The sequence below is a fragment of the Pseudanabaena sp. CCNP1317 genome (assembly GCF_034931345.1).
Taxonomy (GTDB): Bacteria; Cyanobacteriota; Cyanobacteriia; order Pseudanabaenales; family Pseudanabaenaceae; genus Pseudanabaena; species Pseudanabaena galeata.
The window spans coordinates 1-57,671 of the sequence record NZ_JAYGIF010000003.1 but is presented as its reverse complement, the minus strand read 5'-3'; the positions used below and the strand labels follow the sequence as shown (position 1 = coordinate 57,671).

Below are 57,671 nucleotides of genomic sequence, written 5' to 3'. Positions count from 1 at the left end.
TCTTGACTTAGGCGATCGTCAAGATTGGGAAGCAATGGGTCAAAATCTGGCGGCAATGCATCGAGTAACTAGCGATCGCGGATTTGGCTGGGAGCGTGACAATGTGATTGGAGCAACGCCGCAGATTAATAACTGGACTCATAGTTGGCTCGATTTTTGGATTGAATATCGGCTTGCCTTCCAGTTTAATTTGGCTAAACGCAAAGGTTGGCGCAGTAATATTCCCGAAGAAAAAGTTTATAAGGCTCTGTCGCGATTTTTTGAGGATTACCAACCCCAGCCTTCAATGGTGCATGGTGATCTCTGGGGTGGCAATGCGGCCTTCGTCGATGGGGAACCTGTGATTTTTGATCCTGCTTTGTATTTTGGCGATCGCGAAGTTGATTTGGCGATGACTGAGTTATTTGGAGGCTTCCCATCGCAGTTTTATCGAGCCTATCAAGTAGCTTATCCATTGGATTCAGGCTATCAACAGCGCAAGACTCTTTATAATCTCTATCACATTCTCAATCATTTCAATCTCTTTGGCGGCGGCTATGGCTCTCAAGCAAATCGCATGATTGAAAATATTTGCCAGTAAAAAAGGCATGAATTGCCTTTTTATTGGTGTTTTAAGCTGTTAACTCTTGCTCATTTTCAATTAAAGGCGATCGCAAACATAGATAAATTAATGCGCCTATAAGAGGGATAAGTGCAATAAATGAAAAAAAGCGATCATCAGTCATGCCGCGTCTTTCCATGTCATCACTAAGCAACCAAGGGAACATCAGCGACAACATGCAAAAATCTAAACTCATCACATGGATAAATCGACTGGTTTGCCATTGCTGGATAAAATCAGCCCAATTACCATTAGCGAATCCGTAAGCTAAAAAATAAAGGGCGATCGCGCTAATCCCAATACCTGCAAAACGCGAATCTAAAATTTTGACATTCCAATTTTTTTTGCCAATAAATGTCGGATTTGGCTCACGCAGTGCAAAGTAGGGCAACAGGGCAAAGGCTCCTACTAAAAATGAGAGCAACGAAAATAACCAAGTTGGTATTTTCTGCCCCTGTCCATCACTAGCTAACATACAAGCATAAATGCAGGGGAAAACGCCCATCAAATTAAATAGAGCCACAATATAAGCATTTGTACTTTGCCAGTCACCTGCGATCAGCTTTTGGATTAACGTCAATGTGTCAGGGCGATCGGGTGGTGCAAAGAAGAATGCATAAACCCCAAATAAAATCCAAATCAACCAAAATCCAAGTTTATTAGCCATAGAACAGATAGTTATTCAAAGGGGCAAGAAAATGATGATAAGTAGCTAGGCATAAGTAAACTAAAAACCTAGAAAGCTGTCCCGCCCGCTTAGCGGGCGGGACAGCTTCTGGTTTTAGGTTTTAATTATAGTGAGCTACTTAGTACAATAGACAGCATAGATGAGCGATGAGACAAATACTCAACTTCTCATCTAGCTAAAAGATTACGGGGAGGCTTTGCCACCCCATAAACAATAAGTAGTTAGGCATAAGTAAACTAAAAACCTAGAAAGCTGTCCCGCCTGCTAAGCGGGCGGGACAGCTTCTGGTTTTAGGTTTTAATTATGGTGATCTACATAGATTCTTTATTAGTTTATTAAATCAGGATATGAGCGATCGCACTGAAATATTACGTCACCTCATGCAGTTAGTTGGTATATCTAGCTTCCAATTACTTAGCGATCGCACAGGAATGTCACGTCGGGCGATCGATACGCTGCGTAAGGGTAACGCAGCGACATTGAGATATGTGGATTTAGCGAAGTTAGCAGAAGTGTTGCAAATTGAAGTCAACGAACTGATCGCTAAGTTTATTAGTGAGCCAAGTAATTCAGAAGTCTCAATTTCAGCGATCGCGGCTTTGCGCGAAGAATATCAACGCTTGCAGCAAAAATTTGAGCATCAAAAGCAAGAATTGCGATCGCAATTTGAACGAGAAACCATTCATCAATTAGAGTCTCTACTTTTGCAATTGCCATCAGCCGTCTATGCGACTCAAAGTAATCCGAATATGCTAGCCAAAAATATTTTGCCATTGTTGCGCCCTATTGATATGCTCTTAAAAAAGTGGGGAATTACTATGATCGGTTCCGTTGGTGCAGAAGTCCCCTATGATCCACAACAGCATCAATTAATGGAAGGAAGTGCCGAGATTGAAACAGGGTCTATGGCGATCGTGCGATATATTGGTTATCGGCAAGGGGAGAAATTGTTATATAGGGCTAGGGTTTCGCTAAACTAAAGCTGTAGAGCCTTACATACTGGCTCACTATTATTTTCAAAAAAAATGGTGAAATCGCAGTTACAACAATTACCGATAAAACGAACCACAAGAAAAAACTTGAAAGCATTGCAAAACAACGCTTTCAAGTTTTTTCTTGGTTTAGGTTTGATCGCAAAGCGCAGTAAAAACTTAAATTTTTATGACCATTCATTAACGTAACGTGAGTTCGATATAGCCATTTGCGGCGTGCGAAGCACGCCGCAAATGGCAGAAAATGGTAAGAATCGCTTAGCGATTCTTACCATTTTCTGCTTTCGTCGAACTGTCGTTAATCTACAAAGGAGCATTATTTTCAAAATAATGCTCCTTCTGTTCATATCAATAGAACTGCAATTATTTAAAAGAAACTTGCAGTAATACTTACTGTGGCTGTACAGCTAGCATTAGGTTCTAGTATAGTTAAATACTCCTTAGTATTCAAAGAATTGCGAGTAGCACTCCAAGGCTCTAGACAATAGAAGTCTTTGCCCTTAACTGTCCAAAACACCAGATAGGTGTAAAAATCATCGTAATCGATCGCAATTTTAAGTTTGCGATCGCGATCAACTACAGAAGTTGAGCGACTGGAAAGATGTCCAAATACTGAGTCAATCTCTTCTTGATCGAAGTTAAACTTACCATCAAAATCAAAACTCTCCTTAGTGCGATTATCCTCATAGCGTCCAGAAGGAATATTGGCTTTAATCTGATTTTTGTCACCGCAGAGAAAATAGGGATGGAAGCCTGAAGAGAATGGCATCGGTGTAGAAGAGAGATTTTTGTATTCTTGGCGAATCTCTAAGGTATTGCCGCGCAATGTGTAGGTAAAAGCTAAATGAAAATCAAATGGATAGACCGCCTTAGTTTGTTCATTGCTACCTAGCTCAATGGTTACACTTGCTCCACCATCATTACTTTGTGATGTCGCTGTCCAAGGTAACTCACGGGCAAAGCCATGCTGTTTGATTTTGTAGTCAGTTCCATCGACATTGTAAGTGTCACTAGGCAAGTTGCCACAGAGTGGAAATAAAATCGGATTGCCACCTCTAACACTCAAATCAGGATGGGTAAAACGTTCAGTATCAAGGTAGAAAACTTCTTGGTTATTGATCCGCCAACTTGTGACAATGCCACCACGCTCTGGCACAACTTCTATTTGAGAATTTGCGCTCTCATCAGACAAGATATAGGTATGGTATTGCTTTTGCTGAGAAGAAACTGTATACACAAATTTTGCCTTGTAACATTGCAAAAATGATTATATAGCAATGTAAGAGTTAGCTCGGACAAAAATCAAAACCCAAAAGATGAGTGGCGGCGCAAAGCGCCGCCACTCATCTTTTGGGTTTTATGTCCTAAGCTCTCCATCTACATTGCTATATAGCAATGTAGATGGAGAGCTTAGTATTATCGCTACTTTCTCGCGGCACAACCAAATGGATAAGCAGTCTGATAGGTGCGATCGCGTTTTCCAAATAGTTTATAGCGATTGTCTCTAATCTGAATATAGGTCGAATCTCCAAGAGATTTAAGAGGTGCGATCTCTCGATATGCTGATATAAAAGCTTTGCCCATAGGCAATAGTCGTGTAATTTCTTCAGCCGCCTCACTACCTTGCCATCTTTGAGTAGAAACTTGGCGATCGATTAAGATCATCCCCATTTCACAATCTTCAGGTGTGACATTAAAGATTTCTAATGTCTGTGCATCTTGCATGGGGATATAGCAAAACTGATGACCGCGATCGAACTTTTCTAGCAGGCTGACAAAGCTAGCACAGAGATTACAATTACCGTCATAAATCACAACATAGTTCATAAGAGTTAGGGTTCTGCAATTTAAAAGAGAACCGATTTTTTGTGGCGCGGCGAAGCTGTGCCACAAAAAATCGGTTCTCTATTGTTTTTTAGGGCTTATTGAAATTTACAAGGACCTTTCGCTCCATTAGGACAAATTGTTTCCTCATCTGTTTTTGGCAGCTTAGTCCTATCGAAATTAACACGGGTAAGGTTAATTCCATTGAGCTTGGCTCCACTCCAGTTAGCTCCATTAATCTGACTACCTGTTAGATTCGCCCCACTTAAGTCAGTATTGGTCATATCCGTATAGTTAAGCCTCACATTGGTTAAATTAGCTCGTTTGAGACTCGTAAAGCTCAAATTTAAGCCCGACAGATCTTGATTAGCCAAATTACGTCCTTCACGAGGTTGATTGACGATTTGCCATGCAAGTAAAGTCGTTGCACTAAATTTTGTAGCTGTCTCTGTTCCTTGATTACCAATTTTAGAATCTTTCAGGTTAGCCCCTTCCATTCTAGCCCCAACAAAATTAGAGCGCGTCAGGTCGGCTCCTGCTAAATCAACGAGATTCATTTGGGCCTTATTAAATTCTGCCCTGATAATACTAGATCGGATTAATCTCGCTCGACTCAAATTAGCATTGGAAAAGTTCACCCCATCAAGGTTTGCTTCCTGAAAATTCGCACCCACAAGACTTGCATCTTGCATTTTTGCACCCGTAAGAATGGACTTGCTAAAGTCAACGTTATCCAGTTTGACTCCTTTGAAATCGGCATTTGTAAAATCTTTACCACTGGCATCTTTAAATAGTCCCCAACGTAAGCCTAAATCGAACACAGGTCTATTTAGCAAACTATAGAGCAGAAAAACTCCACCGATCGCCCCTAATCCGATCAAAGGAAGTTTGAGATAATTTTGCCATAGTGACTCCAAGCTAACACTAGGCATCGTTAATTTAGTCTTACTAGAAGCGCTTGGCGGCGGCGATGCTACTGGCTGATCATAGCCACCATAAGCATCATAATTGTCTTCAGTAAACCGATTAAAATCGATTTGATCAGGGGTAGCACCCATACGTGCTTGTGTCGAATCACCAAAACTTGCCGATGGTCTACGGCGATCGCGGGGAATTTCTCTCGTCTCACTTATACCCGTTATATCAGATCGCAAAGAGGCTGTTGGATTAGTTCTAATCCTCGAAGGTAGTTGGGTATTCTGAGGACTAATAGTAGTGATGCTGTCGGATAAATCACCGCTATCTAGCAAACCTGACCAATCTGTATTGTCATCATGAATTTCCAATCCAAGATCGTTAAAATCAGGTAATCCAGTTTCTTTTCGCTTTGCCATACCAGAAGAATTTCGCTCTCTCCGTTCTCTGTTTTGTGGGGCTTTCCCGACCGATGATCCTGCACTTGGAGGCGTTGTTATATCACTATAGGAAGTTCCTGTGGATGCTCTTCCTCCAGAAAGCACAGTATCAGCATCTAATAATTCTGACCAGCCTTCATCAATTGAGGAGATCGGTTTACGCTGTCTATGTTGATCTGGTTGAGAGTGAAATCGATCAAAATCATCTTGATTGCTTCGACCCATTCTATTTGGGGGCTGTGGCTGAGAGGTAGCATTAGGACGTGATGGGGGGATTGGCGGTGTACTACCACCTTGAGTGGGATTACGCTTTGGTGGCAATGGGGGTAGAAAAGGTGGTGGTGGTGGGTTGTTGACAGATGGAGAAGTTGGTTCTTGCTTAGTAAGGGGAGGAAGACTTGGAGGAGGTGGAGCAATTTGCGGGGTTGGTGGTGTCAGCCCAGTAGATATTTGGGCAGAGATAAACCCATCGTCAGTGAGTGGGTCAAGACTAGCTAGATCAAAATCATCTAAAAAATCATGATCGCTTGTAGTTAGAGCAAACTTTGATGCTTCTAAATTTAAACTTGGAGAGGTAATAGTAGACGACTCTTCTTTTACTGAAACAAAGTCATTAAAACCCTCTGATTCCGACACAAACCCATTGAGCAAATCATGAGCTAAAGCTTCTTCTTGAAAATTTACTTCTGCATAGTTATCATTGAGTAGATCATTTACCAAAGCTTCTTCAAAGGGATCACTAGCTCCAACTAAGTTGCTTTCCACTCTATCCACAAGATTGATATCAGTCTGGGGAAGACTAGATCCATCGGAGAGTGAATCTTCTTCTACGGGTAAGTCTGATACAGGGCGGTTTGGTGTGAGTGTTGTAGGAATACTGTTAAGACTGAAATCATCAACGGGAAGTTCTGGCAAGCTATCTTCATCAAAAGAAGCTAGATCAAAATCATCATCCAACATACCCCCTAAATTATCATTGGCATTGCTATTGTCTGTAACCAGTGATTGAGAAGTATTTGCATCCCAATTAGATTCTACTGAACTAACGTTAGCTGGTGGGACTATATTATTATCAAAGTTATCAAAATCATTAACAGAGCTATCATCATATTTAGCAAAATTATCATCTAACCCTGAGTCAGGGAATTCTTCCACAGCAAGACTATCGGCATAATTAGCAAAATCAGAATCAGTAATTTGCTCAGCAATAGATTCACTAAGGATGTCCCATTCTGATGATGGAGAGGTATAATTCTCAGATTGTTCAAATTCATTAATTTCTATACCTGTTGAATAGATATCATTGTGAGATGAGGCATCAAGTTCAACAAATTCGTTAGAATTGATAGTCTGCTGCTGATGGAGAGTTTGTTCAGAAGTATCTAGATTACCTGAGATATCATTAAAAACTTCATATGGTTGTGGGAACTCTAAATTAATAGCTTCAGAACTACTGATACTCTCAGGTAATTCATTGCCATTATCAGCTCCATCAGCGATCGCCCAATCATTGTCACCAATATTGTTGCTATTGTTGCTAAAATCAAAGCCTTCATTGAGAGATTGCTCTAGTAAGTTATTATCAACTGCACCTAGCAAATCATCGTTAAAAATTTCTGAAGCTTGATCTGAAGGAGGCAAATAATCTTCTGTTTCAACTAACTCATTGTGCCATGCATCGTTACCACGACTAATTTCAGCTTCTAGGCTCGCACTCCAATCAGTTTCATTGTCAATATCAATTTCGGCTTCTAAGCTTTCACTCCAATCCGCTTCATCAACTAGCCCAGTATCAATGATATTTTCATTTGCTAGCGATGCATCCCAACTTAGATCAGCATTAATATCATTATCTACGTCTACGTCTTCAGAAGTAAGTTCTATACCCCAATCCTCAAGATCACCTGCGTCTTCTAGTTGATTGTTTGGCTGTTCAAACACCTGTTCCAAAGGTGCTTCAATTTGGCGATCAAACTCTGGCTCAATGGATAATGAGTCAGCAAATTCTATACTAGAATCTACAGTTGGCTCAAAGCTAACATAGTCTTCTGATTTAGAAGATTCTAAATTGGGATATTCAAAATCAGCATTTTCTGAGGCTTCAGAAGGAATATTAACTAGCTCAAAATCACCATGTTCTTGTAAGTCAGGCTCATCTACTTGCGGCGATCCACTAGCCCAGTTATCAGATATGCCAAAAGCATTGTCTATAGATGTAGTAGAAGATATTAAGTCACCATCTATGCTAGAAGGAATATCCCATAGAGCATCATCATCGATCTCATTTTTAGGAACCTCTCCCCAATCACTGGTGAATGCATTCTCAACCGATTCATCAAGGTGAGAATGCTCAAGCTCTGAGGAATTACTCGACCAAATTTCATCTTCATTCACATTTGGATTAAAGGAACCTTGATACGGTGAAACAGCAAAGTCATCATCTAATGTGTTGTCAACTTCTACTCCCAGACTGCCAAACTCAAAATCATCCAAAGGTAGATCTTGGGCTAGTGAATTTTGCCATTCATTCTCAAACTGACCTGTGAAATTATCCTGAACTTCAAAGTCATCGACAATCTGATTAAATTGCATTTCTTCAGATTGCATTTCTTCAGATTGCGCTTCTTCAGATTGCACTTCTTCAAATAGATCTAAATCATTAGCTAATAAATTATCTAAACTATCTAGGTCATCCGCGTAATAAGTCTCAGGTAATTGCTCAACAACTAGAGCTATACTTTCAAATTCCTTGTCATTATTCCCCAAAACATCTGAAACTTGAGCTGATGTTTCGGAAGATCTACTGACGGTATCTAGATCAAATCCGCTAGATGGCTGAATAAAATTATCGTCTAATATTCCTGAGATACTATCCCAGTCATTATCACTTAAGTCGAAACTTGAGTCTTTATTATCATCTAGTAGCTCTTCTAGTTCTCTAATTTTACCTTCTGTATTATCGATCTCATTTTGTAACTCATCAATACTCAGAGAGTTTGACGTATCAAAGCCTAAAGAGTCCAAGTCAGAAAAATCAGAGTCACTTAAAAAGTTTAATTCGTCTAAGCCTAAGTCCTCTTCTAAGTTGAGACTATCAGACACTTGTTGAAGAGTAGTCTGAGGTTGACTAATATCTTGGTATGAAGGATTAGCTCTTGCATTATCAGAGTCATCCATCCTTGTTTTGAGATCAGACACAATCAACCAATCAATATTCTCAACTTCGTTGTTAGGAGTAGTACTACCCTGACTATTTGATTTGTTTGATGTATTCCTAGATGTAGGTCGTTCAATTGGGTCATCTAAACCTAGCGATCGCAACCATTCTAAATCTTCCAGATCATTATCAGCATCTTGATCCCTAGACACTTGGGAATGTGAGATTACTGGAGATTGATTTGATCCTGATTTGATGTCTGGAGATCCGCCAATTCGCGTACTAATATCCGATATAATCATCCAATCGACATCAGTAGCATCAGACTGTACTGGTTGCTTATTAGGTTCGTTAGCGCCTTGACTTTTTTGTGGGATATTTTTATTGGAAGCCATGAATCAATCCTCAGCATTATGTTCGGGCTTGCACCGCTAGGCGCTTTTTAAAAGTTTAAATCGCAATTTGATTAGACACATCTAACGTTATTTCAAACCAGAGACTGTCAACACCGTTAATGTGATTTTAACAAACAACGATTTTTATCAGCAAATCTTAATTTAATAGCAATAAGCGTTTTATTTTAGACTCTTGCAAGCTTGAATTATTTCATTGCATACAAAGTTTAAGCTAATCTTAACAAACAAAGCCCATAAAAATGAAGTTGATACTGCAATGGTCACAATTTTCATTATGGAACTAATTTTGCTGTTTCCAACAAAGAAAGGATTTATCTAGGTAAGGAGGGGCGGCACTTCGTGCCGCCCCTCCTTACCTATTTGGCATGATAAATTTTCATGATTGGAAATGTAAAAATTCACCAATTTTTATAGACGCTTCTCTTAAAACTTCAGTTGGATGTACCAGCGCAAACCTGACATAACCTTCGCCTTGTTTACCAAATCCCGATCCAGGAGCTAGTGCAACTCCTGTAGATTTGATTAAGTCTAGACAAAATTCCATTGAACTGTGGACATATCGATCGGGTAGCTTTGCCCATAAATACATTGTTGCAGTGGGATGAGGGACTTCCCAGCCGATCGCTTTAAGGGATTCGAGCATCACATTTCGCCGTTCTTGAAATGTGGCAACTACACGCTCAATTGTTGTGTGATCGCCATTAAGAGCCTTGATAGCACCACGCATGATGCCCTGATATTGATTGAAATCGACGACAGCTTTAATTTGGCGCAGAGCTTTAATTAATTCGCGGTTGCCTACCGCAAAACCAACCCGAAAACCTCCCATGTTATAGGATTTAGACATTGTGAAAAATTCGATGCTGACACTTAGAGCGCGATCAGCTTGTAGCATCGAAGGTGGTGTCGAGCCATCAAATACTAAATCGACATAGGGAAAATCGTGAACTAAAGCCAGATTATGTTTTTGACAAAAGCTGACAGTGGATTGGAAAAACTCTAAAGTTGCTGTGGCCGCAGTGGGATTATGGGGATAGCTCAACACCATCATCTTTGCTTGCGACAACACTGTCTCAGGAATATCAGTAAAGACTGGTAAAAAGTCATTTTCAGCTAGTAGGGGCATCCCATACACTTGACCTCCTGCTAAATGAATGCCGCCATAGTGCGATGGATAACCAGGATCTTGTAGGAGCGCAAAATCATTGGGATTAAGTAAAGCAAGCGGCAAATGGGCTGTTCCTTCCTGTGAACCAATCAAAGGTAATACTTCTGCCTCAGGATCGACTGTTATTCCAAATTTTTTCTGCATCCATGCTGCTACTGTCTCGCGAAAATCTACAGTGCTGCCAAACAGAGAATAACCATGAGTAATGGGATCTTTTAATGCTGTGGCGATCGCTTCTAAAATAAATGCATCAGTTGGCAAGTCAGATGATCCAAGCGATAGGTCAATTATTGACATTCCAGATGCTTTGACCTGACTTTTGGCAATGTCCATATCGGCAAACACATTAGACTGTAGCGGCTGAAGGCGATCGGCAAATTGCATAAAACTTAGCAAATATTGAGTAAATGGGATGGGCAGCACCTAGCACTGCCTATCCCATTTTTACCCAAACTAGCGTTATTTGTAAGGTATAGCTGTCTTCACTTACATTGACTAGTAGCAGCGCAAGAGATAGATAGGACAAAGCAAAACCAAAAATATGAGTGGCGGCGCGAAGCGCCGCCACTCATATTTTTGGTTTTATGTCCTAAGCAAAACTTACATTGCTATAGCAGCGCTTTGCGCTGCCACTAGTTTTCTGGATAGTTATAAAAAGCGGTTTGAAGATGCGCCCCGAAGGGGCGTACCATCACAACTCATTTATGGTTTGCGATAACGGTTTGCGATAACTTTGAAGATGCGAACTCATTCATGGTTTGCGATAACTTTGAAGATGCGCCCCTTCGGGGCGTATCCTCACAACTCATTTATGGTTTGCGATAACCTTGAATATGCGCCCCTTCGGGGCGTATCCTCACAACTCATTCATGGTTGCTATAACATAGAGTAAGTTGTTGAATTATCAAAGAAAACTCATGGTTTGCTGTAAAACAAAATCCAACCTTGCTAAGGCTGTAAAACTACATCGTAATTTTCATTTCAAAACTGGACTACTTCTAGATCAGGGAGTGCGTCTATTTGGTGTTCATAAATGCTTTCTAACTAAGCCGTTTTATAAAGCCGCCAAAGTGGTTGGCTACACCAATGTCTCTCTAGCTAGTATTGCACTTGTGTTACTTGAAGACTAATATTGCTCTTAGCACGATTTACCCACAGGAAAATTTCACATGATTACATTGACCGATGCTGCGATCGCACGCGTAAGAAATCTTCAAACCCAACGTGCCACTTCTGCACCTTTACGTTTAGGTATTAAACAAGGTGGCTGTTCTGGTTTGTCCTATCTAATGGACTTTGTTGACCAACTCGAAGCTGATGACAATCAATACGAGTATAACGGCGTAAAAATTGTGATCAATAATAGTAACTTGCCTCAATTGCAAGGTTTAGAACTTGACTATACAGAAGATTTATTAGGTGGTGGTTTCCGATTCCGTAATCCTAATGCTAGTAAATCTTGTAGTTGTGGAACTTCTTTTGCTACTCCTAAAGAACTTGGCGCACCAGTAGCTTGTAGCTAATAAATAACTAGGCAGAAGTAACCTAAAAACCTAGAAAGGTAACCCGCCCGCGTAGCAGGCGGGACACCTTTCTAGGTTTTAATTATGGTGATCTACTTAACTGAACGTCAGTTCGTCGAAAGCGAAAAATGGTAAGAATCGCTAAGCGATTCTTACCATTTTTCGCCATTTGCGTCGTGCAAAGCACGCCGCAAATGGCTATATCGAACTCACGTTAAATTACTAGCAATTCTCATTATTAAAGATCGGTTTTTTGAAAGCCTGCCAACGGCGGGTTTTCAAAAAACCGATTTTGTTGTTTTCAGCGCCTTCGGTGCTGGAAACAACAAAATCGATTTCACAAATTTCATAATGAGAATTACAGGTGGCTATGGCTATAAATTGCGAACTTTTTTATTCAGCCAATTCGCATACACTAAAATATGTCTAATCACTGACACTATAAGTTAATCTTAAGATTGTGTGATGTGAGTAAACTTGCTTGTCTTCCAAACAGGCAAATCTTCAGTTAGTAATAGCAAGTTATGAGCGATCAAGAAGATCAACAATACAAACCAGAAAACATTAGCGATCGCGTCGAAGATGTTGAAGATCTAAAGCCTAAGCCATCTTTTCGCCCTAAATTGCGATACATCTTAGGGTTGTTGTTTATGGGTGTGGTACTTAGCGGCGCAACAGCAAGAACTTGGCAGATTTTTAATAAGCCGAAGTCTATTGAACCGATCGCCCAAAATACTAATAATCCAATTCCATTATTTGATCGCAATGGCTATCCATTACTAAATCCGCCAGCACCAGAGGATGCCGAAGTATGGGAATGCGAAGTAGCTGTTGTGGGAGGTTCATTAGGTGGTGTTGCGGCGGCTTATCATTCAATGAAAACTGGGGCAACAACTTGCCTGATCGAGCTTACTCCGATGCTGGGTGGTCAGGTTAGTTCGCAGGGTGTTAGCGCGATCGATGAATCGTTACTAATGCGTTATCATCAGCAATTTCCCCTCAGTTGGACGCATTTTAAAAATGTTATTGCCAGCCAGCCCGCTTTGCCAGAGAAATATTCTTACCTGAAACCAGAGGCGGTGGTGGCGGACACCAATAGCTGTTGGGTGGGCAATCTTTGCTTTACCCCCTATGCAGGAGAACTTGCATCCGAAGAATTTTTGCGAGAGTCGCAGCGCTCAGCCCCTAAGAGTCGATGGATTACTCAGACTGCCTTTAAGGGCGCGAGTTTTAATGAAAAAGGCGATCGCATTACCGCTATCCATGCTGTACAGAGAATTCCTCGCGATCCTAACTATCTTTCTCAAGGGCGCTTATCTCGTGAAATCATAAGCTGGTTTAACTGGAACTCTGATGAAACCTTTGTTAAGAAGCCCATCCGTTTGCAGCCTCCTATAGGTAAGCAGATGATCGTGATTGATTCCACCGATACTGCTGAATTGATCGCTTGGGCAAATATTCCCCACCGTTTAGGTGCTGAAGGTTTTGATACTACGGGTGAATTACATGCGGTAGCCGACAATCCTGAATGCACACAAGCTTTTACTTTTCCCTTTGTTCTGAAAATTGCCGATGATGAAGGGCGATCGCTCAAAGAACTTCGCAAAGTTCAACCAGGTTATTCCCGTGAAGAGCATCGCAGAGACTATGACTTGGGTAGATTCCCCATGTTTGAAGGCAATAGCGTATTCAACTATCGTCGTATTGTCAGTATGAATCGGGATGATCCTTTTAAGGCAATTCCTGCTAAAGGCGATATGACGGTAATTAACTGGAACCGTGGTAATGATTGGGGGATAATGAATCCTCCTCTAATCTTGACTGACAAGCAAATTCGAGATTCGGGACAACAGCAAAACTGGTTGGGGGGATTGAATACGTCAGCCCTCAAGGATGGGGAAAACCACGCTCTGTTATTTGCGGAATGGCTCATGGAAAATTATGCATCCGCAGAATTTCCTCTACGGTTAATGTCTGGAGTTGATAGCCCGATGCCCACAGAATCAGGGTTGAGCATGTATCCATATATCCGTGAAGGTCGGAGAATTTTGGGAAGATCAGCCTATGGTCAGTCTGAGTTTTTGATGCGTGAGCAAGATATTCGTAATGATATGGAAGGTGGGCGCAATTTTAATCCTACTTCGATTGGGTTGACCCACTATGCGATCGATATGCATGGCTGTCGCTATCGCAATTGGGAACCATCGAAAGCTCCCAGTTCTGCTCCTGCGAATGAGGATAAAGTCCGTCCAATTATCATGCCGTTTGAGAGTTTAATTCCTCAGCGTATTGATAATTTGCTGATGGGTGGTAAGGCGATCGCAGTTAGTCATATTGTTAATGGCGCAACGCGCATCCATGTGGGTGAATGGTCGGCAGGAGCCGCAGCAGGAGCCACTGCTGCTTGGATTGTATTGCAGGATGATCCCTCATTAACTCCACAGGCTATTCTCGATCGCGGTAGGATTGGCGATTTACAGACGCTTTTGCGATCGCAAGGACTGGTTTTGGAATGGTAGACACCAAAAAGCACATCCAAAGGATGTGCTTTTTGGTGTTTTGATTAGGTATGGCAAGGCGCGATTTTTTACTTTTTAATGGCGATCGCCATAAATACTTGTTTAATCGTGAGCAACACCAAACCCACCGCAATTACCGCAAAAATCATCGTTGCGCCAGTGCCGATCGCTAACAATAATGTGCGAACCAGCGTGGCAATGCGATTAGCCAGAGTATTCGTAGTTTGCAAAGGTGCTGAAGCTAGCTTGTGAGCCACCATATTTGTAAATGAGTAAAGCCCAGTGGCAAGAGTAGCGGCGATCGCTGCTCCCGTCAGATTTTTAAATGGAGAGGCAGGAGATTCTTGTGGAGATGGGAGGTTGGCTTCTTCAGGCATGTCAGGGCTAGCAAAATCTTTAACTAGAGGGTGACAAGTAACAGCAGGGTTTGCTGTTACTTGTATTTTGTGTTTTGTGACTTGTGATCACAAAAAAATCACTTAAGGAGGCAAAAAACTTAATATCTTTGACCACAAAATGATTTAAGATATCCGCACTCAACACAAAAATGCTAGTCCCACTGGAAACAGTGGGCTTTTTTCTGTGTACTTTTATCATTGCACAAATGTTTGTGCGGTGCGACAACAAAATTTAGCTACTCCGCTCAGCCAAGAGGTTGGTGCTTAAACCCAAACCAAGATATTTTTTAAAAGTGTTGTGTCACAACACTTTTAAAAAATATCTTGGGATGTGGTTGCTTGGGAATTGCTGTGGGTTTTATGGTCTGACGCTAAGCTAGAAAGAGGGTAGCGATTACCCAATAATATAAGAGTCGGTGTGAAGCACCGACTCTTATATTATTGGGGGTTCAAGCATTATGGCTCTTGAGCCTTGCCAAATGCTACATATAACATTTACATAACTTCCGTATATCTTTTTGATAACAAAATCGCCCCAAGAATCACTTTTAAACAGTTAAAAAAGTGAATAATATCTATACAAGTACTCTATTAAGCTTTGTCAGTAAGAAATACAAGCTTTAGAAACCATTTAAGAATTGTCTAGATCCCCCCAGCCCCCCTTAAAAGGGGGGAGAATTAAATTCTTCCCCCTTTTAAGGGGGATTGAGGGGGCTTTCTTAGAGCTTTTAACCGTAGAAAGTAATTCTTAAATAGGTTCTTAGATACTGTTAGTTCACACCTTAAAAAATGAAATTATTATGTTCTGGACAGCAGATCGCATTTACTCTCAAGGAATTGAACAAGCACAGAAAAGAATTTATGAATTCTTTTTAGACGTTGTGCGCTGTAAATCGCCAGATCTCGTACTTGTAGATTTTAGGAATTTATTCGTAAATTTTAGTGATGGCAATAATCCTGAAATTACTCATGCACTCGATCAAATTTTGACTGCATATAATGAAAAAGAATTTTTTTATACACTAAAACGTTGTTGTTATATTCTGGTTAATAATTGGACAGTTAGTAATAAGAGAGATTATATTCAATCATTGATTGATGTTTTTAATCATCCTTCAATTCATAAGAAACCAAAATCTATTAAATTAAGAACTCTCCGAATTTGGTTGCAGATATTTGTCAATAGTGAAGATTTTCAATCATTAAAACTCTTTACATTGCATTTAGAAAGTCAGGTCAATCACGATCAAAATTGGGGTAATCGTTTTGCATCTTACTTACTAGCTTATCAATATACAAACCCAGCCAGTTCTCAAGAGCAAAGACAAGCTGCTCACTTATTAGCGCAAAAGATGAAAGATAAGTTTAAGTTTGATCTCGCTATGTACACTGCGCGTATAGGTACGCAATCATCCCTACACAATCCCTCCACAAACCCTACAAGCCTAAGCAACAATGTGATTAATCTAGTTACACTTATGCTTACAAAAAAGAGTGTACTTAATTGCCAACAATTAGCTATTAATTTCCTTGAGAATATCCAGAATCTATCCTATCAAGAATTTAAAGTTGGCTTGCTTAAATATATCGATTTTTCTATGGCTGATGCTGAAATATCTGAGACTTTACAAACTAAACTGGATAATGGTTTGTGGGATTTAAAATCAAAACACCATGACGATCCTGTTAGTACACTCTTAATTTTAAAAACCGCTAAGTATCTAATTAGTGAAATCACAATTAGCGATCGCGAGCAGCCAACGGAGTTATTTAATATCTTACTTCACCATACAAACCCGATCAATTTAGTGATGCTACTTGTGAAGCTTCTATTACTAAATGAATCTATTCGCCCATTCCTTGAAATAAAGGTAGCTTCTGTAATTAAATACTATAGTCAATATAGTGAGCCTAAATGTAAATCAGTCATTGCATTTATCGATATGCTGAATATCGCCCTTGCAATTTATGCTGGTGAAACTCGCTACAACCTTGTCCGAATGATTCCCAATGAATTGTCAAATTTACCAGAAGATAATACTCAATCAGATTCACATATTTCTAGCTTTGATACTAGAGAATACCGAATTTTTTCTCAGGCTCGTTGATTTTGAATGAGTTCCCCGACAAGAGATGTTGCACCGCAAAGCGGTACAACATCTCTTGTATTTATAGTTTTAAAAAACACCCTTACGCATCTCTTCAGCAATAAACGCACTTGCCCTCGCTGTAATTGCCATCTCGGTTAAAGTAGGGCTTTGCCAACCCGATGAAGTCCAGCAAGCTCCATCGGTGACAAACAGGTTAGGAGATTCCCAAATTTGATTATGGGCATTGACTACCGAGTTTGTTGGTGACGTTCCCATTCTCGCGCCGCCGACTTCATGGATGTAATAACCAGGGGGAGCTGAAAATGCCATTATTTCTTCCATTTGGCTGACAAAATCTGCAAAGATAGGGACATGGAACATATCCGTCAACTTCATATTCTTTCCACCAGCAAGTTTAATGATTTCATCAATCTGTCGGTGCATATGGTCTAACATCAGATGTTCGTTCTCTGACCAAGCACATTCGATATGGGGTACAGGAATTCCCCATGCATCAACGACATCATTACTTAATTGAATTTGGTTGTTATAACGAGGTAGAACTTCTCCATGGGCAATCAGAAAGCCAATGGAACCAGATCCGACTTTACGGACAATGCTTGGTAAATCAAAGCGCTGTACCCCACCCCAAATGCCATAGCCGCGCAAAAATTTCTCTTGTTGTGATTCCAAATTAGTAAAGCAGGGAATAAAAAAGCTATCACATCCCGACAAATCGAAGGTTTTCGTCTGCTTGATATTTGGTAAGAAAAAGAAAGTGGAAGTGGATACATGATCCATTAGGTAACGTCCTAGCATTCCCGACGGGTTGGTTAATCCTGCCTGTTGATATTTCTCCGTGGAATGTAAGAGAATTCGTACTGACTCGATCGTGGAAGCGCAGAGAACGACTGTACGCGCAAATACTTCGTGGGTGGTTTTGCTGTTGCGATCGCGATATGCCACACCACGAGCCTTGCGCGTATCTGGATCAAAAATCACATGACTAACCACTGCATCCGATCTCAAAGTTACATTACCCGTGGCGATCGCTGCCTTGAGCGAAGATCCTAGGCTAGAATACATCGGCCAAGGTTGCTCTGGGGTGGGGCGGTGCAGTCCGAAGCCCCGTGAAGGGATCAGGCAACGGTCAGACCAATTAGTTTCCACAACCTGCTTTAAATGCAGTTCGGCGGGAGTAAGGGGTAGTGTGGGTTGGTATTCACCATCGGGCAGTTGGGCTAGTCCTTCTTGACTGCCGCGCACCTGAAAAAACTGCTCTAATTTGCTGTAGTAAGGTGCGAGATCGGCATAGGCGATCGGCCAGTCCTGCTCATGTCCATCACGACTGGCGGCTTTAAATTCATAATCCGATAGGCGAAGGGTGATGCCCCCCCAAGTCAAACTTTTACCGCCTACCTGTCGCCCCCGAATCCAATAAAAAGGCTGATCGTCTGGTGTGGTATAGGGATTATCCTTTTCATCGATAAATAAGTCAGGGTTTGCCTTCCAATAGCCAGGGTGCATCGATTGGTAGGACTGTCGCTTAGAAACAGCGAGGTTATAAAAGCGCTTTGCCATATCCCTAACCTGATGCCCCAGATCTGCCTTAGCATCGGGAGTACGACCTGCTTCTAAGACAAGGACTTTGAGACCCCGTTCGCTCAATTCCTTAGCCGCAACGCCGCCATTGGCTCCAGAACCAACCACGATCGCATCATAAATTTCTGAAGAGGGAAGGGTACTCATTTTTCTTGACAAACCTTAAGCTTTTAGATATTTGCTCGGCAACCATAGCAATTTAATATCTTGCCTGAAAATGTTCCCAGAATTGCAAGGGTTTCGCAGATTATATAGCAAGGCAAAAGATAGCTAGGACAAATCAACCCTAAAAAGATGAGTGACGGCGCGAAGCGCCGTCACTCATCTTTTTAGGGTTAAGTCTTAAGCAAAGCTTACATTGCTATAAAATATGGTTGTGAAGTTCTTGATAAATCACCTTAAGATGTTCATCAATAAATTTTGACCAACCAATGACAACGACTTGATTGTGAGTTAACTTTTCAGGATGAATATCATCATAGCCAAAGCCAATTTCTCGTCCTGAGAGATCGCAACAAATTAGCCCTGCGGCTTTGGCGATCGCCAAAGGCCCAACCGTATCCCAGAGCTTGACCCGACGATTGAGATAGATATAGGCACTTGCCCGACCTTGGACAACTTCCATTACCTTTAAGCCAAAACTACCAAGGGTATAAAACTCGACATCGGGAACCGCCGCCCGAATCGCATCACCATAGGCGAGATCATCCTTTTTACTGACGATCACGCGATCGCTACTTGCTCCTATGGGCGGAACTGCATAGAGAACTTCAGGAACATTCCCATTTGTGACGGTGAATACTCCATTAATCGCCGTACCACCAAAGTATAAAAGATCGCTCTTGGGTGCATAGATCCAACCCAGCGTAGGCTGAAATGCTTCCAGAACTCCAACCATCACCGAATAGAATTCACGCCCATGAATAAAGTCATCTGTGCCATCAATGGGATCGATAAACCAGTACTTTTGATTTAATTCCGTATATTGTTTCCATAGTTCCTGCGATCGCGAATTTTCTTCACTGATCACCACATCATTGGGGAACCATGATTGAAACCTTTGACTAAGCAAGTGATCGAGTTCGCGATCAACATTGGTTACATAATCATCAAAACCTTTCTCGTCAACTTGAAAACCCGACTCTCTTAGATGAATCGCTTTTTGACCAATCTCACGAATAAACTGACAAATTTCTGATTGTAGTAAAGGATTCATATGATCAATTCTATGGTTGACAGCGTGAGAATAAGCGAAAATAGAGCGATCGCCAAAATTCTTTGACGGGATAGGCAATGAAGGTAATCGGATTAATGGTGACAATGATATCGTGTAAACCAAGTTGTGCTAGAAAGGCGATCGCCCAAGCCACAAAACTGCCAGACATCACACCATAGGGATTAAGATCGCTTTTGAAAGGACCTAAAATCAATTTACGAATTGTGCAGAAGTTATCAAGGCGACGTAGTGTCAATAAATCACCGATCGCCCGTTTTGAGAGTTCATACAATGGACTGAAAGCAGGATTGACCTCAGCTTCAGAAGTATTTACCCAAATCTCTTTAGTAGAGTTTGGGCTAGACTCGACAGTTTCTAAAAACACATCGATCCAACGACAAAAAGAAAACGTGTTAACCTCATAGGATTTATAAATTGATATAGAATCCCTTGCACCTAGGACATTAACACCATGGTTTAGAATAAGAATATCAACGGTTTGTAAGCGATCTCGTAACGCGGCTTCATGCCCTAGTTGCCAAGTTATAACTTCTATTTCTTTTTTTGCTGGATTATTACCATCTGTTATTTGGAAACTTACATCAGGTGAAGTGGTTAGTGCAATTATTCTTGCCCCTCGTTTAGATAGCTCAAACATCAATGCACGACCCATCGTGCCTGAAGCGCCTGTTATCGCAATTGTTTTATCCTTAAATGACAAGGCTGTACCCAAAACTCTATCTACAAGTGTAACCGTACTACAAAAATATGCCTCACTACGATCAAAAATTTTGCTGTATCAACACGGCGATCGTATAAGTACTTGTGCAAAATAAATTATCCAAACCCGTAAATTTGCGCCCCTGCGGGGCGTGAATTCACGGGTTTGGTTTTCAATTCACAAAATCGCTACGCCATTTTGCGTTTTGGTATAACATATCTCTAAGCCATCAACACCTTTAACAAAGCGGACTATAAAATAGATTTTGCAACAGTTTCCTTTTGATTTTAATGATTTACCCAAACCTGCTTATTTGGTAGGAGGATGGGTGCGTGATCGCCTATTGCAGCGACAAGGTAAATATCTTGATCTTGATTTTGTCTTACCTGAAAATGCAGTGGAAACGGCTCAAGCGATCGCCCGTAAATACAAGGCAGGATTTGTTGTCTTAGATGCAGAGCGTCAAATTGCACGAGTTGTATTTCCAAATGGAACTGCTGACTTTGCTCAACAGATGGGAAGTAGTTTAATTGCGGATCTGGGACGGCGTGACTTTTGTATGAATGCGATCGCAATGGAATGTCATCAATTAATTGGCGATCGGTCATTGGGGTTTGGTGAAGGGTTATCGGAGAGAGAAGATTTTATTGATCCTTTTGATGGAATTGGGGATTTAAACGAAAAAAGGATTAGGATGGTTGCACCTGAGAATTTGGCAGAAGATCCTTTACGGATTTTGCGGGGATATCGACAGGCGGCGCAGTTAGGTTTTGAGATTGAAGATTTAACACGGCAGGTTTTGATCAAACTTGCGTCGGGATTAAAATCTGTAGCTGCGGAACGGGTACGCACCGAATTAGGGTATCTATTGTCAATTAGTAATGGTAGTCAATGGATGACGGAAGCAGTTGGAGATCACATTTTAGAAGATTGGTTGCCAAGTCAGCACTTAAATTTGGAGCGATTTGCTAAAATTGAGCATGTGATTTCGCTTTTGTTAGATCGATTCCCTAATTTAGAATATTTTTTTAGTAAACAGTTAGCAGGCGATCGCTTTGCCTTAGTAGTCATTAAATTAGCAGCTTTGACTAATAGTGCGACCGCATTAGATACTCTTGGGATGAGTCGGGCTGAGCAACGCTGGTTAGTCGGCATTTTGCGTTATCTGCCTCAATTTATCGCACTTTTAGATGATGCTTCTCCTAAGAAACAGTACAAATTCTTTCAATCAACTCTAGAATTTTTCCCAGCGATCGCCTCTCTTGCTTTAGCTAGTGATTATGAGTTAACGAAGATTTTACCTTGGCTAGAGCGTTGGCTCAATCCCCATGATGCGATCGCCTATCCTGTAGCCTTGATTACTGGTGATGATTTAAGAAAAGAGTTAGGAATTCCACCTAGTCCAAAAATTGGAGAACTCCTAGAAAATGTCAAAATTGCTCAAGTTGAAGGCAAGATTTCGTCAAGACAAGAGGCGATCGCTTTTGTGCAATCAATTAGTTAGGAATGGATGCGGCGCTTTGCACCAACCATCCTAACTAATTAAATAGTCATCTGAGTTAATATCCAATACATCAGACTTTGAGAAAGGACAGGATTGGGGGAAAGTTACCAAAGGCAGTTGTGTCTCAACAGAAGCTGCTTGGCAAGCCGCAGTGTAACATTCATCAAACACATCATCGAAATATCGCTTTAGGCTAGGGCTATTTTTGAAAGCCGTATTTAATCTTCGAGAATGTTCGATAATCGTATAAGCCCAACTAGGCGATTGCTTTTGTGGTTGATAATTCCATTTAAGAAGGTGTTGCATAACTCTAATTAAATTACTTTCAACTGCATCTTTTTCTCGCCGACTCATACTTTCAATTTCTTCAAGTAGATTTTCAATATCTAAGCGCTCTAATTTACCTTCCTTGATTAGGAGTGCGGTTTCCTCTAGCCAAAGGTTAAAGTCAGTTTCGTAGAGAGTTTTTACAGCGATCATCTTACCAATCCTGAGCTAAAAATCTGGACTCTATTTGAATTATATAGCAATCCTAAATAGGTTGTGAGAGTGCGCCCCTTCGGGGCGCACTCTCACAACTCTCAAAATCTTACAACTCATTTAGGAGCGCTATATAGCAAAGCAAGTTTTGCTTTGGACGTAAAACCACAGAAGATGAGTTGCGGCGCGAAGCGCCGCAACTCATCTTCTGTGGTTTTGGTTTTTACTAGCTAACTCTAGCTTTGCTATAGTATTCCCAAAAAAGAAAAAGAATGGCGGCGCGAAGCGCCGCTATTCTTTTTCAGATTCTAACTAATTCTGAACCATTAATTGATTTGCGAACATGAATTTGGGTAGGTAATCGCTCAGCTAAGGACTGAATATGCGTAATCACACCAATCAGGCGATCCTGTTGGCGTAAGGATTCGAGGATTTGGGTAACACTCTCGAGGGTTTCACTGTCGAGCGTACCGAAACCTTCATCAAGAAAGAGGCTACCCAGTTCGATGCCCATTGATAATCTTTCCGATAGAGCAAGTGCCATCGAGAGAGAAGCGGCAAAGGTTTCACCACCTGAGAGCGTTTTGACGCGACGCTTTTCGCCACCATTCCAATTATCTGCTACCCAATAATCACCACTTTCTATTTGGAGGATATAGCGATCTTCAGAAAGTTGTTGTAAGAGAGCTGAGGCTCGATAAGCGAGTTCCTGCTGCAAACTGTCGAGAATATATTCCTGAAAGCGATTGGATTGTAAATCTTGGGCGAGGGTGTGATAGGTTTGCTCTTGCACCTGTAGGGCAATTTTACGCTCCTCCAATTCCTGCGATTCTTGGCGTTTTTGTTGGGCTTGCTCTAGCCATGCTTTGATGGAGGCGCGGCTTTCACTTGCTATTTGTAAAGCTTGTTCGACTTGAAGAGATTTCTCCCGCAATTTTGCGATCGCCTGTTCATCAGTTTGGCGATCGCTAATCGACTCGGCAAACATTTGTAGGCGCGTGGTTAAGTCCTGCTCTTGACGTTGATAGTTATCAATTTGCTGTAGCCATACGTCCATTTGCGATCGCGCCGTTTGAGCCGCGAGAAATTCTAATTCGGTAAAGTTAATAGAGTTAAGTTCTTGTTGCCAATAGGTCTCCTGTTGATTTTGCTCGGCGATGGCAAGATCGTGATTTTCTTGCACCTTAGTAGCAGATTCCTCACGTTTAGCAAAGGTTTCACGGGCTTGTTGATATTTAGTTTCGATGGTTTTAAGGCGATCGCTTAGTTCCGTCTTTGCTTGCAAAATACTTTGACGCAATGATTCATAACTCTTGCCATTAGTAATTTCTAGCAACCGTTGCGAAATTTCCTGTAGTTGCGATTCTCTAAGTACTTTTTCCTGTATTGATTTATCAAATTCTTTCTGTGCTAATTGTAGATTTTCTTGGCTAGTTTTAAGTTTATTTTCGGCATTTTGTAAGGCGATCGCCATTTCCTTTTGTTCAGCAATTAGCTTCAGATAACCCGACTCTTGAGCCTCAAGTACTTGGCGATCGCGTAGAATATCGACCGCTTGCCAAGCCGTCTTAAGAACTTGATCAATCTGTTTTTGCAGTTTAGCAAGTTGCGATTCCAGATCACTAATTTCCTGAGTTTGAATCTCAAACTGTTGCTGCGAAGATTCCAGACTAGCCTCAATTTTCGCCTTGTCCTGTAATGATTTTGCTAACTGACGCTCAGCGACTTCCTTCTGTTTTACTAATCCTGTCGTATCAATTAATTCTAGTTCAGGAAGTTCAGGCAAACCTTCTAAACTGTAGAGATGGTTACACACAGGGCAATGATCGCCATCATGCAATTCGGTACGTAAGGCGTTAGCGTGACTAGTTTGTAATGCTTGCAGATTAGAAGATTCTGCTTCCTTGAGAACATTACTCGCGACTCGAAAATCATGTTCAGCCTTAGCGATCGCCTGTTGTGCTTTCTCTAGTTGTTGCGTAAAACTTTGAATTTCTGTTTGTAACTGGGTAGATTTTTGCTGCTGCTTAGTCAGATTATTTTGCAAAATCTGCCATTGCGTGAGAGGTTCGGCAACTTGGCGCAATTGTTCGAGTCTAGCGGGATCGTACTGAGAGCTTTTGAGAGAAACTTCAAGGGTTTGCAAATTTTGCGTAATGGCTTGCAAATCTGATTCTGCTTGAGTTACAGCCTTAGTTGCTTTTTTGAGAACTTGCGATCGCTCTAAAACATTCTGATTAGCGCGTTCCAACTCGGTTTCTGATTGTTGTTGCTGTGTATGCAGCGATTCCGCCAAGGCGAGATTGCGCTCTTGAGCTTCGATATGGCTTTGGGCGGCGATTTGCTCAGTGCGTGATTGTGCATAGGCTTGTTGTTGCTGATCGAGATCAAATTTGGCAATTTCTAGCTGTTTATTAGTATTTGCAAGATCGGCGATCGTAGTTTCCACGCGCTTACGCGCAGTTTGTAGGACTGTCCAAGTTCCCATGATCGAATTCGCTAACTGAGCATTTCGCAATTGATTTTCTAAAACTTGGATTTGTGATGCATCCTGTTGCAATTGCGCTAATTTCACGGAAAGCTGCTGATATTGCTGGATTTGAGCAAAGAGTCTTTCTTCTGCTTCTAACAGTTTTTGACTTTGCTTGGCTTGAATGTCCAAGTCAGGAATTGCAATTTCTAGATTTGCTAATTCTAATTGTTGAGATTCTACTTCCTCTTTAGTTGGTGCTTGCATCCCTTCAAGGACTTTATCTAAACCTTCACGCTCAGCTTTAAATCGACTGGTGCGATCGCTTGCCTCCTTCCGCATTTGCTCAAATATTTGAAATCCTGCCAACTGCCGTAAAATCTCGCGCCGCTTACCAGCCTCACCTTTAAGGAATTCATCAAACTGTCCCTGTGGCAAAATGATTACACGGGTAAAAGTCTTAAAGTCCATGCCAATAATCTCTGCGGCGTTTTGGGTACTACATCTTTCCCATTCTTCGCCAACTAATTCTTCTAACATGAAATTTGGAACAGCAGTTTTGCCACGGTTGCGCCATGTGCGAACAGCCTTGTATTCAGTTTGTCGCATCACAAACCGAAATTCTACTCTTAATTGCTTAGCTCCTTGACTGACTAATTCCTTGGGAGAGCTGGGCTTCTGAGATACTTCGTCATAAAGTGCAAAGGTCATTGCATCCAAAAGCGAAGTTTTCCCTGCTCCCGTTGCGCCTGTAATCGCAAACAAATCAAGGCTCGTAAAATCTAACACTTGACGAGTACGGAAACTGGTAAATCCTTCGACAATTAGCTCAAGGGGACGCATCGTGAAACTCCATGTAGAAAAGAGTGTTGATAGCGCGGCGAAGCCGCACCATCAACACTCTTTTACGATACTAAATTACAGAGTCAAAGACTGAGGATTGGTTTCAATTAGTTTTGCTAAATCCTGTAGGAACTGCGCGGCATGAGCGCCATAAATTACACGGTGGTCGGCAGTGAGGTTAACTTGCATTTGGCTGCTGACCTTAATTGCACCATCCTTAGTTGCCACAACTTGAGGACGCGAACCACCCACAGCTAAAATTGCGCCAGTTCCAGGAGGCAAAATCGCATCGAAACGATCAACGCCAAACATACCCAAGTTAGAAATAGTAAATGTGCCAGAGTTATATTCTTCAGGTTGCAATTGCTTAGCACGAGCGCGTTCAACTAGTCCTTTCCAATTACGAGAAAGTGTATATAGATCAGTTTGGTCAGCATTTTGAAGTACAGGCGTAATCAAGCCCCCGTCATCCATTGCTACAGCAACGGCAACATTAATATTGCTCTTGTACTCGATGCCGCGATCGCTAAGGCTTGCATTCACCAAAGGATGCTTTTGCAGAGTGACCGCCACAGCCTTAGCCAAAAGTGCAGTCATGGTCACGCCCTTAGACTTAACTTGCTTGTAAAGAACATCAAGAGCGTCAGTAGTGATGGTATAGCCCACACGGAATGTAGGCACTGAGAGGCTCTGGTTCATGTTATTGATCACCGCCTTTTGCAAAGTCGTTAAGGACTGAGCAGTACCTAGGGCAACAGGTGCGGCAGCTTTAGCAGGAGCAGGAGCTACAGATTTTGTTGGAGTAGTCGGGGTAGATGATACTGGAGCTACAGGAGCAGCAGCAGACGTAGAGGCTGGGCTTAAAAATGTTTCCACATCGGCGGCGGTAACCCGTCCATTAGGTCCAGTACCCGAAATCTTGGCTAAATCAATACCGTTATCCTTAGCGATGCGCTTGGCTCTGGGGGATACGATTTGCCGACCTGATGCTGGGGCAGGGGCAGATGATTTGCGTGGTGAAGAGACAACTACTTCAGGAATTGAAGCTGTAGATGCTGCTGTAGGTATTGAAACCAATTTAGCAAGAGGCTCCTCGCATTCTTTGGCTTCGCCACGACCACTTTGACAATCAGCTTTTTTCTTGGCTTCTTCGATTTCTTCCTTGGTTTCAGCAACATAGGCGATCGCCGAACCAACAGGAGCAGATTCGCCTGCGGGAGTGAGAATTACGCCAAGATAACCTTCGTAGAAGGTTTCGACATCCATATCGGCTTTGTCAGACTCTACAATCACGACAGTTTCGCCTTTTTCCACCTTGTCACCTGGTGATTTCACCCAAGAGGTGATTTTGCCTTCGGTCATGGTGGAGCTAAGCGCGGGCATGAAAATTTCGTAAATCATAGGGAATTTGTAAAAATCTATTGCAAACTAACAAAGTCAATGGCTGTCAACGGCTGGAGTCGCAATGCCATCATAAATCTTAACTTGTTTTTGCGATCGCTTACAGCAATTCTCGGTTCAAAGATAAAAGGCGGCGCGAAGCGCCGCCTTTTATCTTTAGTTTTTTCTTACACACAAAGCGCTATCAAACTTATTCGTTCATTTCTCGATAAATTGTGGCAGTAGCAGGTGAAGCTTGAGTCAGGTATTGGAAAATCCAGAATTTAAACAATCCATCTAGAAATACGGGAACTGTTGAAATAAAAGATTGCGCCAATATTTTATTTTCAGGTAACCCGAAATGATTAAATAAAACTGTTAACAAGGCATCCCATCCTTCGCTAGAGTGGAAACCCACAAAAGTATCAGTTGAAATAATAATCAAGAAGGCTTTGGCATTGTCATTGAGACTATAGAGAACTTCATCAAGAAACTCTTTAATAGTTTCTAACTCTTTACGCCCTGAGAGTAAAAACAGATAAAAGACAAAGGATGCAGTGATATCAGCAAGCAAGTTTTTCACCCCATCAAGGCTCTCAGCATTGAATCTTTTTAAAATTCTGATCGATTCCTGTCTTATTAATTCTTCAATTTCTTCTGATTGTTCTACTGCTGTTTTTTTAGGATTAGCAGATTCTTGTCTCTCTGCTGACCCTTCCAGCGCGATCGACCTAATTGTGTAGTCAAATTCAATTCTTTCCTTAGCTAATCGCAGCGCATTAAAGGCTCTCTCCTCGACCGCAGGGCTAAACTTAACAGTCATAATGCTGGGATCAGTAAAACTATCAATCATCGGACTAAAAACTACTGCTTTCGATAGAAACTGCACGGCGATCACGGAAATTACTAGAATTACGATGTATCGTAAAGCCTGAGTAATGCGTTTTTGTGATTGTCTTAATTCCTCAACAATATCTTTCTCATAATCTGGATATGAGCCAGTAAGATTACGTTTGACCCGATCAAAAGCTTTGAAAAAAGACCCAGGTAAAATACTTTTTTCTACAGATGTTACTTGCTGAGGAGGTCGTCTGTATTTTTTAGATTTATTCGCACTCTTAAAGAGTTGAAACTTTTCATCAGTTTCAGTCTCTACAAGCTCTTCTAAGTTCTGCCGATTATCTGAAGCATTCGTGTTAACCAAAGGCTTTGCTAAAACATCAATAGTCTGATCACTTGCTCGGTTATATCTTTCGAGAGTGTAATCAATAAACGCAAGTTTCTGGTAAATAGAAAATCTAGGGCTATTGCCACCTAGTTGATTTGCGGATAGTTGTCCATTACCAACGGGATCATTGTCCTGATTATTGGGCGCATATTTGGCGATCGCTATATTGGCTTGATTACTGGAGCTTTGAGTCTGTAAGTAGGGCAGTGACGCGCTTACTTTATAAAAACTTAGCCTTGCATTGATCGTTCTGAGATATTTCTGAAGCTGAATCTCAAAGACGCTAAATACACTGCTCCCAAAGCTGCCATCGTTAGCGATTTTATTGCCTTTGAAGGTTTCTTCCTCAATCCGTTTGATGTTGACAGCCGCTTCAAAAGCCTCGTCAATTGCTCGCTCAGGTGTATTTTTGACCCAAGAGAAAATATTTTGTAAGGGTGAGGCGTTATTGTCGGGGGAGTTGGATTTCATAGGGGGGCGATCGCTATAATGCCTAGGATAAACAAAAACTAAATCGTAGAAGGTATACTTCGCACCACTTCAGGATTTTAGAGGTAAGGATGGGCTGGGCGGAGCTTCGCGCCGCCCAGCCTTACCTATGGATACTATTTACACAGGAATTTCGATTCTAAACTCAGTTCCTTGACCAACTTTGGAAAAGCATTGCAATCTGCCTTGATGTTTCTCTACCACAATTTGATAACTAATGGATAGCCCCAAGCCTGTACCTTTGCCCACAGGCTTAGTGGTAAAAAAAGGATCAAAGAGCTTGTTGACAATATCTTCAGAAATACCACGACCATTATCGATAATGCTGATCATCACCATGGATTGCTGATGATCAGGTGTAGGCGGCTTAAATTCGGTAATGATCGAGATTTCACTGGCGACATGCTGAGAAGCCTCTGCGGCATGATCTCGATCGGTGACACTCTCATCGATCGCATCGATCGCATTACTTAAAATATTCATAAACACTTGATTGAGCTGTCCCGCATAAGCCTGAACAACTGGAATATTGCCATAACGCTTCGTTAAGTTAATTGCAGGGCGATCGCCATAGGCTTTGAAGCGGTTTTGCAAAATTAGAAGCGTACTATCAAGCCCTTCATGGATATTAAATGGCTTTAGCCCTTCTTGATCTGTACGTGAAAAATTTCGTAAGGATAAAACGATTTGGCGAATGCGCTCAGCCCCGATTTTCATTGATGTCAGCATTTTGGGCAGATCTTCTTGGAGAAAGTCCAGATCGATCTCATCGAGAAAATTGGTGATTTCAGGGATTGGCTCTGGATAATTTTTTTGATAAAGAGCGATCGCCTCTAATAAATTCTGGACAAATCGGTTGGTGTGATTGAGATTGCCATAGATAAAGTTAACGGGATTATTAATTTCATGGGCCACACCTGCGACGAGTTGACCAAGGCTGGACATTTTTTCGGTCTGGATCAGTTGACTTTGAGTTTTCTGTAAATCAGCAAGAGCTTTTTCGATCAGCAGGGCTTGGGCTTGGGCATTGGCGGCATTGGCTTGGGCGCTGTCAAAGAGTTCAGCCTGATCGATCGCGATCGCTAATTGGTTAGCAACTGCTTGGAGTAGCTCAACTTCATCCGCATCCCAAGGACGACTACCTTGACAATGCGCCGCCACAATCACTCCTAATTTTTGCGATCGGGTTTTGATCGGTACAAGTAACTGCGAAGTAAAACCTTTCTCGGCGAGAATCATCCGACTTGGGTTATCTAGTTCGGCATTGGTAAAAATCGATTGAATCCGAATAATTTCTTGGCTAAGTAAGCGCTGACCAAGTTTCGGCAATTGCGTCAGCGGATAACTAGTAGCCGCATTCAGAAAGTTATGACTAGCCGCAAAATGCACGAGTTCAAATTCTGGTGGATTGGTAGCAGGAACATGCCAAAAGAAATTACACAGATCGATCAGCAATAAATCCTGTACTTCATTGACAGCCGTAGCAAGGATCGTATCGAGATCAAGGGAATTGCGAATCTGACTAGCAAGGCGACGGTTGAGCATCTCCTCACGTCTAACTAGATCTTTATAACTTTGGCGCGATCGCTCTAGCTCTCGTTCGGCACGACGGCGTTCCCACTGCTCCTTTTTGCGATCGCTAATGTCATGAGCCACAATCACAATATTCTGGACATTTCCCTGCTCATCACGCATCACACTGCCCGATGATTCTAAAATCCGCCAAGTGCCGTCCTTATGTTGCATTCGATATTCTAAAACCTTGCCCACACCTGTTCTTAAGGTTTCTGCGGCAGCTTCTAGAACTTGAGCTTGATCGTCAGGATGAATCTTGTCATAAGCCCATGTACCCTTTAGTTCTGAAGAGGTATAGCCCAGAACTCTCTGATAGGAAGGGCTATTGTAAATGCGATAGCCTTGGACATCGATCACTGCAATTAAGTCAGCAACATTTTCCATGATCGATCTAAATAGGCGATCATTTTTGAGGGCTGACATATCTGATTCATCAGACCCATACTTTGGTTTATGCTCTGTTGCCTGATCGATACTTGCGTCCGTCATGATGAATTCTTAAAGATAGGACTGCATGAAATCAGATTAAGTTTGCCTAACAGTGCAACCAAATGCAATAGCATTTTTTAAGTGGCTAATTTAGTTTTGGGTGCAATGTTGAATCTTAATTTAAATCGTAATTTAGAAAGAAGCAGCGATCAAACTAATCATCAAACAGATCTTATTTTTCAGAGATCTTGGTGGTTTAAGGGCGTGACGTTGGCGATCGCTTGTTTGCTCGTGACTTGTTTAACGATGATATCGGCGATCGCGCCAAGTATGGCAGCCTTACCAACCAAAAGTGCGATCAAAGATCCCCGCATTATCTTGAGAAATGCTTTGCCGATTGATAGTGAGATCCTACGTGATGTCCAACACACTTTGGAGCAAATGCCTCGTCAAGCCAATTTGAAACGATGGAGCAATCTTAAAAAAGATATTGAAACGATCTCGCAATCCCTAACTCAAAATCAGTCACAGTTGATTGCTGAAGTTAGTAGCGATCGTCAAGGATTAGTCACCGAACATTTGGCGAGCTTAACAACCGCCCTTGTGCCTCTCCAAGAAGCGATCGCCATCAAAGATCGTAACAATGTCAAGGCTCTATCAGAAAAAGCCTTGGATTACGTCGGTCTAGTAGAAGCCGACTTTATCCAAACCTTCCCCTTTGAAGTTCCTGCGAAATATGCCAATCTCCCCCAACTCAAGGGACGCGCTCTTGTAGAACTATCCACAGAAAAAGGTAATGCTACGATTTTGGTCGATGGCTATAATGCGCCAGTCAATGCAGGTCAATTTGTGGATCTTGTTCAGAAAGGCTTTTACGATGGGCTAACTTTCACCCGCGCAGACGAAAACTATTATTTGCAGACAGGCGATCCCGTTGGTCCATCCGACGGCTATATCGATCCAAAAACAAAAAAATACCGCACAGTCCCCATCGAAGTACGCCTGCCCGATCAAAAAGTACCTACCTATGGCAAAACCTTTGAAGAGCAGGGCTTATCGGGAACAATACCTGTACTACCTTTTGCCGCCTTCGGGACTGTGGCGATGGCGCATCCCAATGATGATCCGAATGCGGGTTCATCGCAGTTTTTTATATACCTATTTGAATCAGAACTAACTCCCGCTGGCTTAAATTTACTCGATGGCAACTACACCGTTTTTGGTTATGTCACCGATGGTAAGGAAACTTTAGATAAACTAAGACTAGGCGACAAAGTTTTGTCCGCCCGTGTCATTAGTGGCGCTGAAAATTTAACTAATTAGTGTGTGGGGCTTTGCCCCACACAATCACAACCAGAGGAAAATTAATTTAATGGGTACTCCCCGCGACGAACCGTATATTTTGAGCTTGCCAACTCCCAGTAGTGCCATCAGTCTGGCAGGAACAAGGGAGGAAAATCTCAAAACACTTGCAGAACTAACGAGTGTACGGCTAGTGTTGCGGGGACAAGACCTCTTAATTGATGGCTCACCTGAGCAGATCAGTCTGGTTGAACAGGTGATTAAGGCGATGAAGCCGCTGTGGTCACAAGAAAAAACGATCGCCGCCGTAGATATTCGCGCCGCCCTTGAAGCGATCGCTGAGGAACGCTCTGGAGAATGGCGCGATCGGGCGACGATATCCCGTAATAAACGCGGAGACTCAGTGCAACCACGCACCTATCGCCAGCAGCAATATGTAAAGGCGATGGAAAGCCACGATCTGATTTTTGGGGTTGGTCCTGCGGGTACTGGCAAAACCTATCTTGCGGCTGTTGCGGCAGTTAGTGCTTTACAGAGCAACAAATTTGAGCGGATTATCTTGACCCGTCCTGCTGTCGAAGCAGGCGAAAGTCTGGGATTCCTCCCTGGAGACTTACAACAAAAAATTGATCCCTATCTGCGTCCTCTCTACGACGCAATGCACGAAATGATCGGGGCAGAGAAAGTCCCGCAATTAATGGAGCGCGGCATTATTGAGGTTGCACCCCTTGCCTATATGCGTGGGCGAACCCTCAGTAACTCGTTCATCATCGTGGATGAGGCGCAAAATACAACCGCCGCACAAATGAAGATGGTTTTAACCAGATTAGGTTTTAAATCGCGGATGGTGGTAACGGGTGATATCACCCAGATCGATCTGCCTCGCCATCAAAAGTCGGGTTTGATCATCGCAATGAATATTCTGAAAGGAGTTGAAGGTGTTTCCTTTAATTTCTTTGATAAGAATGACGTAGTGCGTCATCCCCTAGTGCATCACATCATCGCCGCTTACGAAAATGCAGAAGCTGATTAGGTAAAAGTGTTACCAAGCAACACTTTTACCTAAATTAAAACTATTAACCACGAACCAATGGCTGAAGATATTCTAGTTACCGTCAAGCTATTTGCCATTTTTCAAGAAGTACTCGCTACCGATGAACTGCAAATTAAGTTAGAGTCAGGCACGTCAGTATCAGCAATATTCGATCGCCTTGTGAGCAACCATCCACATCTAGAGAAATGGCGATCGCTTACTCGTTATGCCGTCAACCTAAATTTTGTAGATCCCCAGACAATTCTAAAAAATGGTGATGAGGTAGCACTGATCCCCCCTGTGAGCGGTGGATAGCATCGATCCACCCTCATGATGTTTAACCCTGACCAGACCAGTCCAGCAAACCACTAAACTGGTGCAAGTCAATAAAACTAAGCTGTAACAAAATCATCAGCAAGGGGCCTTCTTGTCGTTCTTGCCAGCGCTTGGCAACTGCCAATTGCTCACGGTCAACGACAGACAACTCTAGCAGGTGTCTCTCTAAATCTTCTTGGCGACTAGCGATCGCATATGTCTGGGAGTGATAACTCATTGAGATCAAATAACTAATTACTTAGGCAATTTGGATTAATAGCGTAGCGCACCTTACCACATCTATCAACGCCCGTCAAAATTATTTTTTGTTAAGACATAAACTTAACATCAGTTCAACGAAAGTAAAAGATGGTAAGAATCGCTAAGCGATTCTTACCATCTTTTGCCATTTGCGTCGTGCGAAGCACGACGCAAATGGCTATATCGAACTCACGTTAAAAAGACAGGATGCAGCGTAAAATGCTGCATCCTGTCTTTGTTATAGCAATGTAAGTTTTGCTTAGGACATAAAACCAAAAAGATGAGTGGCGGCGCTTCGCGCCGCCACTCATCTTTTTGGTTTTGATTTGTCCTATCTATCTCTTGCATTGCTATAACTGATGTTACGTAGAACAAAGAGCGTCATAATGTTTCCATAACATCTTAAAAGAGGATTTGGAGAGTAGATCCATACGTATTTGCAAAAGTAGGCTTGGTCTCCAAGCCCCAATCTCAGCGTTCTATGTAATGCCAATTTTTGAGTTTGATTTATCTTGATAATTTTATAATTGACGAATATTTCAAAAAATTTCTACAAGATTCACCTGACAGAGCCTCTAAAAGCGCATAATAAGTTTAGTGAATCTCTTAAAAATTGGTAGTCGATTCTAGATTACATCACTCTTGTTTTGGACGCTTCTAAATAATTTGCAGTGCTTTAACAAAATTTCCCTACATGGACAATCCCAAAGTTTCTGAAGAAATATCCATCAAAGACTGGCAAATGATCCAGCAAGAAGTCAAAGAATTACGAAGGTCAGTCAGCCAACTTCAGATGGAGAACTGCGATCTAGAAAATTCCCTGTTAACCGCAGTTGAACATGGCGATCTTGTTGAATCAGAACTACTAGATGTCAATAAAAGATTAAAAAGTGAAATCATTGAACGCAAGATGGCACAAGCTACCCTGCAATCAATTTTAGAGATCGTCTATCGCGATAAAAGCGATCTCGAAATCATGCTGATGACTACTACCGAACATGGTGACGCGATCGAATACGAGCAGTACAATCGCGCCGTTGAAACCATGCGCCAAAGTGAGGAGCAATTTAGGGCGATCGCTGAATCAACCAGTATGGCAATGCTCGTAAGTAGCCTCTCAGATGGGACGATCACCTATGCCAATACCAGCGCTGGGACAATGCTACAAAGGGAATCCAACGAGTTAATTAAGCGCTCAATTAAGGATCTTTACTATTTACCATCCGAATGGGAGATTTTACAGCAGCAATTTTTGCAAAATCAAAGGGTACGTGACTATGAGATTCGACTATGCAAAGCAAATCAAGAACCCTTGTGGGTATTAGCATCTCTCCACTCACTATGGCTCAAAGGTGAACAGGTTCTATTAAACACTTTCTATGATATTACGCTGCTTAAAAGGACAGAAATAGCGCTCCGTGACTCAGAAACAAAACTGCGAGAACAGGCTAACCTCTTAGAACATCGTGTGGAGGAAAGGACTCACGATCTCAAACTAGCCAAAGATGCAGCCGAGACAGCAAGTCGCTCTAAAGCCGCATTTTTAGCTAATATGAGTCATGAATTGCGAACTCCTCTGAACGCAATTCTGGGCTTTGCTCAGCTTATGCTCTATGACCAAGAGTTAAATGAGCAACACCAAGCTGACCTTCAAACCATCTGCAACAGTGGTAATCATTTACTAACGATGATTAATGACATTTTAGAAATGTCGAAACTCGAAGCTGGCAGCGTACTTCTCCGTGAAAAGGAGTGCTATCTATACAATATTGTGGATACGGCAAGAGATATGTTATCTCTGAAAGCCCAAGAAAAATCCCTATCTTTCGATGTCAGCATTCAACCAGATGTCCCCCCATATATTTATACCGATGAAGGTAAGTTACGCCAAATATTAATCAACTTGATTAGTAATGCAATCAAATTTACGGACACAGGACATATTCATGTGCGTGTAGATGTTCGTAGTCTCTCTGAAGATGTGAAATCGATAGCTGGAGAATACTCTGAAATACCTCGCATTCTTTGCTTTGAAGTGGAAGATACTGGCGCAGGTATATCTGAAGCAGAAATATCAACTTTGTTTCAGCCTTTTGTGCAGACGCATTCTGGTAGGCGATCGCAAGAGGGGACGGGGTTAGGGCTATCCATTAGCTATAACTACGTCAAGATCATGGGTGGTCAAATGTCGGTAACTAGTAAAGTCGGCGAAGGTTCTACTTTTAGGTTTTATATTCCTGTGAGATCCTTAGATTTATTTAGTCTAAATTCTCCCAATAAGTTACTAAATCGGGTGATTGGGATTGAAGGGAATCAAACTTACCGCATTTTGATTGCTGAAGATATCCGTCTGAACCGTCAACTATTAACTAGGATTCTATCACCTCTGGGATTTGAGGTGCGCGAAGTTAGTAATGGCGAAGAAGCGATCGCCGTGTGGCAGTCTTGGTCTCCCCATTTGATCTGGATGGATGTCAGAATGCCTATATTGGGCGGTCAAGAAGCAGCCTCTGCAATTAGGGAACTTGAATCAATGAGAAATATATCGGCTTCGCAAAAAGTTCAAATTATTGCTCTCACAGCAAGCTTAATCGATATTAGAGAAGAAGATTTGTTTTTGCATGGGTTTGATGGATTTCTTTCTAAACCGTTTACTGAAGATAAAATTTTTGACAGAATGGCTGAACATCTAAACTTGACCTATATTTACAGGCAGTAAATAACCTCAGTTCGGGTTAATTTCAAACTAGCTCCTAGAGAGGGTTCGCAGCGCGAACCCTCTCTAGGAGCCAAAACAGTAAAAGCCTCGCGAAGCGAGGCTTTTACTGTTTTGGCTTTTAAAATTTTGTAGCTTATCTCGAACTCACGTTAAATAAGTCATGAATTGTCCTTACCCTGCGTTTTTGCGTAAGTCCTCTAGCAACCAAAGGTTTGCTTAAGACATAAAGCCCAAAATACAAGTAGCGGCGCGAAGCGCCGCTACTTGTATTTTGGGCTTTGATTTATTTTATCCAACCCTTGCATACGTACATTAAAACTTAAGGGAACGCAAGGCGCTCCCTTAAGTTTTAATGTACGTATGCACGAAATGGAGAAGCTTTTTCTGCTAGTATTTCTTGCATTTTTAAAGTGTGATACACAGGATTATGCTCATAATCTCCATAGAGAACAATGTTTGCCAAAAAACCATTTACCCCCTGCACATCTTCAATCCGTTCTACATATTTGCAAGATTTGATCGATGGATTGTTTTTACGCCAGTTTAAATATTCAGAATAGTTACCTGCAATAATAAGAGTCTGGCTGTTGTTGAAAGTATCAGTAATAGCGGTCATTTTTTATGTCTATTTGTATTAATAAGATTTTCTTAATTACGTCTCAAAATAATTTCCTCGGTTGCAATCTTAAACTAACTTAGTATAACTTAACATATTTTGTCGTCACCCATTATAGCTATAGCCACCTGTATCAGGACAAATCAAAACCCAAATAGTGTGAGGCGGCACGAAGCGCCGCCTCACACTATTTGGGTTTTATGTCCTAACAAGAATGGCGACAGCTATAAGGTGCTAGAAGGTATAGAAACAATAGAAATGCAAAGGCTGTACTTCTGTTTTTAATTAGCGATCGTGTAGACTTAAAACGATAAGAATTCCGCTTTCTATTTGGGATGTTTTAGCAATGCGCCTCCAACCCTATCTATTGTCAGCCTTAGTCGCACTCTTACTGATGATTACTAGTTGTGCTTCTACAGGACAATCCGCTAGCGCTCAACTGTCTGACACTCAATTTGAATCTAAAGTTTTAGAGGTTATTCGTAAAAATCCACAGGTGATTTTAGACTCCGTGCAGGCTTATCAAAAAGCTCAGGCTCAGCAAGAAGAGCAGTTGCGCGATAAGGTTTTATCGCAAATTCGCCAAGAGCCTCGTTTGTTACTCCGTAATTCTCCAGTGACAGGTTCGGCAAGCCAGAAAATTATTATGGCGGAATTCTCCGACTTTGAATGTCCTTTTTGTGCCAGAGGTCATGCTGTAGTCAAAGAATTTATGTCGAAAAATCAGAACGATGTAACTTTGGTATACAAGCATTTCCCATTAGCCGAGATCCATGCTCAGGCGGAGCCCGCAGCATTTGCCTCATGGGCGGCTTTCCAACAAGGTAAGTTTTGGGAATACCATGATGCCTTGTTTGAGCAGCAGAACAAACTTGGTGAAGAGTTTTATCTGGAAATAGCTAATAACTTGAAGCTTGATATCGATCGCTTTAATCGCGATCGCCAAAGCAAAGAAGCCAAGGAAGCAGTTAAGAAAGATTTTGAACTTGGTAAATCTTTAGGAGTACGCGGCACACCTTCCTTTGTAGTAAACGGAGTATTTTTCTCTGGTGTACCAGAGGTCAAGGATTTGGAAGCATTGGTTGCTCAAATTAAAGCAGGTAGATAATTGAAAAATAGCTTTGCATGGCAAAGCTATTTTTCAATTACAGTATAGAGAAATATTTAAAAAGCTTGTAAAGCAAGCTTTTTAAATATTTCTCTGGGTTTTAACACAGCGCTAGGCGCTGTCTATATTCAGTATTTTTAGATGAGAACAGTAAATGAGCCATTGGAGTAAGCAAATAACTATGACTCCCTTTGCTCGTTTATCCGATCGCCTGATCTGGTTATCAGAGCATCCTATCTATGGAGTCATGGCGATCGCTTTAGTTGCCTTTGCTAGCCGATTTTGGAATTTGGATGGTCTGGGGGATATCGTTTTTGATGAGCTTTATTACCCTAAGTTTGCTCAAAATTATCTACGTGGTGTGCCATTTTTTGATGCTCACCCGCCCCTAGCCAAGTACATCATGGCACTAGGGATTCAGATTTTTGGCTATGCGCCCTTTGGCTATCGCTGTATGACGGCATTAGCAGGCTCACTGCTGCCCTTAGTTACCTATGAGTTGATTTGGCAGTTGAGCGATCGCCGTGGTTGGGCTTGGCTAGCAGGTTGGTTTGTGGCTATGGATGGTTTGTTATTGGTGGAGTCACGGTTTGGCTTGATCAATACCTATATTCTGCTGTTTGGGATGCTCAGTCAGCTATGTATAGTGCTAGCCCTCAAGCGATCGCGACAACGTTGGTTTTGGGTAATGGCTACAGGCTTAATGTTAGGCGCTTCAATTAGTGTGAAGTGGACAGGCTTGGCTTATATTGTCGGACTTGGCGTTCTCATGGGTTATGCATGGTCACGTTATCGCCAAACTTTAAATGCATTGCAAATCTTAATTGGTTTAATCATTTTACCGATCGCATTTTATTTTGTGCAGTGGATTCCGCATTTGATGATGAATCATGAATTTGATATTTGGGAACTACATCGCCAGATTCTTGGCTTTCATCAAAACTTGGGGGCTGAAACAACTGCACCTATTCATCCCTATTGTTCGCCTTGGTGGAGTTGGATTTTATTAATTCGTCCAGTAGCCTATTTTTTTGAGATGCGTCCCAATAGCATGGTGCAATTTGTTCATGCGATGGGTAACCCATTGTTATATTGGCTCAGCGTGATCGCCATATTAATCTGGTTAGCTTTTTTAATTGCCTCAAAACTAAAATTTTCGCCCCAAATATTAACTGAAATTCATCCTAAAGAGCGATCTCAACTATTGTGGTTTGCGTCCTATGTGACGATTAGTTTCGCTGGTCATTGGTTGCCTTGGAGCTTGAGCAAACGTTGCATATTTCTTTATCACTATATGCCCGCCTCAGTTTTTGCCTTTGCCGCCCTTGCCCTTTTAGTTTCGGTGATGTGGCGATCGCCATTACAGGAAACGAGAGCGCTCGGTTCGGGGATTGTGGGAATTATTGCGATCGCTTTTATATTTTGGTTGCCTATTTATATCGGTTTACCGATCTCATCGGGTTATTTGCCCGTGCTAATGTGGTTACCTAGCTGGATCTAACACAAGACGTTGCTTCGTAACGTCTCTACTCATACTTTTTGACAAACGCGCAAGCGTTTCAAAAGCTACGATAAGGTAAGCTAAGTTATCTCCTTGTTTGCAGTTCGGGAAATATGCAAAACTTTCGCAACTATTATGAAATCCTCGGTGTTCCGAAGACAGCCACGGCTGACGAAATTAAGCGCTCCTATCGCAGGTTAGCGCGGAAATATCATCCCGACCTGAATCCCAACGACAAGGCTGCCGAGGAACGATTTAAAGATATCGGTGAAGCCTATGAAGTCTTATCTGACACCACCAAACGTCAGCAATACGATCGCTTTGGGCAATATTGGAAACAAGGCGGATTTCAAGGTGCAGGTGGACGACCACCATCATCGCGTGAGCAATATACACCAGACTTTGAACGTGGTGGCTACACAGGTGATGTGGACTTTAGCCAATATAACGACTTCCAAGAGTTTGTCGATCAACTCCTAGGCAAATTCCGCACTAATGAACGCGCCCAAGATACAGGCGGCGCATCATCCTATCGCACCAGCACCCAAGCGCCACCACGCCCCACACCACGCCGTGATTCAGAAGCTCTTTTAGAATTACCGCTCGAACGCGCCTATGTTGGTGGTCGTGAACGCATTCGTCTCGAAGATGGGCGATCGCTTGAGGTGAATATGCCCGCAGGTGTACTTTCAGGTCAAAGAATCCGCCTCAAAGGTCAAGGTGCATCGGGCGGAGATCTCTATCTCAAAATCACCCTGAAGCCCCATACATTCTTCACCCTCGAAGGTTCCGATATTCGCTGTCAATTGCCCATTTCACCGAGCGAGTCGGTACTAGGTATTCAAGTGGAAGTGCCAACCCTCAGTGGATTAGTAAAGCTAACTATTCCCCCTGCGGTGAAGTCTGGACAGCAGTTGCGACTCTCTGGCAAGGGTTTCCCCAAAGATGCTAGAACCTTTGGCGATCAATATGTAGAAGTCCAGATTGTCGTTCCCAAAAATCCTAGCAAGCGTGAGCGCGAACTTTACGAGCAGTTGCTAGAAATCCAATCCTTTGACCCTCGCGAAAACTTACCGAAAAAATAAACATTAGGGCGGCGCGATGCGTCGCCCTAACTTAATTCTATCTAAAAGCTATATGTCTACTGTCATCTACATCAACCAAGCCTGTATTGAGTCGCTGGATATTACTCCTGCCAAAATTGCGATCGAGAAGTTATTAACCAATTGGGATGAAACACCAGAAGGCGATCGCCAATTTCAAATCGAACTTGTATGGGATAAGGAAGATGGCGACCCTCGCGAATTATCAGAAATCTCGGAAGTACGTCTCTGGTTTGTGCGTCTTGATGCCACTTATCCTTGGTTTAGCTATCTCCTCGATTGGCGTGCAGAACTCAGTCGCTATGCCGCGATGTTAGTTCCCCATGAGTTTAAGCGCGAAGGTGATGGCTATGTGTTGCAATACAATCCTGAAGCCCTAGAGCTTTTTGTCATGCAGAAGGTATTCACAATTTCTCTCTGGCTCAAGTCACGCGGTATTGATAGCACAGCAAAATTACAACAAATGACTCAAAGCCTAGGCTACGAAATCGATTCGGCATTCTTCAATCTCTTGTAAATTCTGAAGATAATTAGTATTTAGGAGGATGTAGTCCTGCCATAAGTAGCAATTTTCTCATATTGACAACTCCAGAACGATTCATTTGTAAGGCGTTGATAGTAGCTCTACCTATAGCTGTCAAACCAACTATTTGCAAGAAATCATCACTCCATACAAAGTTATCTAGCCACTTTTGAGTTCTGGGATTGTAAAGAGATACTAATTCGCGACTAACTGGATCTAAGGCTTGAATTTTTGTGTATTTATGTCCATTACAACCACCGCAGGAAAAAGCTAAGTTTTCCAGTGTTGTTGTTCCACCTTCAGCGATCGGCACAATATGATCGATGACAAATGGCTGTGCGGAGTAATCCATAGAACACTGACAATATTCACAAAGCCGATTAGCCCTTGCTATAATTTGACTCTCTTCTGTAGCTGTGATGTATCGCCTAGACATGGACTGGTTGAGGATGAATCTGTAGTTGCTGCATCAATTCCGCTAACGAAATATTCCGTAACTGCGACAACTGGATAAGATGTTGGAGGCGATCGCCATCAGCTTGCTCAACAACATCAATCAGCTTGAGTAAGTCTTGATGTTCTTCAGGAGTAATAGTTTGCGATCGCATTTTTGCACTTAGCTCATTGTATTTCTGTTGTATTTCTTCTGGTAAAGCTTGATTGATTTTTTGCAGTAGTTCGAGTTCTGGTGCAGGAAGGCTAGGATTTTGACGACGGGCAAGTACTTGTCGAACTTGAATAAGTACTTTCTCTAAATCAGGTGTGTCTAGCTGGGCTACTCCAGTGAGTAGTTGATCGAGTTCGATACTGATCTCTGATTTTAACTGAACTGTAGCCATGTGTAGTGACCTTTGTAAGGTTGTGGATTACATATTCTTAGCCAAAATTATAGCAAGACAAAATACTTGCCACCATTTTCCATATTAATTATTCTAATTATTCATTTAAGAAGTTGTTGAGAATATCGACAATCACCTTAAAGTCCGCAAAATCTTTAGCATCCTTTTTCTGAGAACACATCCATGTGCAGAACCTCATTTTTTGAAATTCTTGAATTTGATTTACCTCTCCATAATCACCTATTTTAGTTTTTGGTGTATAAAACTCTTCAGTAAATAAATGATCAGGGAATAAATTTTCAATCCCTTTTTTGATCTTTCTATTTTCCTGTTTAGGGATAGATCTTATTTTGAGATTATCATAATCAGTGCTTTGCTTTTTTGTGTCACAGTCATATAAAAGCAACACTTTTCTAGTTAAAAATTTAGGGTTAGAAAGAAGAACATCTCTAGTATTATTTAAACCACTATCGCCCGTATTTATACTTTTCCCTTTGTCTACAGAAAGTCCTACCCACTCAATATCAACTTGCTCTAGAATTTCTTGTCTTCCCAACAAATCTAACGCTGTCCTAATATAAATTGGATCTGTTTCCCCTTCTGTCAAAACTAGATATTTAGAACCTTTCTCAACGGTAGCTTTTACTGAATCTTTGGTAAGATTAATTTTCTTGCAGTAGCTATAAAACATACGTTGTCCATGTTCAGACATTAGATAGCTACAATAATCTTCCCAAGTTTGAACTGACCAATGGCTTAGAGACTCACACAGATGATTATAAGTATCACTTTCATTATTATAACCATAACGATCATTTAAAAAGCCTTCAGGATAAGTTACTTCCGTATGTGCTGGTATATTAAACTCTGCCATTATTTTCAATAAAGCAATGCCCTCCCATGCCCACATCCTTAAATGCTCTATTAAATAAGATAAATGTATAGGATTAGATGGATCTGCAACAACAATAATACAAAATCCTAAATATAAGGGATTGTTGTGTTCTCCATCAAAAGCACCTTGTTTAAACGCATCTATAATTGCTTTTGCTGGATTTTCCTTTAAAACAAGGTCGCTCCACCAATAGGGGATATCTTCGGTGCTAAACCCATAGCGACACATGATCCAAAAACTGCCAACAATATTGTGAGGATACTCTTCAAGTAATGCTTTTGCTCTTATACAATTAGTAACTCCGATTCGAGGTAAATGTACTGTCATTTCTAAGATTCTGATGAGAAATATAATGAAATAATAATACAAGTAAACATAGTTCAAAATGCCATGAGTACAGTGCTAAACCCATCATCCTTTCCCCCAAAGGAATGCGAATCCAGCAAATCAACCATCTTAGACTCTTTAAATTTACCGATGAACTAGGCGATCTCTTTCAAAAGTAATTGATATTCTATCTTCTTCCTAAAAAATTACAGAAGTAATACTTATTTTCTTATGTCACAACAACTAACCATTCATCAATTTGGTCCAATTACAAACATCAAGCTTGATCTGAATGACATCCTTGTATTCATTGGCTCTCAAGCTAGTGGAAAAAGTACTGTCAGCAAAGCAATCTTCTTTTTTAAGTCTTTAAAAGATGATTTATATCGATACTATCTTGATTGTTATAACCAAAATAAATTTGACAACGCTATTTCTAGATTTTGCAAATTAGTAAATCAGAAATTTACAAGAATCTATGGTGTTACATTACTGCAATCTCCCAATACTAAGCTAACTTACATATATAGCGACCAAAATGAGATACTAATTGGAACTGATCTAAATGGTCGAATTAATCATATTGAATTTAATTCAGTATTCACAATAAGTTTTGAGGAAACAATCAACAAATTACAAGACTTGAGAAGTGAGCTATATGGAAAGACATCTAATTTTTCTTCTTCAAAAGAATCTAGTATTATTAAATCTAAGGAATCTGCTCTGTTTGAAGAAATTAATATTCAGCTTAACATCCTTTTTGGAGATGAGAGAGAAGTTATATATTTACCTGCTGGACGTAGCTTGATTACAACACTATCTCAGCAAAGATACAATATTGATATGGGAGATGATTTGTTGTCAGACAACAAATTACAATCAGATAATTTAATTAAGCTAGATTATCTCATGCGAGAATTTATTGATCTTATTGATCAAGCTAAACTTGTCTGTAAAAACGGTATAGATACTTTAATTAAAGATTATATTTCAGAAAAAAATAGCTCCAATGATACATCCATAAAAACAATTGAGCTTGCTCAAGGTCTTATTAATTCAATCTTAAAAGGATCATATACCTATCAAAATGAAATTGAAAAAATTGAATTTGCTGATGGCAAGAGTACTGAAATAAATTTTGCTTCTTCGGGTCAACAAGAAGTTGTTTGGATTTTACTAATTATTTTTCTTTTAATTCTTAACGATAGTAAAGCTTTTCTAATTATTGAGGAGCCTGAAGCGCATCTTTTCCCAGTAGCCCAAAAGCAAATTATTGACCTAATATCACTTTTTGCTAATTATAGTAAAAATCAAATTCTTTTAACTACTCATAGCCCCTATATCCTTTCATCATTTAATAATCTTCTTTATGCTCATAAATTAGGAGTGGAAGAAGATAAAAAGGAAGTTGCAGATATTGTAGATCCTCATTTATGGATTAATCCTGATAGGCTAGACGCTTATATTTTAGAAGATGGTACTGCCCGAACCATTGTCGATCGCAAAATGGGATTGATTCAATCAGCCGAAATCGATAGAGCCTCAAACATTATCGTTGATACCTTTAATCAACTGTTTGACCTTGAGGATTGAGGCATGAAATTTACTTGTCAAGATTTTCAAGAAAATTATCGAGACTGTACAAATTGTTCTGAAGGAAAGTTAATTGTTGCAGAAGAGAATAAGAGGAAATATATTCTTCAGAATCCTTGTCAAAAGAAAGTATGTAAAATAAAGATCGATGGCTGCGTGATTCCAAGTCAAAGCCAAAGAAAGTGTGATTATCTCATGATCGTTTGCGAATCTAAATTTGCCAATGAACAACAATCGGATATATATTTTATCGAACTGAAGGGTCGAGATTTGATATCTGCTGTCGAGCAACTAACTCAGACAATTAAGCATTTTCAAACTGAAAAATATAAAATCACAGGGAAAGTCTTTGCTAGAGAAGTTTTGAGTAAAGTCGTCAATCCCAAATCCATCGAAGTAGACTCAAGAGTGATAGCTTTACGGAAGTTGCTGAAAAAACTTGATGGAGATTTCGCGTATGGCTCAGTACAATTTGAAAAAGATCGCATCTAATCATTACGAGTGTATTAATAGCTGAACTGGACGAGATTTTTAGTTGTGTTAATGGAGCGATCGCAAGTGTTCGATGCAGTTAGCCCCGCGTTTCTATAAAAACAATTTAAGATCAACATTAAAAAATTTTCCAAGTGTCTGTGCTTGATTTTTACTGATTTGCCTTTTACCGTTGACTACCTCCGAAACAACACCACTTGAACCTATCACATTAACTAAATCGGCTTGCTTTAAATTATTAGACTCCATTAAATGCAAGAGAATATCCAATGGTGAAGCATCATTCATTGGATAATGCTCATCTTCATATTTCTCAACTAAAGTAAGAAGCAATTGCAAAATACTCTCTTCTTCGGCTGTAGGTTGGGGAATTGCTAGTAGCCTTTCGATATTTCGTAGAGCAATTTCATTCTCAACATCATTTGTAATTACTTGAGGCTGAATCTCTGCTAGTAAATCCCCATAGGCTTTTCGATTAATAGTAAGGGTCATTTTTCCACCTACCTGAGTCATACTCAGAGTGAGTTAGGACATATTTGATATAGATAACTTGTCTTTCATAATCAATGCTGACGATTAGGCGATATTTATTGCCTTTGATATTGAAAATAGTGAAACTTCCTGCCGCATCAGCAGATGAGTAAGATTTTTTGACATCTTGAATGTTTTTCCATGATGCAGATTTTGCGACTTGATGCCAGCTATTTAAGGCAGTAACTACATCAGCATGAGCTTTCGCAAACTCATCAAGGGTTTTCTTAGAATAAATTCGCATAAAATTTTCCTGCCAATATTATTTGTCATATGCGTATACGTCCTTGCTGATGATTGATTTCGATACTTGCATCCTCTCATTTTGAGAGGAATTTGTCAATACAAAATTTAAATCGTGAGTATCAGCCCATGTCATTTTTGTCTCGCCATCTTCAAGATCGCAAATTAGAACTTCATGGGGTTCAAGAAATCGAATAAGTCGATCTGAGTGAGTTGCTACGATTAACTGAGTATGCTTGGAAGCCTCGCGCATCAAGTAAACTAAATGTCTTAAAAGTTCTGGATGTAAACTAACTTCAGGTTCGTCTAAGAGCGTGATTGTTGACAAATTTTGGCTTTGCAACAGGGCTACTAACCAAAGAAATCGCAGCGTTCCCTCTGATAGCTCATGTACATATATAGGATGTGAAAAATTTCTGTCTTTCCAAGTCATAGAAATAGTTCCCGCCGCAACTGGAGGAAAATTTAAACGTTCAAAATCTGGAAAAGCCGCAGAGATAATGCTCTCAACCATTTCATAGCGATCGCGATCGCTTTCACGCAAATCATAAAGACAAGAAACTAAATCCTCTCCTTTTACCCCTGGTAATTTTGCTGGGCGCATTGTTTGAGGTAGACGGATTGGGCTTGTTCCTGACACGTCAAGCGCTCCATAATAAGTACAAGAAGCAAGACTTTTTCGCAAGTTCTCAGGTTCTTGATACATTTTAGGAACTTGAGAAAGAGAAGTCTCTAAATAATTATGTTCCCAATTTGGTTTTAAGAATCCACTAGCTTTCTGGAAATATGTGATGTCTAAACCATGCGAATCAATATATTTAGGAGAAATTAAGTCTGCTGTCATTGGCACAAGGTTGCTTAATATTTCTAGTTCTTGCTCTCTCTTTTGTTCTAAAACTTCTTCAATAATCTCATAAGATAAACCTTTAGGAGATATCTCTAAACTATATTGCAAAGCGTCTTTGTCATTTGCTTTCATCGAAAGTGATATTTCTAGTTCTTGCGATCGCCCTCTAGTTAAAATTTCATTCAACCCGCCTTTGCTTTGTAATGATTCATGTAACTTTCCACTTGCTGAATCAGCTAACATTGACATAGCATCTAAAAAAGATGTCTTGCCTGAGCCATTTGCACCAATCATGACTACAAGATCTCGCATATCTAGATCGACCTGTTGCAAGCGGCGAAATCCTTTAATAGATATTCTTTCAAATTTACTCATAGTCAAGTAGTCAGCCACATTTTTGAGTACAATGCATTTTAAGTATATCGTTTTCAGATTAGCTTAAAAATTTAGCAAATTAGCTTAAAAATTTAGCAAAATGCGGCATGTCAGACCGATGAATTAGGCGATCGCCTCCAAACCCTGCTCAATAAGAAAAGTGCTGTTAATTTGAATAGTCGCTGTGGGTATTGAAGACAGTCAAGCAGGTATACTCGAACGAGCAACGCTATCAACTACCGTTTGTAATACTTTAAATACCTCTAAATCATCGGTTTGAGCGATCGCCTTCTTAATCGTTGCGAAGTTTGCAGTTAGAAAAGCCAGATCATCAGCGATCGCCTTCGCCATATTCAGTCTATCTTGAAGGATTAGCACTTCTTCACTATAAGATATCGAATTACTTGGCTTCCTTGGCGTACTAAGTTCAACAATTGCTTGCTGAAAAACATGATCATCACCTAGTCTTACTAAGGCGACAATAGCTTTATTACGAGTATATTATTTCTCTAAATAGGGAGTTATCAAAGGAATTAGTCCTCTTTTACCTGTAGATCCCAGTTCTTCAATTATGTAATCCCAATCAGTAAACTCAGGATGTGTTGGAATATATTCAGCAAGGAAAGAACCAGCAATTGATGTTCGCGTTGATGCTAAATAGCTAATCGCATTATCACGGATACGTTGATTAATCGATTCTTGAATTAACGTCAGTTCGACGAAAGCGAAAAATGGTAAGAATCGCTAAGCGATTCTTACCATTTTTCGCCATTTGCGTCGGGCTTCGCACGACGCAAATGGCTATATCGAACTCACGTTGAATTAATCTAATGAACGCATTTGCAGCCTCATGACCACCAATAGACAAGATTGTTTCCATTCCTTCCCGCCATTGAGAATGATTGAAATCCATCACGATTGTCATAATCGCAGGAATCGCCGATGCATCTTTGCCGATGCATCTTTATTGTCAGCGATCGCATCCAAATCTAATATGCGTAGCAATTGGTTCAATCGCCGCCGCAACACCTAATTCTCCTAAGATGGCGATCGTTTCGACTCCAATCGTATGTATCAAATGGGGAATAACATCAGATGGAGATTGCAAACGCAACCCTTAAGTAACAATTTTGGGGTAGCGTGGCAAAGCTGAAAGCAAATAGGGCAGAACCGCAGGGGGGCAATTTGCATAGTAGGTAGGTGCGATATAAATCTGAGATATCGGCTTTTATGAGTCGATCAATTGCCTGTTGATGCTGCTCAATCGGGAAAGAAGCTACTAAATTTGGACCAAGTTCCCAGTCACTAGCAAAAGCAGTATTGACTATTGACCCGTTATTGAGATTATGAGAGTTTGTCACTATCGATCCACGGTTACTAAGGATTTAAACTGACTGGACAATTCGGTTTTTCAGCAGTTTCCACAGGAGCAGGATCGGGGGGGAGAAGCGCGACAATATGCGGAACAGGACGTGGCTCGTAAGCCATGACTGATTTACCTCGATAGGCAAGTGCGGCACTCGCACCAGAGTCAAGCATCACCACATCTCGCAAACCAGCTTTGACTAATATTTTGCCTAAGCCAACCGAATCAATCATTTCCATGGTTACACCCACAACAGGTCTGCCAGAACGATCAATGCCCCAAAAGGCGCGATCGCGATGAGCGTCATAGCCATAAAGCTTGCCAAAGGACTCTGCTGACTGGGGTTTACCATCACGAACTAACCAACCAGCGCCCACAAAAGCATCAGTCACATCTGGGAGTTCGGCTCTTACCGCTTCTAGCGAGTTGTGTTTAGCCGCATTGTAGGGGATAAACTTAACTGCCGTAGGACTGATCAGGACTAGAGGACGACCATTGAGCAGTGGATTTTCGCCCTTGTTACCATTGATAAAGACTCCAGCCTTACTAGAAAATTGGCTCAATACAGGACCAATCATCTTATTGCTGTCAAGGTGTTCTAGGGAGAAGAAAGTCCCATCTACCGCCGCGATCGCATTAGGAGTCTTGGTCATAATCTCGGCAACCTGATAGCGACTATCCGCGTGGTTCGTGACAACGCGACCACCATGGACAAGGGTAAGCGGTAAACCATCAATGGTAACTGTCCGCTTCTCTACGGGACTAGTAAAATTGATTACGCCATCACTTACCGTTGGTAAAAATGCAACTTGGCTTGCCGAAGATCCCCCAGAAGCTTGCTCAATTGCTTCATCAAAGCGTGACTGACCAAAACGCATAATTGTCATCAAATCTTCTGACTCATTAGCCGATCGCTCTTGAAGGGGATCGAGACTCATTGCTAGGGCTGCTTTGTACCCAGCTTTTTTGAGTTTATCTCTGGCGATGTCTGTGAAATCTCCTTCAGGATAAGTAAAGTAATCAATGGAAACTCCTAATTCCTTTTCCAGAACTTTTTTTGATTCTGTTACTTCTTTTTCAATTTCTTTCTCACTAAGATCCTTTAAATTGAGGTGGTTGAGTGTATGGGAAGCCACGGTGACAAGACCACTCTTCTGCATCTCCCGCAGTTGATCCCAAGTTGCTTTGGGCTTCTGTCCCCCCGTACCGACAAAGCGCGTATGCACCGACCAGACCGCAGGATAGTTATATTTCTTCAGCAATGGGAAGGCATATTTGTACTGTCCAACGTAGTTGTCATCAAAGGTAAGTAATACGGGCTTTTCGGGCAACTGTGCGCCAGTTCGTAGATGGTTAACCATTCTATCCATCGTAATTGGTGTATATCCACCTTCTTGGAGCGCTTGAAAATGTCTTTCTAATTCATCGGGGGTGACATCCCAACTCACATCCTTAGTAGCGGTGATGTCGTGGTACATGATGATCGGGATTTTAGCAGCGCGGGCGCGATCGCTGATTTGTGGAAACGTGGCAGGGGTAAAGCTGGCGATCAGGTCAGCATTAATAGTGCTACTCAAGCTTGATAATGCAGGTAACGGATCATTGGCGATCGCATTGATCGCTCTGACCTGATAAAGTGAAGCCGTCACCGAGTCCAAAGCATTGTATTGACAAAAAGCCTGTGAGTCATTGCTCACTGGAGTAGCAGGATTTAAAGCTGCTTCATTGGCAGCTATGTCCGCAGAGGATGGACGATAAGAAACTAGTCGTGAAGCGATCGCTGCGCCCATGCCAGTACCGAGGGCAGCTAATCCCAGCACGAGCCAAATTGTGTTCATGCTGCCGTTATTATTGCCGTTTCCCCTGCTCATAAAGATTTATAACTTTGTTGATATTACTAGCGCCTATTTAATCAGAGAGACCTCATGTACACAAGTCCCCCTACAGCGCTATGCGCCTCCCTCAAACTCAAATAAGCGCAGAGAAATTTTCAAAAAGCTTGCTTAGCAAGCTTTTTGAAAATTTCTCTGCGCTTAAAACTCGTATTGCGTAGAAGCTGAAATAGGGGCTTGGAGACCAAGCCCCTACCTGTACAAATGTAGGGATTTGGTCTCCAAATCCTCTTTCAATATGACTTGGAAACCTTCTGACTGTAGTTAAAAGAAGATGGGGCGCAAAGCGCCCCATCTTCTTTTAAGCCCATCCTGCTAATTGATAAACCAGTAGCCCAATATATTCTTTGATGGCATTAGTCGTATTTCTGAGCGCATCTACGGCAGGTAGCAAATCTAACACTGCCGCCAAACCCTTACTATTTTCATTTTGCACTGATAAAAAGTCAGTTGGGACGGCAATGCTTTCAATACCAATCTTCCGAAAAATTTCCATCGATCGCGGCATATGTAGAGCCGATGTTACTAGCAATATTTTATTGATCCCTCTTTGAGCGAGGATTTGCTTAGTATTGACCGCATTATCACGAGTATTAAAAGATTGTGACTCTTGGATAATCGCCCTAGAGGGTACACCCAAAAATTCGGCGATCGCCGCCATATCTTCAGACTCAGGATTGCCACCGTCGCCCAGCCATTCCGCGCGACCACCAGTGACGATGATTAAGGGAGCTTTTCCCTGTTTATACAGCCATGAGCCGTACAAAATGCGATCGCCTGCTTCATTGACTTCATACCAAGGTCTCGGCGCTATGCGCGGACGAGTACCACCACCTAAGATGACGATCGCTTCAGCTTGGGGGATATCTGCACTCGGCAAATATTGCCATTCCAGCGATCGCACTAACCACTTAGAAAAAATTTCATTGCTGCTCAGCAATAAAATTACGAGCGCGATGCCGATAAGGGCTGAGGCAAAACGATTTTTTTGAAAGAGGCTGATTAATCTACTAGAGTTAGTCGTATTGCGAGATCGTTTGGATTGCCATAGCAAAATTGTTAAGGCGATCGTAATTAATACACTCGATAACCCAAGCGGATAGAAGAACAGCGGCAGAAGTTTTGATAAAAAAAGCGACACAGTTTTAAAGACTATTTTTAGTAGTTCTTTACTATAGTAATCCTAAGTTATTATCTATGTATATTGTATTTAAGGAAGGGCATATTTTATGCATGTGCCTTTCCTTAAATACAATATTTGGACATAATTATGAGCATAATTAACTACAAACCCAAACTCATAAGTTTGCACTCCATAGGGGAACAAACTTTCAGGTTGGGGTAATTTATTCAGTATAAGTACCTACTTAGGATTGTTAAAGTATAAGCTTCTGTTTGGATTAGCTTAATGACTTTACTTACAATGTTTGGGAATCACTTACTTGACAGGTGAAATTCACTTTAAAATAGTAGCATCAGTAACAGAAATTCTCATTACGATAGTTTTGTCTTAACTTAACGATAGTTTTGTCTTAACTTATTGTAGCTATTTTGAATAGCTGCAATAAGTTTCTTGAAAAGCAAAGACTTTTATTTAAGATTTGACGGCTTAGATAAGCCAAAAACCATATTGAAAATTGGTCAAAATAACAAGCTCTTTAGTTTGATTTTTAGGGTATTATGCTTTGGGCGGCATTCATTAAGAGTTTAGCTAAACTTAAGTTAATACAATTGACGTATTACTAAATACGAATCAATAGTATCTTAATTTTAAAACAGGGGAGTCCGATTCAGAATTCAGGCTTAAGCAATTTGGAATAATTATGATGAGTGCTGATCTTAATTTAGATGAAATAACTAAAGAGCAGAACGAATCTGCTAGGCAATTATTAAAGAGTTTAGAGTTAAGTAGATCAGGATGCGTTTATGTTGTTCGCGATCGCATTCGTTGGTCTTTTTATATTGATCGTGGGAAATTGGTCTATGCTTCCCACTCATTAGATAGTTTTGAGAGATTAGAACGACATCTGAGAATGTTGAGTAGAGAAGTCCCAGCACTTAATGACAAAGTGCGATCGCAGCTTCGGCTTATGTTTGACGATCCATCTCCAGATAATGCTAAGTACAAAGTTACAAGTGAAATTCTCTGTGTTGAATATCTTGCAATTTTGTGGCTAGTTAACGAAAACAATCTGTCTAAGCCTATGGCGGGAAAATTGGTTGCAAGGATTATTCAAGAAGTTGTCGAAGCCTTTTTGTGCTTGCCAGATGGAAAGTTTGAGGGTCTCTATTACGAACATTTTTTGAAAGAATCCTATTGTGGCTTATCGATTGATCGGACTTTAGAAGTTGTGACAAAGAGGCTCCAAGAGTGGTACAAACTTGGAGCGACGATTAGCTCCCCCTACCAACGCCCTTATTTAGTCAGCCAAAAAATTGCGGAAAAACGCATGTCATCTGAGACTGTAGAAAGACTTGGGCGAGCTTTACGTGGGTTTAACTTTTGTCAGTTGGGTGCATTATTTGGTAAAGATCCATTGGCGATCGCTAAGCAGCTTGCTCCGCTCGTTAGTGACGGCTCTATTTTACTAAGAGCTCCTTTGTCTCCTTTTGATATGTTGCCTCCTACCTATTATCTAGCACCTGCTGAAGAGCAAGAAAATATCGAAAAACTTTCAGAGGTTTTTGCGGATGACATTAGCTCAGATGATGATATACCTAACATTTCACAAATTTTTCCACGTCAATTATCAAAAACTTGGAAGATCGTCTGTATCGATGACAGTGAATCAATGCTCAGTATCATTAGTACATACTTAGGTCGTGATGATTTTGAAGTTACGTTGATTCAGGATTCCATGAAAGCCTTGATGAAAATCACTTCAATCCGTCCCAATCTGATCTTGCTAGATATCGGAATGCCTAATGTTGATGGCTATCAACTTTGTAGTCTAATTCGTAAGTCTTCGGTTTTAAAAGATATTCCGATTGTAATGGTGACAGGCAATAAAGGATTGATAGATCGCGCACGCGCAAGGATCGCAGGCGCAACAGATTATTTGACCAAACCCTTTGTTCAATCTGATTTACTGAAAATGATCATGCGTCATTTGATGTGAGTGTTTGTGTGTGTATTTATGGCAATATTTAAGTTTTCATTAATTGATAGTTTTGGAGGAGTTAAATGCCACAAATTTAACAACGCATTGCTTTTATATGGTATGTTTATGCTTTATTAAGAATTACTATTGGGGTCAAAAATAGGATTAATGCAAAAAGTAAAATCTTATCTGTAAAAGCCTTTTAATCAATAAAGAATCAAGATTTAGAGAGAATGCATTATGACGACAGTACTTGTAGTAGAGGATACTGCTTCTGAGCAGGATTTGATTATTAGTTATTTAGTGGAAAGTGGTTACAACGTAATTAGTGCCACTAACGGGCAAGAAGCCCTCAAAAAAATCGAAGGGAGAAAGCCTGATGTAGTAATTACTGATTTAGTGATGCCTGGAATGAGCGGCTTAGAGCTATGTCGAAGCCTAAAAAAGAATCCTGAGACAAAAGATGTGCCGATTGTGGCATGTACTTCTAAAAATCAAGAGCTTGACAAGTTATGGGGTATGAAACAAGGAATTGATGTCTATGTTACTAAGCCCTTCTCCCGTGAGGATATCTTAAGAGCTATCCGTTCTGTAGCCTAGGTCACTAAGCTCTGATTGTTACAATCAATCAGTTTTAATATAAGTAAGGAGATAAGAAGTTGACTAAGGTATTGGTAGTAGAAGATACGCCTTCGGAACGTGAATTAATTTGTGAGTATTTGCGTCAGGGGGGATATTCTGTCGTAAGCGCTTGTAATGGCAAAGAAGGCTTAGAAAAGTTTGAGTCTCTTCAGCCGAATATTGTTATTACCGATTTGGTAATGCCCGGAATGAGTGGTTTGGAGATGTGTCGGGCGATCAAAAGGGTGGCGACAACAAAAGTGCCTGTGATTGCTTGTACTTCCAAAGATCAAGATCTTGATCGCATGTGGGCGCTGAAGCAAGGTGTGGATATTTATCTCACCAAGCCATTTACTAAAGACGATATCTTGCAGGCATTGCGATCGCTGGATCTAAGAGGATGACATGGTGGACTTGATGATCGAATTACGCGAAGAACAGTCACAGGTAGTTGCAGGATTGCCACACCTTAGTTTGGAGTTAGAGCGTAATGTGTCGGCAGGGGTACAACTCAATTATGTCCGTGAAACTCTCGTACTAGCTACAGATCGCTTTACGCAAATGCCTAATGTGCATCCTTGTTTGATGGGGTTAATTGAGCATCGCAGTAACGTTTTTTGGGTGTTAGACTTACCGCAGTTTTTGGGGTTCGCACCGCTTGATTCGACTGCGATCGAGACGCATATCGCAGTCTTGCAAATCGGCGGCGCATTTCTGGGCTTAGGGGTGTATCGGATTGGGCGAGTGTTGCGGTTTAGCGAGACAGAGATTGTATCGCCCTTAGAATTTCCACAGACAAAAATCCCCATTGAGTCTGTGCCATTTTTGCGTGGTTGGCTCCCCAATGCTGAAGGGGTGAGTAAAAATCTGTATGTTTTAGATACAGAGGCGATCGCCAGATTCAAATTTACCGCATAGGTTTCTCTTTTAACTTTTTTCTTGAAAAATGGAGTTTTAAATCATGGTTCTTGATTCACGATCTCGCACTGATAGTATTGAATCCATCAATGGCAATGGTGCAAGTCCTTCTAGCAATGGCAACTATGCCACAGTAGAGTCGATTGATTTGTCTACCTCTATTCCTGTTGCTCCTGTAAGTAAGAAAAAGTCAATCGGGCAATGGTGGCAAGCTCTAGGTTTACAAACTAAGACCGCAGTTATATCAGTTGCTGCGATCGCGATCCCTTTGATAGCACTTGGTGGATTTGCCTATATTTATGTCGGTCAAAACATTACTGAATCAACTAGACAGAAACAAGCTGAGAGTGCGAATGGGCTTGCTTATCGGGTTGCCTATTTTATGCGAGATCGCTATGCTGATATCCAAGTACTCGCTCAACTGTCGTTTCTAACTAACGCCAAAGCACGAGACGTTGTGTCAACTGACGAGCAGAAAAAAATTCTAAGTACTTACATCAGTAGCTACTTGGTGTATGACAGTATTGCTGTTTATCGATTGGATGGCAGCTTGATTGTCGATGTCAGTCCAGAACCTCCTCCTGCGAATATTTCCCAACGCCCATATTTTCAAACTGTTCTCAAAACGGACAAGCCATTTATCAGCCAACCCGAACCATCTGTTGTCACTAAGAAGGTGAGTGTTTTAATTGCGGCTCCAGTTAAGGACTCAGTGACTGGGAAAACTATTGCTGTCATTCGGTCAAGAATGCAGGCTTCTGAGATTGAGAAAATCATTAAAGACTTTGGTGATGGTGCTAACCAATATCACCTATCTGAATCTGATAAATCTTTCTTTATTGCCAAGGAGCAGGAACAAGTTGGTCGCAATTTGCAAGAAGATGTTCCTAGTTTGTCATCGCTAATCAAAAATCGTGAACTTGGCTCAATAGATTCCATTGACTTGTTTTCAAACAATCAACAATTAGTTGGATATGCACCTTTGCCACAATTAGAAGGACTACCAGATTTACAATGGGATGCAGTAGTCGCAATTGATAGTGATATTGCGCTACAACCCGTGCAGCAATTGTTGTTGATCTTAGTCGGGGCAACAGGAGTAGTGGCGATCTTAGCGGCGGTATTAGCGATCACGATCGCCCAACGCGCCACCAAACCTGTTATCGACGCAACAGCCGCAGTTGTTGAACTAGGTAAAGGTAATCTAGAAACTCGTCTCACAGTTCAGGGTCAGGATGAACTCGCCCAGTTAGGCGACAACATCAACTTGATGGCAGGTCAGTTGCAAGATTTTATTGCGTTGCAAGAAGAGCAAAAGAAGCAATCTGAAGAATTGGCAGAAAAAGAACGTTTACGTAGTGAATCAATTCAGCGTGAGTTAATCACACTACTATCTGACGTTGAAGGTGCAGCAAGTGGAGATTTAACCGTTCGCGCTCAAATCTCGGCTGGTGAAATTGGTATCGTTGCCGACTTTTTTAACGCGATCGTGGAAAGTTTGCGGGACGTTGTATCGCAAGTAAAAATTGCCACTTTGCAGGTAAACAATTCAGTAAATACTAACAATGCCTCGATTCGTACCCTAGCTCAAGATGCGACTTTACAAGCAGGACAACTTGATGATGCTCTGCAATCTGTAGAACAAATGACGGAATCAATTCAAGAAGTGGCTAGTAACGCTAGACAAGCAGCAGATGCTTCTAACTTAGCAGCGTCAACTGCTGAAACTGGTAGTATCGCGATCGAGCAATCGGCAGCCAGTATTCTGCAATTGCGCCAAACCGTAGCTGAGACTACTAAAAAGGTAAAACGACTCGGTGAAGCATCGCAACAGATTTCTAAGGTGGTTGTACTGATTGACCAAATTGCGCTCAAAACAAACATGTTGGCGGTAAACGCCAGTATTGAGGCGGCGCGTGCAGGTGAAGAAGGTCGAGGCTTTGCGGTAGTTGCGGAAGAAGTCGGCGCACTGGCTGCGCAGTCCGCGACAGCAACCAAAGAAATCGCTCGGATTGTCGAAAGCATCCAACAAGAAACTGGTGAAGTAGTAGAATCGATGGAAGCTAGTACATTACAGGTGGTTGAAGGTACTAACAAAGTCGAAGATGCACGAAAGAGTTTGAGCCAGATTGTAGATGTAGCGAGGAAGGTAAATGAACTCTTCCAAGGTATTTCGACAGCAACAACTTCACAGGTACAAACTTCACAATCAGTGAAACAGGTTATGGAAAATCTCTCGACCAAATCCCAAAAATCATCGGAAACTTCCCGCGAAGTGGCGATCGCTCTCCAAGAAACGGCAGACGTTGCTAGTAAGCTACAAGCTTCTGTGGAAACCTTTAAGGTTGATGCTGCTTAGCTTTTAGCTTTTAGCTTTTAGCTTTTAGCTTTTAGCTTTTAGCTTTTAGCTTTTAGCTTTTAGCTTTTAGCTTTTAGCTTTTAGCTTTTAGCTTTTAGCTTTTAGCTTTTAGCTTTTAGCTTT

The 57,671-nt window shown here is 41.3% G+C and carries 49 protein-coding genes (1 of these 49 running past the window's edge); 22 read left to right on the top strand and 27 right to left on the bottom strand.

All coding sequences use genetic code 11. The annotated features are described in order from the left end of the window. Window positions 1–580: the 3' portion of a fructosamine kinase family protein gene (locus VB775_RS01875; protein WP_281009412.1), read on the top strand. 278 nt of this gene lie to the left of the window's left edge; the window shows 580 of its 858 coding nt (coding positions 279–858); its start codon lies beyond the left edge, outside the window; it ends in the stop codon at window positions 578–580. Between the two features lie 31 nt (window positions 581–611). Here VB775_RS01875 and VB775_RS01870 read toward each other — a convergent pair whose 3' ends face one another. Next, window positions 612–1,268, bottom strand: coding sequence for a DUF2834 domain-containing protein (locus VB775_RS01870; protein ID WP_281005697.1), 657 nt, complete (start codon window positions 1,266–1,268; stop codon window positions 612–614). 368 nt (window positions 1,269–1,636) lie between these two features. Here VB775_RS01870 and grpE point away from each other — a divergent pair, with 368 nt between their 5' ends. Next, entirely contained in the window at window positions 1,637–2,269 is a 633-nt protein-coding gene (grpE, locus tag VB775_RS01865) for a nucleotide exchange factor GrpE (protein WP_281005696.1), read from the top strand. A gap of 379 nt (window positions 2,270–2,648) precedes the next feature. Here the strand turns inward: grpE and VB775_RS01860 are convergent, their stop codons facing one another. The 4 genes from VB775_RS01860 to VB775_RS01845 form a co-directional block, all read right to left on the bottom strand. Then, window positions 2,649–3,518, bottom strand: coding sequence for an aldose epimerase (locus tag VB775_RS01860; protein WP_281005695.1), 870 nt, complete (start codon window positions 3,516–3,518; stop codon window positions 2,649–2,651). A 185-nt stretch (window positions 3,519–3,703) separates the two neighbouring features. Next, window positions 3,704–4,108: a thiol-disulfide oxidoreductase DCC family protein gene (locus VB775_RS01855; protein WP_281005694.1), complete on the bottom strand. Its 405-nt coding sequence runs from the start codon at window positions 4,106–4,108 to the stop codon at window positions 3,704–3,706. Window positions 4,109–4,203: 95 nt separating this feature from the next. Then, the gene (locus tag VB775_RS01850; RefSeq protein ID WP_281005693.1) at window positions 4,204–9,012 is read right to left on the bottom strand and encodes a pentapeptide repeat-containing protein; all 4,809 of its coding nucleotides are present in this window, start codon (window positions 9,010–9,012) and stop codon (window positions 4,204–4,206) included. Between the two features lie 397 nt (window positions 9,013–9,409). Beyond that, window positions 9,410–10,585, bottom strand: coding sequence for an LL-diaminopimelate aminotransferase (locus VB775_RS01845; protein WP_281009411.1), 1,176 nt, complete (start codon window positions 10,583–10,585; stop codon window positions 9,410–9,412). Window positions 10,586–11,118: 533 nt separating this feature from the next. Here VB775_RS01845 and VB775_RS01840 point away from each other — a divergent pair. From VB775_RS01840 to VB775_RS01830, 3 genes are all read left to right on the top strand, one after another. Then, window positions 11,119–11,331, top strand: a complete 213-nt coding sequence (locus VB775_RS01840) for a hypothetical protein (protein WP_281005692.1) — start codon at window positions 11,119–11,121, stop codon at window positions 11,329–11,331. Between the two features lie 39 nt (window positions 11,332–11,370). Next, window positions 11,371–11,724: a HesB/IscA family protein gene (locus tag VB775_RS01835; protein ID WP_190578647.1), complete on the top strand. Its 354-nt coding sequence runs from the start codon at window positions 11,371–11,373 to the stop codon at window positions 11,722–11,724. A gap of 524 nt (window positions 11,725–12,248) precedes the next feature. Continuing rightward, window positions 12,249–14,243, top strand: a complete 1,995-nt coding sequence (locus VB775_RS01830; protein ID WP_281005691.1) for an FAD-dependent oxidoreductase — start codon at window positions 12,249–12,251, stop codon at window positions 14,241–14,243. Between the two features lie 68 nt (window positions 14,244–14,311). Here VB775_RS01830 and VB775_RS01825 read toward each other — a convergent pair whose 3' ends face one another. Beyond that, entirely contained in the window at window positions 14,312–14,620 is a 309-nt protein-coding gene (locus VB775_RS01825; protein WP_281005690.1) for a DUF3082 domain-containing protein, read from the bottom strand. 821 nt (window positions 14,621–15,441) lie between these two features. Here VB775_RS01825 and VB775_RS01820 point away from each other — a divergent pair. Beyond that, window positions 15,442–16,749, top strand: coding sequence for a hypothetical protein (locus tag VB775_RS01820; protein ID WP_281005689.1), 1,308 nt, complete (start codon window positions 15,442–15,444; stop codon window positions 16,747–16,749). 69 nt (window positions 16,750–16,818) lie between these two features. Here the strand turns inward: VB775_RS01820 and VB775_RS01815 are convergent, their stop codons facing one another. From VB775_RS01815 to VB775_RS01805, 3 genes are all read right to left on the bottom strand, one after another. Then, the gene (locus tag VB775_RS01815) at window positions 16,819–18,480 is read right to left on the bottom strand and encodes a GMC family oxidoreductase (protein ID WP_281005688.1); all 1,662 of its coding nucleotides are present in this window, start codon (window positions 18,478–18,480) and stop codon (window positions 16,819–16,821) included. Window positions 18,481–18,694: 214 nt separating this feature from the next. After that, window positions 18,695–19,549 (bottom strand): 3'(2'),5'-bisphosphate nucleotidase CysQ family protein, encoded by an 855-nt coding sequence (locus VB775_RS01810; protein ID WP_281005687.1) that lies wholly within the window; start codon window positions 19,547–19,549, stop codon window positions 18,695–18,697. Between the two features lie 10 nt (window positions 19,550–19,559). Next, the gene (locus tag VB775_RS01805) at window positions 19,560–20,339 is read right to left on the bottom strand and encodes a bifunctional sterol desaturase/short chain dehydrogenase (protein ID WP_281009410.1); all 780 of its coding nucleotides are present in this window, start codon (window positions 20,337–20,339) and stop codon (window positions 19,560–19,562) included. 196 nt (window positions 20,340–20,535) lie between these two features. Between VB775_RS01805 and VB775_RS01800 the strand changes: the two genes are divergently transcribed. Then, window positions 20,536–21,774, top strand: coding sequence for a CCA tRNA nucleotidyltransferase (locus VB775_RS01800; RefSeq protein WP_281005686.1), 1,239 nt, complete (start codon window positions 20,536–20,538; stop codon window positions 21,772–21,774). Window positions 21,775–21,804: 30 nt separating this feature from the next. Here VB775_RS01800 and VB775_RS01795 read toward each other — a convergent pair whose 3' ends face one another. The 5 genes from VB775_RS01795 to VB775_RS01775 all read right to left on the bottom strand — a co-directional run bounded on the left by VB775_RS01795 (window position 21,805) and on the right by VB775_RS01775 (window position 30,728). After that, the gene (locus VB775_RS01795; RefSeq protein ID WP_281005685.1) at window positions 21,805–22,254 is read right to left on the bottom strand and encodes a DUF29 domain-containing protein; all 450 of its coding nucleotides are present in this window, start codon (window positions 22,252–22,254) and stop codon (window positions 21,805–21,807) included. Between the two features lie 301 nt (window positions 22,255–22,555). Continuing rightward, window positions 22,556–25,567 carry an SbcC/MukB-like Walker B domain-containing protein gene (locus VB775_RS01790; protein ID WP_281005684.1) on the bottom strand — a complete coding sequence of 1,004 codons (3,012 nt, stop codon included), beginning with the start codon at window positions 25,565–25,567 and terminating at the stop codon, window positions 22,556–22,558. A gap of 75 nt (window positions 25,568–25,642) precedes the next feature. Next, on the bottom strand, window positions 25,643–26,968 hold the full coding sequence (locus VB775_RS01785; protein WP_281005683.1) for a dihydrolipoamide acetyltransferase family protein: 1,326 nt from the start codon (window positions 26,966–26,968) through the stop codon (window positions 25,643–25,645). A 190-nt stretch (window positions 26,969–27,158) separates the two neighbouring features. Beyond that, window positions 27,159–28,646, bottom strand: a complete 1,488-nt coding sequence (locus tag VB775_RS01780; RefSeq protein ID WP_281005682.1) for a hypothetical protein — start codon at window positions 28,644–28,646, stop codon at window positions 27,159–27,161. Window positions 28,647–28,784: 138 nt separating this feature from the next. Then, window positions 28,785–30,728, bottom strand: coding sequence for a PAS domain S-box protein (locus VB775_RS01775; RefSeq protein ID WP_281005681.1), 1,944 nt, complete (start codon window positions 30,726–30,728; stop codon window positions 28,785–28,787). Between the two features lie 81 nt (window positions 30,729–30,809). Between VB775_RS01775 and VB775_RS01770 the strand changes: the two genes are divergently transcribed. Genes VB775_RS01770 through VB775_RS01760 form a run of 3 tightly spaced genes read left to right on the top strand, consistent with a single transcriptional unit; the run spans window position 30,810 to window position 33,318 of the window. Continuing rightward, window positions 30,810–31,991 (top strand): peptidylprolyl isomerase, encoded by a 1,182-nt coding sequence (locus tag VB775_RS01770; protein WP_281005680.1) that lies wholly within the window; start codon window positions 30,810–30,812, stop codon window positions 31,989–31,991. Window positions 31,992–32,040: 49 nt separating this feature from the next. Next, window positions 32,041–33,003: a PhoH family protein gene (locus tag VB775_RS01765; protein ID WP_281005679.1), complete on the top strand. Its 963-nt coding sequence runs from the start codon at window positions 32,041–32,043 to the stop codon at window positions 33,001–33,003. Between the two features lie 57 nt (window positions 33,004–33,060). Continuing rightward, the gene (locus tag VB775_RS01760; RefSeq protein ID WP_281005678.1) at window positions 33,061–33,318 is read left to right on the top strand and encodes a MoaD/ThiS family protein; all 258 of its coding nucleotides are present in this window, start codon (window positions 33,061–33,063) and stop codon (window positions 33,316–33,318) included. Window positions 33,319–33,340: 22 nt separating this feature from the next. Here the strand turns inward: VB775_RS01760 and VB775_RS01755 are convergent, their stop codons facing one another. Beyond that, the gene (locus tag VB775_RS01755) at window positions 33,341–33,556 is read right to left on the bottom strand and encodes a DUF2949 domain-containing protein (RefSeq protein ID WP_094535705.1); all 216 of its coding nucleotides are present in this window, start codon (window positions 33,554–33,556) and stop codon (window positions 33,341–33,343) included. Window positions 33,557–33,768: 212 nt separating this feature from the next. Beyond that, entirely contained in the window at window positions 33,769–33,927 is a 159-nt protein-coding gene (locus tag VB775_RS01750) for a hypothetical protein (RefSeq protein ID WP_281005677.1), read from the bottom strand. Window positions 33,928–34,273: 346 nt separating this feature from the next. On the opposite strand from VB775_RS01750, the gene VB775_RS01745 reads away from it, so the two are divergent. Next, window positions 34,274–36,298: a PAS domain-containing hybrid sensor histidine kinase/response regulator gene (locus VB775_RS01745; protein ID WP_281005676.1), complete on the top strand. Its 2,025-nt coding sequence runs from the start codon at window positions 34,274–34,276 to the stop codon at window positions 36,296–36,298. A 349-nt stretch (window positions 36,299–36,647) separates the two neighbouring features. Here VB775_RS01745 and VB775_RS01740 read toward each other — a convergent pair whose 3' ends face one another. Next, window positions 36,648–36,914, bottom strand: a complete 267-nt coding sequence (locus tag VB775_RS01740) for a hypothetical protein (RefSeq protein WP_281005675.1) — start codon at window positions 36,912–36,914, stop codon at window positions 36,648–36,650. Window positions 36,915–37,260: 346 nt separating this feature from the next. Between VB775_RS01740 and VB775_RS01735 the strand changes: the two genes are divergently transcribed. The 4 genes from VB775_RS01735 (at window position 37,261) to VB775_RS01720 (ending at window position 41,143) form a co-directional block, all read left to right on the top strand. Continuing rightward, window positions 37,261–38,022 (top strand): DsbA family protein, encoded by a 762-nt coding sequence (locus tag VB775_RS01735; protein WP_281005674.1) that lies wholly within the window; start codon window positions 37,261–37,263, stop codon window positions 38,020–38,022. A gap of 181 nt (window positions 38,023–38,203) precedes the next feature. Then, complete coding sequence (locus VB775_RS01730; protein ID WP_281005673.1) at window positions 38,204–39,523, top strand: phospholipid carrier-dependent glycosyltransferase; 1,320 nt, start codon at window positions 38,204–38,206, stop codon at window positions 39,521–39,523. A 113-nt stretch (window positions 39,524–39,636) separates the two neighbouring features. Beyond that, window positions 39,637–40,608 (top strand): J domain-containing protein, encoded by a 972-nt coding sequence (locus tag VB775_RS01725; protein ID WP_281005672.1) that lies wholly within the window; start codon window positions 39,637–39,639, stop codon window positions 40,606–40,608. A 52-nt stretch (window positions 40,609–40,660) separates the two neighbouring features. Continuing rightward, window positions 40,661–41,143 carry a CRR6 family NdhI maturation factor gene (locus tag VB775_RS01720; RefSeq protein WP_281005671.1) on the top strand — a complete coding sequence of 161 codons (483 nt, stop codon included), beginning with the start codon at window positions 40,661–40,663 and terminating at the stop codon, window positions 41,141–41,143. A 13-nt stretch (window positions 41,144–41,156) separates the two neighbouring features. On the opposite strand, the gene VB775_RS01715 is transcribed toward VB775_RS01720, so the two are convergent. The 3 genes from VB775_RS01715 to VB775_RS01705 all read right to left on the bottom strand — a co-directional run bounded on the left by VB775_RS01715 (window position 41,157) and on the right by VB775_RS01705 (window position 43,210). After that, window positions 41,157–41,585, bottom strand: a complete 429-nt coding sequence (locus VB775_RS01715) for an HNH endonuclease (protein WP_281005670.1) — start codon at window positions 41,583–41,585, stop codon at window positions 41,157–41,159. Beyond that, window positions 41,578–41,988 (bottom strand): hypothetical protein, encoded by a 411-nt coding sequence (locus tag VB775_RS01710; protein WP_281005669.1) that lies wholly within the window; start codon window positions 41,986–41,988, stop codon window positions 41,578–41,580. Before VB775_RS01710 ends, VB775_RS01715 begins: the two co-directional genes overlap by 8 nt. A gap of 97 nt (window positions 41,989–42,085) precedes the next feature. Beyond that, on the bottom strand, window positions 42,086–43,210 hold the full coding sequence (locus tag VB775_RS01705) for a hypothetical protein (protein ID WP_281005668.1): 1,125 nt from the start codon (window positions 43,208–43,210) through the stop codon (window positions 42,086–42,088). 231 nt (window positions 43,211–43,441) lie between these two features. Here VB775_RS01705 and VB775_RS01700 point away from each other — a divergent pair, with 231 nt between their 5' ends. Further along, the gene (locus tag VB775_RS01700) at window positions 43,442–44,803 is read left to right on the top strand and encodes an AAA family ATPase (protein ID WP_281005667.1); all 1,362 of its coding nucleotides are present in this window, start codon (window positions 43,442–43,444) and stop codon (window positions 44,801–44,803) included. Window positions 44,804–44,806: 3 nt separating this feature from the next. After that, window positions 44,807–45,295 (top strand): hypothetical protein, encoded by a 489-nt coding sequence (locus VB775_RS01695; RefSeq protein WP_281005666.1) that lies wholly within the window; start codon window positions 44,807–44,809, stop codon window positions 45,293–45,295. Window positions 45,296–45,388: 93 nt separating this feature from the next. On the opposite strand, the gene VB775_RS01690 is transcribed toward VB775_RS01695, so the two are convergent. The 7 genes from VB775_RS01690 to VB775_RS01660 all read right to left on the bottom strand — a co-directional run bounded on the left by VB775_RS01690 (window position 45,389) and on the right by VB775_RS01660 (window position 51,690). Beyond that, window positions 45,389–45,787, bottom strand: a complete 399-nt coding sequence (locus VB775_RS01690) for a helix-turn-helix domain-containing protein (protein WP_281005665.1) — start codon at window positions 45,785–45,787, stop codon at window positions 45,389–45,391. Next, entirely contained in the window at window positions 45,771–46,070 is a 300-nt protein-coding gene (locus VB775_RS01685) for a type II toxin-antitoxin system HigB family toxin (RefSeq protein WP_281005664.1), read from the bottom strand. The genes VB775_RS01690 and VB775_RS01685 overlap by 17 nt, the downstream gene beginning before the upstream one ends. A gap of 18 nt (window positions 46,071–46,088) precedes the next feature. Further along, entirely contained in the window at window positions 46,089–47,291 is a 1,203-nt protein-coding gene (locus tag VB775_RS01680) for an AAA family ATPase (RefSeq protein ID WP_281005663.1), read from the bottom strand. Between the two features lie 201 nt (window positions 47,292–47,492). Beyond that, complete coding sequence (locus tag VB775_RS01675) at window positions 47,493–47,669, bottom strand: hypothetical protein (RefSeq protein ID WP_281005662.1); 177 nt, start codon at window positions 47,667–47,669, stop codon at window positions 47,493–47,495. Window positions 47,670–48,261: 592 nt separating this feature from the next. After that, window positions 48,262–48,399, bottom strand: coding sequence for a hypothetical protein (locus VB775_RS01670; protein ID WP_281005661.1), 138 nt, complete (start codon window positions 48,397–48,399; stop codon window positions 48,262–48,264). Window positions 48,400–48,668: 269 nt separating this feature from the next. After that, entirely contained in the window at window positions 48,669–50,495 is a 1,827-nt protein-coding gene (locus tag VB775_RS01665) for a polysaccharide deacetylase family protein (protein WP_281005660.1), read from the bottom strand. 355 nt (window positions 50,496–50,850) lie between these two features. Next, window positions 50,851–51,690, bottom strand: a complete 840-nt coding sequence (locus VB775_RS01660) for a YdcF family protein (protein ID WP_281005659.1) — start codon at window positions 51,688–51,690, stop codon at window positions 50,851–50,853. 682 nt (window positions 51,691–52,372) lie between these two features. On the opposite strand from VB775_RS01660, the gene VB775_RS01655 reads away from it, so the two are divergent. From VB775_RS01655 to VB775_RS01635, 5 genes are all read left to right on the top strand, one after another. After that, entirely contained in the window at window positions 52,373–53,668 is a 1,296-nt protein-coding gene (locus VB775_RS01655; protein WP_281005658.1) for a response regulator, read from the top strand. Between the two features lie 222 nt (window positions 53,669–53,890). Further along, on the top strand, window positions 53,891–54,250 hold the full coding sequence (locus VB775_RS01650) for a response regulator (protein WP_281005657.1): 360 nt from the start codon (window positions 53,891–53,893) through the stop codon (window positions 54,248–54,250). 59 nt (window positions 54,251–54,309) lie between these two features. Then, on the top strand, window positions 54,310–54,675 hold the full coding sequence (locus VB775_RS01645; protein ID WP_281005656.1) for a response regulator transcription factor: 366 nt from the start codon (window positions 54,310–54,312) through the stop codon (window positions 54,673–54,675). Window position 54,676: 1 nt separating this feature from the next. Beyond that, window positions 54,677–55,189: a chemotaxis protein CheW gene (locus VB775_RS01640; RefSeq protein ID WP_281005655.1), complete on the top strand. Its 513-nt coding sequence runs from the start codon at window positions 54,677–54,679 to the stop codon at window positions 55,187–55,189. Window positions 55,190–55,232: 43 nt separating this feature from the next. Further along, window positions 55,233–57,548 (top strand): methyl-accepting chemotaxis protein, encoded by a 2,316-nt coding sequence (locus tag VB775_RS01635; protein ID WP_281005654.1) that lies wholly within the window; start codon window positions 55,233–55,235, stop codon window positions 57,546–57,548. Window positions 57,549–57,671: the final 123 nt, after the last annotated feature.

Excerpts from the sequence above, each read along its gene's own strand:
- VB775_RS01870 (WP_281005697.1), bottom strand. The coding sequence starts at position 1,268 with ATGGCTAATAAACTTGGATTTTGGTTGATTTGGATTTTATTTGGGGTT.
- grpE (WP_281005696.1), top strand. The coding sequence starts at position 1,637 with ATGAGCGATCGCACTGAAATATTACGTCACCTCATGCAGTTAGTTGGT.
- VB775_RS01855 (WP_281005694.1), bottom strand. The coding sequence starts at position 4,108 with ATGAACTATGTTGTGATTTATGACGGTAATTGTAATCTCTGTGCTAGC.
- VB775_RS01850 (WP_281005693.1), bottom strand. The coding sequence starts at position 9,012 with ATGGCTTCCAATAAAAATATCCCACAAAAAAGTCAAGGCGCTAACGAA.
- VB775_RS01845 (WP_281009411.1), bottom strand. The coding sequence starts at position 10,585 with ATGCAATTTGCCGATCGCCTTCAGCCGCTACAGTCTAATGTGTTTGCC.
- VB775_RS01840 (WP_281005692.1), top strand. The coding sequence starts at position 11,119 with ATGGTTTGCTGTAAAACAAAATCCAACCTTGCTAAGGCTGTAAAACTA.
- VB775_RS01835 (WP_190578647.1), top strand. The coding sequence starts at position 11,371 with ATGATTACATTGACCGATGCTGCGATCGCACGCGTAAGAAATCTTCAA.
- VB775_RS01830 (WP_281005691.1), top strand. The coding sequence starts at position 12,249 with ATGAGCGATCAAGAAGATCAACAATACAAACCAGAAAACATTAGCGAT.
- VB775_RS01825 (WP_281005690.1), bottom strand. The coding sequence starts at position 14,620 with ATGCCTGAAGAAGCCAACCTCCCATCTCCACAAGAATCTCCTGCCTCT.
- VB775_RS01820 (WP_281005689.1), top strand. The coding sequence starts at position 15,442 with ATGTTCTGGACAGCAGATCGCATTTACTCTCAAGGAATTGAACAAGCA.
- VB775_RS01815 (WP_281005688.1), bottom strand. The coding sequence starts at position 18,480 with ATGAGTACCCTTCCCTCTTCAGAAATTTATGATGCGATCGTGGTTGGT.
- VB775_RS01810 (WP_281005687.1), bottom strand. The coding sequence starts at position 19,549 with ATGAATCCTTTACTACAATCAGAAATTTGTCAGTTTATTCGTGAGATT.
- VB775_RS01795 (WP_281005685.1), bottom strand. The coding sequence starts at position 22,254 with ATGATCGCTGTAAAAACTCTCTACGAAACTGACTTTAACCTTTGGCTA.
- VB775_RS01790 (WP_281005684.1), bottom strand. The coding sequence starts at position 25,567 with ATGCGTCCCCTTGAGCTAATTGTCGAAGGATTTACCAGTTTCCGTACT.
- VB775_RS01785 (WP_281005683.1), bottom strand. The coding sequence starts at position 26,968 with ATGATTTACGAAATTTTCATGCCCGCGCTTAGCTCCACCATGACCGAA.
- VB775_RS01780 (WP_281005682.1), bottom strand. The coding sequence starts at position 28,646 with ATGAAATCCAACTCCCCCGACAATAACGCCTCACCCTTACAAAATATT.
- VB775_RS01775 (WP_281005681.1), bottom strand. The coding sequence starts at position 30,728 with ATGACGGACGCAAGTATCGATCAGGCAACAGAGCATAAACCAAAGTAT.
- VB775_RS01765 (WP_281005679.1), top strand. The coding sequence starts at position 32,041 with ATGGGTACTCCCCGCGACGAACCGTATATTTTGAGCTTGCCAACTCCC.
- VB775_RS01760 (WP_281005678.1), top strand. The coding sequence starts at position 33,061 with ATGGCTGAAGATATTCTAGTTACCGTCAAGCTATTTGCCATTTTTCAA.
- VB775_RS01755 (WP_094535705.1), bottom strand. The coding sequence starts at position 33,556 with ATGAGTTATCACTCCCAGACATATGCGATCGCTAGTCGCCAAGAAGAT.
- VB775_RS01750 (WP_281005677.1), bottom strand. The coding sequence starts at position 33,927 with ATGCAAGAGATAGATAGGACAAATCAAAACCAAAAAGATGAGTGGCGG.
- VB775_RS01745 (WP_281005676.1), top strand. The coding sequence starts at position 34,274 with ATGGACAATCCCAAAGTTTCTGAAGAAATATCCATCAAAGACTGGCAA.
- VB775_RS01740 (WP_281005675.1), bottom strand. The coding sequence starts at position 36,914 with ATGACCGCTATTACTGATACTTTCAACAACAGCCAGACTCTTATTATT.
- VB775_RS01735 (WP_281005674.1), top strand. The coding sequence starts at position 37,261 with ATGCGCCTCCAACCCTATCTATTGTCAGCCTTAGTCGCACTCTTACTG.
- VB775_RS01730 (WP_281005673.1), top strand. The coding sequence starts at position 38,204 with ATGACTCCCTTTGCTCGTTTATCCGATCGCCTGATCTGGTTATCAGAG.
- VB775_RS01725 (WP_281005672.1), top strand. The coding sequence starts at position 39,637 with ATGCAAAACTTTCGCAACTATTATGAAATCCTCGGTGTTCCGAAGACA.
- VB775_RS01720 (WP_281005671.1), top strand. The coding sequence starts at position 40,661 with ATGTCTACTGTCATCTACATCAACCAAGCCTGTATTGAGTCGCTGGAT.
- VB775_RS01715 (WP_281005670.1), bottom strand. The coding sequence starts at position 41,585 with ATGTCTAGGCGATACATCACAGCTACAGAAGAGAGTCAAATTATAGCA.
- VB775_RS01710 (WP_281005669.1), bottom strand. The coding sequence starts at position 41,988 with ATGGCTACAGTTCAGTTAAAATCAGAGATCAGTATCGAACTCGATCAA.
- VB775_RS01705 (WP_281005668.1), bottom strand. The coding sequence starts at position 43,210 with ATGACAGTACATTTACCTCGAATCGGAGTTACTAATTGTATAAGAGCA.
- VB775_RS01700 (WP_281005667.1), top strand. The coding sequence starts at position 43,442 with ATGTCACAACAACTAACCATTCATCAATTTGGTCCAATTACAAACATC.
- VB775_RS01695 (WP_281005666.1), top strand. The coding sequence starts at position 44,807 with ATGAAATTTACTTGTCAAGATTTTCAAGAAAATTATCGAGACTGTACA.
- VB775_RS01690 (WP_281005665.1), bottom strand. The coding sequence starts at position 45,787 with ATGACCCTTACTATTAATCGAAAAGCCTATGGGGATTTACTAGCAGAG.
- VB775_RS01685 (WP_281005664.1), bottom strand. The coding sequence starts at position 46,070 with ATGCGAATTTATTCTAAGAAAACCCTTGATGAGTTTGCGAAAGCTCAT.
- VB775_RS01680 (WP_281005663.1), bottom strand. The coding sequence starts at position 47,291 with ATGAGTAAATTTGAAAGAATATCTATTAAAGGATTTCGCCGCTTGCAA.
- VB775_RS01665 (WP_281005660.1), bottom strand. The coding sequence starts at position 50,495 with ATGAACACAATTTGGCTCGTGCTGGGATTAGCTGCCCTCGGTACTGGC.
- VB775_RS01655 (WP_281005658.1), top strand. The coding sequence starts at position 52,373 with ATGATGAGTGCTGATCTTAATTTAGATGAAATAACTAAAGAGCAGAAC.
- VB775_RS01650 (WP_281005657.1), top strand. The coding sequence starts at position 53,891 with ATGACGACAGTACTTGTAGTAGAGGATACTGCTTCTGAGCAGGATTTG.
- VB775_RS01640 (WP_281005655.1), top strand. The coding sequence starts at position 54,677 with ATGGTGGACTTGATGATCGAATTACGCGAAGAACAGTCACAGGTAGTT.
- VB775_RS01635 (WP_281005654.1), top strand. The coding sequence starts at position 55,233 with ATGGTTCTTGATTCACGATCTCGCACTGATAGTATTGAATCCATCAAT.